General features: G+C 71.6%; 43 protein-coding genes, 1 tRNA gene and 3 pseudogenes (2 of these 47 running past the window's edge). 15 read left to right on the forward strand and 32 right to left on the reverse strand.

The features are described 5' to 3' along the window. Positions 1-841, reverse strand: the beginning of a protein-coding gene (locus tag HA039_RS04765) for a heavy metal translocating P-type ATPase (protein WP_167024217.1). The gene continues 1,133 nt to the left of window position 1, outside the view; 841 of the gene's 1,974 nt are visible here — the first part of the coding sequence; its start codon is at positions 839-841; its stop codon lies off the left edge, out of view. A gap of 94 nt (positions 842-935) precedes the next feature. On the opposite strand from HA039_RS04765, the gene HA039_RS04770 reads away from it, so the two are divergent. Continuing rightward, on the forward strand, positions 936-1,316 hold the full coding sequence (locus HA039_RS04770; RefSeq protein ID WP_167024219.1) for an ArsR/SmtB family transcription factor: 381 nt from the start codon (positions 936-938) through the stop codon (positions 1,314-1,316). A gap of 28 nt (positions 1,317-1,344) precedes the next feature. Here HA039_RS04770 and HA039_RS04775 read toward each other — a convergent pair whose 3' ends face one another. From HA039_RS04775 to HA039_RS04800, 6 genes and pseudogenes are all read right to left on the reverse strand, one after another. Next, positions 1,345-3,141, reverse strand: coding sequence for an AMP-binding protein (locus HA039_RS04775; protein WP_167024222.1), 1,797 nt, complete (start codon positions 3,139-3,141; stop codon positions 1,345-1,347). A gap of 121 nt (positions 3,142-3,262) precedes the next feature. Then, entirely contained in the window at positions 3,263-4,177 is a 915-nt protein-coding gene (locus HA039_RS04780) for a LysR family transcriptional regulator (protein WP_167024225.1), read from the reverse strand. A 276-nt stretch (positions 4,178-4,453) separates the two neighbouring features. Further along, positions 4,454-5,647: a glycine C-acetyltransferase gene (locus HA039_RS04785; RefSeq protein ID WP_167024228.1), complete on the reverse strand. Its 1,194-nt coding sequence runs from the start codon at positions 5,645-5,647 to the stop codon at positions 4,454-4,456. A 108-nt stretch (positions 5,648-5,755) separates the two neighbouring features. Continuing rightward, positions 5,756-6,784 (reverse strand): L-threonine 3-dehydrogenase, encoded by a 1,029-nt coding sequence (gene tdh / locus HA039_RS04790; protein WP_167024231.1) that lies wholly within the window; start codon positions 6,782-6,784, stop codon positions 5,756-5,758. A gap of 1,414 nt (positions 6,785-8,198) precedes the next feature. Next, a pseudogene (locus HA039_RS33800) lies at positions 8,199-9,161 on the reverse strand (DMT family transporter); the annotation flags it as partial. Further along, positions 9,158-10,090 carry a phosphatase PAP2 family protein gene (locus HA039_RS04800; RefSeq protein ID WP_167024237.1) on the reverse strand — a complete coding sequence of 311 codons (933 nt, stop codon included), beginning with the start codon at positions 10,088-10,090 and terminating at the stop codon, positions 9,158-9,160. The gene HA039_RS04800 and the pseudogene HA039_RS33800, both read right to left, overlap by 4 nt. A gap of 190 nt (positions 10,091-10,280) precedes the next feature. On the opposite strand from HA039_RS04800, the pseudogene HA039_RS04805 reads away from it, so the two are divergent. Both HA039_RS04805 and HA039_RS04810 read left to right on the forward strand, forming a co-directional pair. Continuing rightward, positions 10,281-10,868 (forward strand): annotated as a pseudogene (locus tag HA039_RS04805) (TetR/AcrR family transcriptional regulator); the annotation flags it as partial. Positions 10,869-11,685: 817 nt separating this feature from the next. Continuing rightward, positions 11,686-12,768 carry a terpene synthase family protein gene (locus HA039_RS04810; RefSeq protein ID WP_167024239.1) on the forward strand — a complete coding sequence of 361 codons (1,083 nt, stop codon included), beginning with the start codon at positions 11,686-11,688 and terminating at the stop codon, positions 12,766-12,768. A gap of 39 nt (positions 12,769-12,807) precedes the next feature. On the opposite strand, the gene HA039_RS04815 is transcribed toward HA039_RS04810, so the two are convergent. From HA039_RS04815 to HA039_RS04835, 5 genes are all read right to left on the reverse strand, one after another. Continuing rightward, positions 12,808-14,421 (reverse strand): cytochrome P450, encoded by a 1,614-nt coding sequence (locus HA039_RS04815; RefSeq protein WP_167024242.1) that lies wholly within the window; start codon positions 14,419-14,421, stop codon positions 12,808-12,810. 140 nt (positions 14,422-14,561) lie between these two features. Next, on the reverse strand, positions 14,562-15,188 hold the full coding sequence (locus tag HA039_RS04820; RefSeq protein WP_167024245.1) for a GTP-binding protein: 627 nt from the start codon (positions 15,186-15,188) through the stop codon (positions 14,562-14,564). Continuing rightward, complete coding sequence (locus HA039_RS04825) at positions 15,169-15,540, reverse strand: DUF742 domain-containing protein (protein WP_167024248.1); 372 nt, start codon at positions 15,538-15,540, stop codon at positions 15,169-15,171. Before HA039_RS04825 ends, HA039_RS04820 begins: the two co-directional genes overlap by 20 nt. Further along, on the reverse strand, positions 15,537-15,944 hold the full coding sequence (locus HA039_RS04830; protein WP_167024251.1) for a roadblock/LC7 domain-containing protein: 408 nt from the start codon (positions 15,942-15,944) through the stop codon (positions 15,537-15,539). The genes HA039_RS04825 and HA039_RS04830 overlap by 4 nt, the downstream gene beginning before the upstream one ends. Further along, complete coding sequence (locus tag HA039_RS04835; protein ID WP_167024253.1) at positions 15,941-17,644, reverse strand: sensor histidine kinase; 1,704 nt, start codon at positions 17,642-17,644, stop codon at positions 15,941-15,943. Before HA039_RS04835 ends, HA039_RS04830 begins: the two co-directional genes overlap by 4 nt. A gap of 335 nt (positions 17,645-17,979) precedes the next feature. Here HA039_RS04835 and HA039_RS04840 point away from each other — a divergent pair, with 335 nt between their 5' ends. Continuing rightward, on the forward strand, positions 17,980-18,939 hold the full coding sequence (locus HA039_RS04840; protein WP_167024256.1) for a helix-turn-helix domain-containing protein: 960 nt from the start codon (positions 17,980-17,982) through the stop codon (positions 18,937-18,939). Between the two features lie 196 nt (positions 18,940-19,135). Beyond that, positions 19,136-20,539, forward strand: coding sequence for a D-alanyl-D-alanine carboxypeptidase family protein (locus HA039_RS04845; RefSeq protein WP_167024259.1), 1,404 nt, complete (start codon positions 19,136-19,138; stop codon positions 20,537-20,539). Positions 20,540-20,543: 4 nt separating this feature from the next. Here HA039_RS04845 and HA039_RS04850 read toward each other — a convergent pair whose 3' ends face one another. Further along, on the reverse strand, positions 20,544-21,365 hold the full coding sequence (locus tag HA039_RS04850) for a pentapeptide repeat-containing protein (RefSeq protein WP_167024262.1): 822 nt from the start codon (positions 21,363-21,365) through the stop codon (positions 20,544-20,546). Positions 21,366-21,531: 166 nt separating this feature from the next. Continuing rightward, positions 21,532-24,182: pseudogene (locus HA039_RS04855) on the reverse strand (ATP-binding protein). A 274-nt stretch (positions 24,183-24,456) separates the two neighbouring features. Here HA039_RS04855 and HA039_RS04860 point away from each other — a divergent pair. The 3 genes from HA039_RS04860 to HA039_RS04870 all read left to right on the forward strand — a co-directional run bounded on the left by HA039_RS04860 (position 24,457) and on the right by HA039_RS04870 (position 26,069). Continuing rightward, the gene (locus HA039_RS04860) at positions 24,457-24,750 is read left to right on the forward strand and encodes a hypothetical protein (RefSeq protein WP_167024265.1); all 294 of its coding nucleotides are present in this window, start codon (positions 24,457-24,459) and stop codon (positions 24,748-24,750) included. A gap of 3 nt (positions 24,751-24,753) precedes the next feature. Next, complete coding sequence (locus HA039_RS04865) at positions 24,754-25,404, forward strand: hypothetical protein (RefSeq protein ID WP_167024267.1); 651 nt, start codon at positions 24,754-24,756, stop codon at positions 25,402-25,404. Between the two features lie 446 nt (positions 25,405-25,850). Next, entirely contained in the window at positions 25,851-26,069 is a 219-nt protein-coding gene (locus HA039_RS04870; protein WP_167024271.1) for a hypothetical protein, read from the forward strand. A 54-nt stretch (positions 26,070-26,123) separates the two neighbouring features. On the opposite strand, the gene HA039_RS04875 is transcribed toward HA039_RS04870, so the two are convergent. Beyond that, positions 26,124-27,431 carry a hypothetical protein gene (locus tag HA039_RS04875; protein WP_167024274.1) on the reverse strand — a complete coding sequence of 436 codons (1,308 nt, stop codon included), beginning with the start codon at positions 27,429-27,431 and terminating at the stop codon, positions 26,124-26,126. A 313-nt stretch (positions 27,432-27,744) separates the two neighbouring features. Between HA039_RS04875 and HA039_RS04880 the strand changes: the two genes are divergently transcribed. After that, positions 27,745-29,163: a hypothetical protein gene (locus tag HA039_RS04880; RefSeq protein ID WP_243869152.1), complete on the forward strand. Its 1,419-nt coding sequence runs from the start codon at positions 27,745-27,747 to the stop codon at positions 29,161-29,163. Next, positions 29,160-31,817, forward strand: coding sequence for a phospholipase D-like domain-containing protein (locus HA039_RS04885; protein ID WP_167024277.1), 2,658 nt, complete (start codon positions 29,160-29,162; stop codon positions 31,815-31,817). The genes HA039_RS04880 and HA039_RS04885 overlap by 4 nt, the downstream gene beginning before the upstream one ends. Positions 31,818-32,032: 215 nt before the next feature. On the opposite strand, the gene HA039_RS04890 is transcribed toward HA039_RS04885, so the two are convergent. From HA039_RS04890 to sucC, 4 genes are all read right to left on the reverse strand, one after another. Beyond that, positions 32,033-32,117 (reverse strand) — tRNA-Leu (locus HA039_RS04890). A 246-nt stretch (positions 32,118-32,363) separates the two neighbouring features. Continuing rightward, complete coding sequence (locus HA039_RS04895; protein ID WP_167024280.1) at positions 32,364-33,911, reverse strand: aldehyde dehydrogenase family protein; 1,548 nt, start codon at positions 33,909-33,911, stop codon at positions 32,364-32,366. A 321-nt stretch (positions 33,912-34,232) separates the two neighbouring features. Continuing rightward, complete coding sequence (sucD, locus tag HA039_RS04900; RefSeq protein ID WP_167024283.1) at positions 34,233-35,153, reverse strand: succinate--CoA ligase subunit alpha; 921 nt, start codon at positions 35,151-35,153, stop codon at positions 34,233-34,235. 11 nt (positions 35,154-35,164) lie between these two features. Next, the gene (gene sucC / locus HA039_RS04905; protein WP_167024286.1) at positions 35,165-36,298 is read right to left on the reverse strand and encodes an ADP-forming succinate--CoA ligase subunit beta; all 1,134 of its coding nucleotides are present in this window, start codon (positions 36,296-36,298) and stop codon (positions 35,165-35,167) included. A gap of 148 nt (positions 36,299-36,446) precedes the next feature. Here sucC and HA039_RS04910 point away from each other — a divergent pair, with 148 nt between their 5' ends. The 5 genes from HA039_RS04910 (at position 36,447) to HA039_RS04930 (ending at position 41,308) form a co-directional block, all read left to right on the forward strand. Then, positions 36,447-36,731 carry a hypothetical protein gene (locus HA039_RS04910; RefSeq protein WP_167024289.1) on the forward strand — a complete coding sequence of 95 codons (285 nt, stop codon included), beginning with the start codon at positions 36,447-36,449 and terminating at the stop codon, positions 36,729-36,731. After that, the gene (gene frc / locus HA039_RS04915) at positions 36,728-37,984 is read left to right on the forward strand and encodes a formyl-CoA transferase (protein ID WP_167024292.1); all 1,257 of its coding nucleotides are present in this window, start codon (positions 36,728-36,730) and stop codon (positions 37,982-37,984) included. Before HA039_RS04910 ends, frc begins: the two co-directional genes overlap by 4 nt. A gap of 2 nt (positions 37,985-37,986) precedes the next feature. Then, positions 37,987-38,433 carry a hypothetical protein gene (locus tag HA039_RS34580; protein ID WP_167024294.1) on the forward strand — a complete coding sequence of 149 codons (447 nt, stop codon included), beginning with the start codon at positions 37,987-37,989 and terminating at the stop codon, positions 38,431-38,433. A gap of 76 nt (positions 38,434-38,509) precedes the next feature. Next, positions 38,510-39,895, forward strand: coding sequence for an OFA family MFS transporter (locus tag HA039_RS04925; RefSeq protein WP_167024297.1), 1,386 nt, complete (start codon positions 38,510-38,512; stop codon positions 39,893-39,895). Next, a complete protein-coding gene (locus HA039_RS04930) occupies positions 39,896-41,308 on the forward strand; it encodes an OFA family MFS transporter (protein WP_167024300.1) in 1,413 nt (470 codons plus the stop codon). 85 nt (positions 41,309-41,393) lie between these two features. On the opposite strand, the gene HA039_RS04935 is transcribed toward HA039_RS04930, so the two are convergent. The 13 genes from HA039_RS04935 to HA039_RS04995 all read right to left on the reverse strand — a co-directional run. After that, on the reverse strand, positions 41,394-42,449 hold the full coding sequence (locus HA039_RS04935; RefSeq protein ID WP_167024303.1) for a sugar phosphate isomerase/epimerase family protein: 1,056 nt from the start codon (positions 42,447-42,449) through the stop codon (positions 41,394-41,396). 82 nt (positions 42,450-42,531) lie between these two features. Beyond that, entirely contained in the window at positions 42,532-43,950 is a 1,419-nt protein-coding gene (locus HA039_RS04940) for an alkaline phosphatase family protein (RefSeq protein WP_167024306.1), read from the reverse strand. Next, positions 43,947-45,116: a metabolite traffic protein EboE gene (eboE, locus tag HA039_RS04945; RefSeq protein WP_167024309.1), complete on the reverse strand. Its 1,170-nt coding sequence runs from the start codon at positions 45,114-45,116 to the stop codon at positions 43,947-43,949. The genes HA039_RS04940 and eboE overlap by 4 nt, the downstream gene beginning before the upstream one ends. 4 nt (positions 45,117-45,120) lie before the next feature. After that, entirely contained in the window at positions 45,121-45,969 is an 849-nt protein-coding gene (locus tag HA039_RS04950; RefSeq protein WP_167024312.1) for a TatD family hydrolase, read from the reverse strand. Beyond that, a complete protein-coding gene (locus HA039_RS04955; protein WP_167024315.1) occupies positions 45,969-46,580 on the reverse strand; it encodes an EboA domain-containing protein in 612 nt (203 codons plus the stop codon). Before HA039_RS04955 ends, HA039_RS04950 begins: the two co-directional genes overlap by 1 nt. Further along, complete coding sequence (locus tag HA039_RS04960; RefSeq protein WP_167024318.1) at positions 46,577-47,431, reverse strand: sugar phosphate isomerase/epimerase family protein; 855 nt, start codon at positions 47,429-47,431, stop codon at positions 46,577-46,579. The genes HA039_RS04955 and HA039_RS04960 overlap by 4 nt, the downstream gene beginning before the upstream one ends. Next, a complete protein-coding gene (locus tag HA039_RS04965) occupies positions 47,428-48,390 on the reverse strand; it encodes an SCO3242 family prenyltransferase (protein ID WP_167024321.1) in 963 nt (320 codons plus the stop codon). Before HA039_RS04965 ends, HA039_RS04960 begins: the two co-directional genes overlap by 4 nt. Then, positions 48,387-49,520: an inositol-3-phosphate synthase gene (locus HA039_RS04970; RefSeq protein ID WP_167024323.1), complete on the reverse strand. Its 1,134-nt coding sequence runs from the start codon at positions 49,518-49,520 to the stop codon at positions 48,387-48,389. Before HA039_RS04970 ends, HA039_RS04965 begins: the two co-directional genes overlap by 4 nt. A 105-nt stretch (positions 49,521-49,625) precedes the next feature. Continuing rightward, positions 49,626-53,315: a ThuA domain-containing protein gene (locus HA039_RS04975; RefSeq protein WP_167024325.1), complete on the reverse strand. Its 3,690-nt coding sequence runs from the start codon at positions 53,313-53,315 to the stop codon at positions 49,626-49,628. A 335-nt stretch (positions 53,316-53,650) separates the two neighbouring features. Next, positions 53,651-54,655: a sugar phosphate isomerase/epimerase family protein gene (locus tag HA039_RS04980; protein ID WP_167024327.1), complete on the reverse strand. Its 1,005-nt coding sequence runs from the start codon at positions 54,653-54,655 to the stop codon at positions 53,651-53,653. A gap of 10 nt (positions 54,656-54,665) precedes the next feature. Next, positions 54,666-55,883, reverse strand: coding sequence for a Gfo/Idh/MocA family protein (locus HA039_RS04985; protein ID WP_167024329.1), 1,218 nt, complete (start codon positions 55,881-55,883; stop codon positions 54,666-54,668). A gap of 71 nt (positions 55,884-55,954) precedes the next feature. Continuing rightward, positions 55,955-56,998 carry a substrate-binding domain-containing protein gene (locus HA039_RS04990; RefSeq protein ID WP_167024331.1) on the reverse strand — a complete coding sequence of 348 codons (1,044 nt, stop codon included), beginning with the start codon at positions 56,996-56,998 and terminating at the stop codon, positions 55,955-55,957. A gap of 57 nt (positions 56,999-57,055) precedes the next feature. Next, on the reverse strand, positions 57,056-57,671 hold the 3' portion of the coding sequence (locus HA039_RS04995; protein WP_167024333.1) for an ABC transporter permease. It continues 458 nt past the right edge of the window; 616 of the gene's 1,074 nt are visible here — the last part of the coding sequence; its start codon lies beyond the right edge, outside the window — the gene reads right to left on this strand; it ends in the stop codon at positions 57,056-57,058.

The following is a 57,671-nucleotide window of genomic DNA, read 5'->3' on the forward strand; positions in this document are numbered from 1 at the left end:
AGCCGAAGGCGAGCGGGACCGCGAAGACGCCGAGGGTGGCGACGACCATGCCGATCGAGTACCGCTGCTCGATCTTCTCGATGAACAGCTGGGTGGGGGCCTTCGTCCCGGACGCCTCCTCGACCATCCTCACGATCCGCGCGATCACCGAGTCGGCCGGATCCCGCTCGACGCGCACCCGCAGGGCGCCGGTGCCGTTGACGGTCCCGGCGAACACCGTGTCCCCGGCCTGTCGGGCCACGGGCAGGGGCTCGCCGGTGATGGTGGCCTGGTCGACGTCGCTCGCCCCGTCCAGGACGTGCCCGTCGGCGCCGATCCGCTCGCCGGGCCGCACCAGGACGAGGTCGCCGACCTTCAGGTCCCCGGCGGCGACCGTCTCCTCGCCGCCGCCGGGCAGCGACCGGGTCGCCGTCGGCGGCGCGAGGTCGAGCAGCCCGCGTACGGAGTCCGCCGTACGAGCGGTCGCCACCGCCTCCAGGGCCCCGGAGGTCGCGAAGATGACGATCAGCAGCGCCCCGTCCAGGACCTGTCCGACGGCCGCGGCGCCGAGGGCGGCCACCACCATCAGCAGGTCCACGTCCAGGGTCCTGGCCTTCAGCGCCTTCAGGCCCTCCCAGCCCGGCTGCCAACCGCCCGTGACGTAGGTGGCGGCGAACAGCGGACCCCACGCCCACGCCGGGGCGCCGAGCAGGTCGAGCGGGAGAGCCACCAGGAACAGGACCAGCGCGGCGAGCGCCCAGCGCGCCTCCGGCAGGGCCAGCGTCCGAGTACGCCGCCGGGGCGGAGCGGGCCGCGGACCGGCCACGGCCGGGGCGGGCCGCTGATCCAGGACAGAAGACATGACAAAACAACCCTTCACGGGCGGACGGGGGCAGCGCGCCCACCTTACAGGAATACCTGAACAGGTCTTCATGTGTGATCGGTATGATGGCGCAATGGGCCATGGAACGGACACCGCAGGCAGCGCCACCACCCGCGAGCGCCTCGACACCGTCGGCACCGCCGACGTCGCCGCCACCCTCCAGGCCCTCGCCACGCCCTCGCGGCTCTACATCCTGGCCCGGCTCCAGGAGGGCGCCTGCTCGGTGAGGGACCTCGCGGAGGCCGTCGGCATGGAGGCCTCCGCCTGCTCCCACCAGCTGCGCCTGCTGCGCAACCTCGGGCTGGTCACCGGCGAGCGGCACGGGCGCTCGATCGTCTACGCCCTGTACGACAACCACGTCGCCGAGCTCCTCGACCAGGCGCTGTACCACGTCGAGCACCTGCGCCTGGGCGTCCACGACGGCCGGGGCGAGCCGGCCTCCGCTCAGGCCTGAGCGCCGGGCGCTTCCGGGCGCGGGCCGCTCAGGCCTGAGCGCCCGGCGCCTCGGGACGCGGGCCCTCGGCGGGGCCCGCGCTGTGGAGCCAGCCGCGCAGCGGGGCCTTGAGCACCTTGCCGATGGAGTTGCGCGGGAGGGACCCGATGAGTTCCAGGCGGCTCGGCTGGTACCACTCGGTCATGCCCCGGTCCGTGAGGAACTCCCGCAGCTCCCCCAGGGTCAGCGTCGGTGACTTCGGGACGACCACGGCGCAGGCCAGCTCGCCGCCCTCGCCGTCGGGGTAGCCGATCAGGGCCACCTCGGCGACGCCGGGGTGGTTGAGGAGCTCGGTCTCGACGTCGTTCACGGGGATCATGAACGTACCGCCGATCCGGTCCACCTCTCGGCTGATGATGCGCAGTCCGCCCCGCCCGTCGGGGATGGCCAGGTCCCCGGTGTCGTACCACCCGTCGTCGTGCTCGGCGACCACCCGGAGCCGGCCGCTGTCCCGGCCCAGCGTGGCGAGCGCGACCCCACCGCCGCGTACGAACAGCCGGGCGGGCTGCTCGGGGCTCCACGACCCGTGCGGCGACGGCGGCACGTCCGGCACGGTCTCCGGCGTCTCAGCCGCCCCGGACGCGGTCGGCCTGAAGTCGATCTCCAGCCCGGACCCCGGCCTCCCGTCGCTGTGCGCGCCCCAGAGCGGCGGGTCGTCGGCGCGTGTCCAGGTGTGGCCCGGTACTTCCGTCATCCCCCACAGCGTCCGCAGCGGCACACCCCAGATCCGCGGCACCGCCGAGACGAGCTGGCCGGGGACGCTGGTCGCGCCGCTGAACACGAGCCGCAGCGGCGCCTTCTCGCGCGCGTTCCCGGTCGCGTCCTCGGTCGCGCTCCCTGTCCCGCTCTCGGTGGCCGCGACCAGGGCCGCGAGATACGACGGCGCACCGGCGAAGACCGTGGCCTCGCTGTCGACCAGCATCTCCGGGACGTCGTGCGGTCTCCATACGTCGGACACCACGGACGTGCCGCCCGCCAGCAGCGGGATGAGCACTCCGTAGATCATCCCGAAGACGTGCGGCTGGGCCTGCGGGGTGAAGATCCGGTCGTGCGTGTCGAGCCCTTCGGCCTCCACGACCGGGAAGGCGCCCGCGTGGAGGGTGTTGAAGCTGTGCAGCACACCCTTGGGCTCACCGGAGTTGCCCGAGGTGAAGAGCACGACGGCGCCGCGGTCGGGGTCCTCGTTCGACTCGCTCACGACCATCGGGTGGCGGCGCTCCCACGGCGTCTCCTCGAAGTGGCGGACGAAGTCCACCTCGCTCCCCGGGGCGCTGGTGCCCAGCACCACACGGTGACGCAGGCGCGGCAGGCGGGCCGCGATCTTGGACAGCGCCTCGGCGTGGTCGGTGCCGGCCCAGCGGTCGACCGTGACGCAGACGCTCGCGCCCACCCGGGCGAGGGTCCGCTCCAGCTCACGCGGGCCGATCGTGGGCATGACCGGGGCCACCACCGCGCCGACCCGGACGCAGGCCAGCATCAGCGCGCTGAGCTGCCACCAGTTGGGCAGCTGGATCGCGACCACGTGGCCCGGCCGCACCCCCAGCTCGTACAGGGCGCCCGCGAAGCGCTCGACGTAACGGTCGTACTCGCTGTACGTGAGCCTGCGCATCCCCGCGCCGGAGCGGTAGGCGATCACGGCGGGCGCGTCGGGGATCAGCTCCCGCCAGCGGCGCAGGTCGTCCAGCGGACCGACGTCACGCCAGACGCCGTCCGCGCGGTACTTCCGCACCAGCTCGTCGGCAGGTCGCAGGCCGAAGATCGCCGGTCCGTGAATCTCGTCGCTCACGACTGGTTTCGCCATATAGGTGTAAACGTGAAGAACTCGCTCAATGGATCACATCTTGGCGGTGACAAAAGTCACAGCCACTCCAAAATTAGAGCAACCGCGACCATTCGCGCAATCGACCTCACCCTGTGGTGAGGCCGGCGGCCGCGCGGGCCAGCGAGTCCAGTACGGGACGGATCAGCGGATGGTCCTCGGCGCCCCGCCGGACCGCGGCGAAGACCCTGCGCGTCGCGGCGGGGCCCTCCACGGGGCGGACGACGGTGCCCTTCAGGTCCATGCCGCGCAGCGCGGACCGCGGCACCAGCGCCACCCCGGCGCCCGCGCCCGCCAGGGCCACGACGGCGTGGAAGTCGTCCGAGGAGTGCACCTGGCGCGGCTGGAACCCGGCCAGCTCGCAGGCCAGCTGCATCACGTCGTGGCAGGGGTTGCCCGGGTACGGGCCGATCCAGTCGCTGTCCGCGAGCCCGGCGAGCACCACGCGCTCGCCGAGGCCGAGGGGGTGCGCGGCGGGCAGGACCGCGTCGAACGGCTCCGCGTACAGGGGGACGCGGGACAGCCGCAGGTCGTCCTCCCGGGGGGCGCCCCGGTACTCGACGGCGACCGCGACGTCGGCCTGGCCGTCCAGCACCATGGGCAGGCTCTCGTCGCCCTCGGCGTCCCGTACCCGTACGCGTATGTCGGGGTGCACGCCCGCCAGCTCCCGGAGCGCGGGGGCCAGCACCTCGGCGATCCCGGTCGCGAACGCGGCGACGGTCACCTCACCGGCGGCCCCGCCCGCGTACGCCGCGAGCTCGGCCTCGGCACGCTCCAGCTGCGCGAGGACGGCGTGCGCGTGGGCCAGCAGGATCTCCCCGGCGGCGGTCAGCCGTACGCCGCGGCCGCTGCGGGTCAGGAGCGTGTGGCCGGTCTCCTGCTCCAGGGCGGCGAGCTGCTGGGAGACGGCGGAGGGGGTGAGGTACAGGGCGGCGGCCGCGGCGGTCACCGTGCGGTGGTACGCCACGGCGCGAAGAATGCGGAGACGCCGGGGGTCGATCACGCCCCCAGGTTACGTCCGCCCCACCCGCGCCGTAGCCCCCGCCCGACGCCGCGCGCCTCCCCGATGTCCTCAATCGCCGGACGGGCTGATTTTGGCTCGGGCCCGATGACCGTGCGGGTCAAAGACGTCCTCAAACGCCGGACGGGCTGAAAGCAAGCCCCCGGAGGGGGCGGGTTGTTTGGGCCCGCCCCCCGGCGACAACCCGCAGGTAGGCACCGGCCCGCAGCGGGCACCATCAAGCCCGTCCGGCGATTGAGGACAACAACGGCAACGCCGTCAGAGCGACGACCTCGCGTCCACGAACGCCCCCACCGCCGCCAACACATCCCCCGCGGAATGCGCCGCCGACAACTGCACCCTGATCCGCGCCGCCCCCATCGGCACCACCGGATACGAGAAGCCGATCACATACACCCCCCGCTCCAGCAACAACTCCGCCATCCGCCCCGCCTCCGCCGCGTCCCCGATCATCACCGGCGCAATCGCGTGGTCCCCGGGCAGCACGTCGAAGCCGGCCTCGGTCATCTTCGTACGGAACAGCGCGGTGTTCGCGTGGAGCCGCTCCCGCAGTTCGTCCGCGCTCTCCAGCAGGTCCAGCACCTTGATGGACGCCGCCGCGATGACCGGCGCGAGCGAGTTGGAGAAGAGGTACGGACGCGACCGCTGCCGCAGCAGGGCGACGATCTCCGCGCGCGCCGCCACATACCCGCCGGACGCCCCGCCCAGCGCCTTCCCCAGCGTGCCCGTGATGATGTCGACGCGGTCCATCACGCCGTGCAGTTCGGGCGTGCCGCGCCCCGACGGACCCACGAAGCCCACCGCGTGCGAGTCGTCCACCATGACCATCGCGTCGTAGCGGTCGGCCAGGTCGCAGATCTCGGCGAGCGGCGCGACGTACCCGTCCATCGAGAACACGCCGTCCGTGACGATCAGCCGCCGCCGCGCGTCCTGGGACTCCTTGAGCCTGGCCTCCAGCTCGGCGAGGTCGCGGTTGGCGTAGCGCAGGCGGCGCGCCTTGGAGAGCCGGATGCCGTCGATGATGCTGGCGTGGTTGAGCGCGTCGGAGATGACCGCGTCCTCCGCGCCGAGGAGGGTCTCGAAGACTCCGCCGTTGGCGTCGAAACAGGAGGAGTAGAGGATCGTGTCCTCCTGGCCCAGGAACGAGGAGAGGCGCTGCTCCAGCTCCTTGTGGACCTCCTGGGTGCCGCAGATGAAGCGCACGGACGCCATCCCGTAGCCCCACCGGTCGAGCGCGTCCTTCGCGGCGGCGACGACCTCGGGGTGGTCGGCGAGGCCGAGGTAGTTGTTGGCGCAGAAGTTGAGGACGTCCCCGCCGGCGGGGGCGCCGCCGGCCGTGACGGCGACGGAGGAGTTCTGCGGGGTCGAGATCACCCGCTCGGGCTTGAAGAGGCCCGCGTCGCGGATCTCGTCGAGGGTGGCACGGAGGTCGTCCCGTACGGACGTGAACATGGCTTTCTCCAAGGAGGCGAGGCGTACCGGCTGCCGGAGGACCGGCTACGGAGGACCGACACCGGACGACCGGCTACCGGAGAACCGGCTACGGACGACCGGAACCGATCAGATGGTCCAGTCGAGAATGATCTTGCCGCTGCGGGCGGTCGCGGCCTCGTCGAAGGCCGCGTCGAAGTCCTGGTAGTCGTAGCTGCCGGTGATGACGGGGCTCAGGTCCAGGCCGCCCTCCAGGAGGACGGTCATGGCGTACCACGTCTCGTACATCTCCCGGCCGTAGATCCCCTTGATCGTGATCATGGACGTGACGATCTTCGACCAGTCGACGGCGAACTCGTCGGCGGGGAGACCCAGCATCGCGATCCGGCCGCCGTGCGTCATGTTGTCGACCATGTCCCGCATGGCCTCGGGGCGTCCCGACATCTCCAGGCCGACGTCGAAGCCCTCCTTGAGGCCGAGCCTGCGCTGCGCCTCGGCGATGCCGTGCGACGAGACGTCGAGGGCGAGGGTGGCGCCGACCTTGCGGGCGAGGTCGAGGCGGGCGGGGCTGACGTCGGTGATCACGACGTTGCGCGCCCCGGCGTGCCGGGCGACGGCGGCGGCCATGATCCCGATGGGGCCGGCGCCGGTGATGAGGACGTCCTCGCCGACGAGGGGGAAGGAGAGCGCGGTGTGCACGGCGTTGCCGAACGGGTCGAAGATCGCGGCGACGTCGAGGTCGACGGGGGCGCGGTGGACCCAGACGTTCGAGGCGGGCAGGGCGACGTACTCGGCGAACGCGCCGTCGCGCCCGACGCCCAGGCCCACGGTGCTGCGGCAGAGGTGGCGGCGGCCGGCGAGACAGTTGCGGCACCGGCCGCAGACGAGGTGGCCCTCGCCGCTGACGAGGTCACCGACCGCGATGTCCTGGACGTCGGCGCCGAGGGCGGCCACCTCGCCGACGAACTCGTGGCCGAGGACGCGCGGGGTGGTGACGGCGTGCTGGGCCCAGCCGTCCCAGGAGCGGATGTGCAGGTCCGTACCGCAGATGCCGGTACGGAGCACCTTGATCAGTACGTCACCGGGGCCGGTGACCGGCTCCGGCACGTCCATGAGCCACAGCCCCGGCTCGGCCTTCTGCTTCACAAGTGCCTTCATGGGGGTGGCTCCCGGGGGTGAGGGTGGTACCGATCGGTGATCGCTGGTCGGCGCTCACGCCCCCAATCTGCCGAGCGCGGGTCCTCCAGTCCATCGAGGATTTCTTAACCGGCCCAACAGCGCACCTTCACGCCCCCGCGCGGCACCGCCTCCGCCGCGGCGGCGGGGCCTCGCCGGGGGCGGCGGCGGTGTCCTCGTGCCCCGGCACGTTCTCGTGCCCCGGCGACTCGGCGGAACCGAACTCGTCGGCCATCAGCACCACGGGCATGGGCACGGCCCACACCGCGAGCCCGGCCACGGCGAACCGGGCGACACGCCGCCCCGTCACGGGACGGGATTCTCCGCCACCGCCCGCCGGCGCGGTCCGTGCCCGCACGCCGGACACCTCCGCCGCCCGCCGGAAGGGGGCGTCCGGCGCGGCGGCCGACGCCACCGTCTGCCGCACCGCCGGGAGGTCGGCGGGCGGGGCCGCCATGGACGTGTCCGGCCCGGGGGCGGGGAGGGGGGCGGGCGGTGTCCGGTCCTGGGGCGTCCGGGTGTGCGGGCCGTCCTGACCGGCCGCGTGCAGGCGTCGCAGCGGTACGACGGAGATCTGCGCGGATCTGGCGGGCGGGACCTCGCCGGCCTCGCCGGACCTGGTCGCGGTGTCCCGGGGACGTACGGCGGGACGTGCCGCTGTCGTACGGGGCGACGGCGGCTCCGCGGAAGCGGGTGCGGCGGCAGGCGACGGGGCCGCCCGCGTCTCGGTACCGGCGCGCGCGGAACGCGTCGCCGACGCCGGTACGTCCCTGATCCCCGCGTGCAGGAGCCTGAGCGGCACCACGGTCATGCGTCCCGCGGACGCCGGCGACGAGGCAGCGGTGACGGAGCCGGGCGGCTCGGAAGCCGCCCCGGGCCGTACGGCCATCCGTGCGTCGGCCGTCGGGGCGGACGGCCGACGCACGGTGGTTCGGACCGGGAGCGAAGACGCCGACGACGGCGCCGTCCCGGTGGTTCGGGAGTCGGTCCGCGCGGCAGCGGGCGCGGGCACCGCGGGCAGGAACAGATCCGGTACGCGAACGTCGCGCCCCTCAGGCGCAGCAGCCGCAAGAGCGTCGCCCGAGCCACCCGTGGCGCCCGCCCCCACGCCCTCGGCCGCCACACGCCGACCGACGGACGCCTCCGTCCCACCCCGAACATCAAAGTCCACCCGGGACATCCGGTCCCCCGCCCCCACCGCCACCTCGTCCAGGGCATCCACCACCCGCTCGGAAGCATCCCCCGACGACACGGCGAACCGGCCCGAGGCATCCGCGCCCCCCGCATCCGCGGCACCGGACATCCCTGCCCCCGACCGCACCGCCGGTTCCGCCCCGGCATCCACCGAACTCACGGCACCCCGCTCGGAAGCATCCGCCGACGCCCCCCGCACAGCCGACACCCGAGAAGCCACCCCCGCCGGCACGGCGACCCGGCCCGGAGCATCCGCGTCCTCGGCGTCCACGACACGGGCCACCACGCCGCCCGACCGCACCACCGCCCCATCCGGAGCGCCCGCCGCAGGCACCCCGGGAGCCGTGCGTGTCAGCAGGACCACCCCGCGGGCCGCGATCACCGCGCCGAGCGCCGCCGCGACCACGCCGAGCGTGCCGCCCTGGAGGCGTTCGCCCAGGAGGGTCAGGCCTATGACGGCCGCCGCCACCGGGTTCGCCAGTGTCAGGACCGCGAGCGGGGCGCCCAGGCCGCCGCGGTAGGCCTTCTGCGAGAGGAGCAGGCCCCCGGCGGCGAACGCCGCCACCAGCAGCGCCACCCCCGCCGCCTGCCACAACGGCAGCGGGTTCGTCCCGCGCGCCGCCGCGGCCACCGTCACCGTCTGGGTCAGGGCGGAGGCCACCCCCGACGTGACCCCCGACGCCGCCGCGTTCCGCAGGCCGGGCTGCGCGCCCGCCGACCTGGTCAGCAGGGCCACCAGCGCCATCGCGACCGCCGCGACGGCCAACGCCTGGGGCAGGGTGAGCGTGTCGTCCGGAGTGGTCCCCGCCGCCGTCGTCAGGATGACCGCCAGGCCGACCAGCGTGAACGCCGTACCGCGCCATTCGCCCCTGCTGACCTGCCGGCCCGCGCGGCGCGCCCCCAGCGGCACCGCCGCGACCAGGGTGAGCGCGCCCAGCGGCTGGACCACGGTGAGCGATCCGTACGTAAGGGCCGCGACGTGCAGCAGCGCGCCGGTCGCGTTCAGTCCGACCGACGACCACCACGTGCTGCGCCGCAGCAGCGTGAACAGTCCGGTGCCCGGTTCCGTGCGTGCCGCCAGCCGCTCCTGCGCCACGGCCGCCGAGGCGTACGCGACGGCGGAGACGAGTGACAGCGCCACCGCGACGAGCGTGCCGCCGTTCATCGTGTGCCCCCTGACGAAACGAGTGGAACGGTCCGGTCCGGCGCCGAGGAGGGCGAACGGGGTTCGGGGTCCGCCGGTTCCGAGTCGCCGCGTACGTGTACCTCTGCCTCGCTCCGTACCTTTGCTTCAGGCTCGCCCCGCACCTCGGTCGCGTCCGGCGCCGACGCCACCACCGCGTCCTTCGACGACCGCACGATCAGCGACCCCCGCCTCGGCAGCCGGATGAACGCCAGCGCGACGCCCAGCAGCGCGACCGCCACGATCGCGTCGAGCCAGTAGTGGTTCGCGGTCGACACCACAACGAACAGCGTCAGCAGCGGGTGCAGCAACCACAGCCAGCGCCACCGCGAACGTGTCGCCACGATCAGGCCGACCGCCACCATCAGCGCCCAGCCGACGTGCAGCGACGGCATCGCGGCGTACTGGTTCGACAGCTGGTCGCTCGCGGGGCTCGCGCCGTACACCGACGGCCCGAACACCCGGCCGGTGTCGATCAGGCCCGTCGAGGCCAGCATCCGCGGCGGAGCCAGCGGCACCGTCAGGTGCAGGACGAGCGCGGCGCCGGTCAGCGCGGTGAGGACCCGGCGGGACCAGACGTAGTGGACGGGCCGCCGCCAGTACAGCCACGCCAGGAACAGCACCGTGGCCGGGAAGTGCACGGTCGCGTAGTAGGTGTTCGCGACGTGGACGAGCGTGTCGCTGTGGAGCAGGGCCCCCTGCACCGCGGTCTCACTCGGCAGGTGAACGGCGCGCTCGAAGTCCCAGACGTGCCGGGCGTTGCCGAACGCCTCCCCCGTACGGCCGTCGGCGAGCTGCCTGCCGATCTTGTAGACGAGGAACAGTCCGACGACGAGCAACAGCTCGCGGACGAGGGGCGGTCGGGCGGAAGATCCCTGCTTCCGTTCGGCGGGCCCAATTCGGGCGTTCATTCACCCGACCCCTTTGCGTGGACGACACGGCGTGGTGTTCACGGCGCGTTGAAGCGGTGACGCGGTCGTGCCACGCCCTATCGATACGCCACTGTACCGATACGGATCCGTATCGGTACAGTGGCGTATCGGTACACTGCCGTATCGACCCCCGGATCGATATCTGACCCGGCATCCAGAAGGAGAGACGATGACGCCGCAGCAGCGCCGCTCCAAGATCACGCCGGAAAGGGAGCTGGAGTTCTACGAGGCCGCTCTCGACCTGCTCAGGGAAGGCGGATACGACGCGCTGACCATGGAGGGCGTCGCCGCGCGCACCCGCTGCGGGAAGTCCACGCTCTACCGCCAGTGGCGTACGAAGCCGCAGCTCGTCGCGGCGGCGCTGCGGGGCACCCGCTGCCTCGCGCTGGCGAGCGTGGACACCGGCACCCTGGAGGGCGACCTGCGCGCGGCGGCCTGCACGGCGGGGGCGGGCTCGGGGCGTGACACGACGCTGATGCACGCGCTCAGCCACGCCGCCCTCCAGAACCCGGATCTGCTGCGGGCGTTGCGCGAGGCGCTGATCGAGCCGGAGATCGCGGCGATCGACGCGATGATCCGGCGCGCCGTGGAGCGCGGGGAGATCGCCGCCGACAACCCGGCGGCGGAGTTCGTGGCGGCCCAGCTGATCGGTGTCGTACGGGCCCGGCCGATGCTGGAGGGCCGGCACGCGGACGACGACTACCTCACGCGCTTCCTGGAGGCCGCGATCTTCCCGGCGCTCGGACTGCGGGTGGGGCCGTGCGCCACGAAGGCCACTACGAAGGCCGCTCAGGACACCGTCACCCGGATCACCCGCGAGGGCGCGAGCACCCCTGTCCGGGAGAGCACACCCGTCCGGGAGGGCGTACTGGCCGGAGTCGTCCGGCCCTCATGACCGGTGGACCGTCGTCCGGGAGCGGATGACTACGGTCCACCCGCGCCGCACCGTGGGGACGGGGGCGGCGCGCCCCGGGCCGGTGGCCCCTCCTCCGGGAGGGGCCACCGGCGCGCGGGGCCGAAAACACACCACGCGCGCACACCGCGAGCACCCACCACGGGCACGTACCACCGGCACACACCTCACTCCCGCAAGGGCCCCCACGACAGCCTCCGAACGCCCCTCGAATCGCCGCCGTGTGGCATATGCCAGGCGGGTTGGCCTGCGGTTCTTCCCTCCGGACCGTCATCCGTCCGCCCACCCGGGGAGGTAGGCGGACCGCGTGCATCCGTCTCTCCGTACGACCGGTCAAAGACGTATTCCGTAGTGATCCGGACGTTGTCCTGACCGATACAGGTCGGCCATGAACACTTCGGAAGCCGTCGCCCCGGGCCGTGAGCGCGACGGCGGGCAGGCGGGAGAGGCCGCCCGAGCCCGGGCGACGCGCCCCCGCCGCGACACACCGACGCTCACGATCAGTCAATTTCGGCCAAGCGGTGGCCAATTGATATGTAGTTGACGATCCGACCCGGGCATATACGCTCCATCAGTCACCCCCACAGCACGGCAGCGCTCCGGCGCACACCCCGGCACACACCTGGCACATACCGCCCCTCTCGTCGCAAGGAGGCCGATCATGACCTGTGTATCGGAACAGACCTCGGCCCAACAGCTGCCCGCTGTGCCGTTCTACTGTCCCGTCCCGCCCGCCAGGCACCCGTCCGTCGACACCATCAACCAGGTGACCGTGGAGTGGATGCTGCGACAGCGGCTCGACACCGACGAGCACCAGATCGAACGGCTGGCCGTCTGCGACTTCGGCGGTCTCACGGCGTCGACGATGCCCTACGGGCAGTGGGAACCACTGCTGCTGATGTCGAAGTTCCACGCGGTGTTGTTCTCGCTCGACGACAGTGTGTGCGACGAGTCCGGTGCCACCGCCGACCTGCTCGCCCAGGAGACCTCGCGCATCCTGCGCGCGCTGGAGGCCCCCGCCTCCCACTCCCCCGGCGACTCGCCGCACACCACCGCCCTGCGCGCGCTGCGCAAGGACCTGGAACGCTTCGCGTCACCACGGCAGTTGCGGCGCTGGACGGACGCGATGCGGGTGTACACCTCGGGAGTGGTGTGGGAGGCCTCCTGGCGGCGGAGTCTCGAACTGCCCACGCTGGACGACTACGTGACGCTCTGGATGCGGTCCATCGGCATGGCGCCGTCCACCGCCATGATCGAGATCGTCGGCGGCTTCTCCGTACCGGACCGGGACATGGAGGACCCGCGCGTCCGCGCCCTGACGGAGATCACCTGGACGCTGGTGAGCTGGGACAACGACCTGTACTCCCGCAACAAGGAGCTGCAACGGGCCGACGACAACCTCAACCTGATCGACGTCCTGTGCCGGGAACACGACTGCGATCCCGCCCGCGCACTGGTGCGGGCGGTGGCGATGCGGGACCGCGTCATGGTGCTCTTCGAGCGGCTGTCGGCGCAGGTGGCCAAGGAGGCGGACGCCCCGCTGCACCAGTACGTCGACGGGCTGGGCCAGTTCGTGCGCGGGCACCTCGACTGGGCGTCGGCGTGCCCGCGCTACCGTGTGCCGTCGGGGCCGAAGGCGACCCCCGGCGGATGGTGGAAGCAGCACCCGGCCGACGACAGCGCGAAGCCGCTCCCGATCCCCACGATCGCCTGGTGGTGGGACCAGTTGGAGCCGGCCCACTGACCCCGACGCCGGGAGCGGCGGCCCGGCAACCGCGCGCGCTCAGTACCCGCGCCACCAGCGGGCCACGGCCCGCCATGCCCGGCGGGGCGCCGACTCCCCGCGTTGCGCGGGGATCATCCCCGACACCGGCGCGTGGCCGGCGTCCGGCGCGGATCCGGCGTCCGGCGCGGGGCCCGGCCCAGGGGCCGGTTCGTGCGCCGCCGGCGCTGCCACCGCGGCTGCCGCCGGGACCTCGGTACGGCCCGGCGGGAAGGACGGCGCCTGGCGCGGTACGGGAATCGGCCTCGGCGACTCCACCTGCCACTGCGGTCGCGTCACGTGCGGGGATGCCGTCGGCGGTCCCGTGACGTCCTGCGGCGGCCGGGGCGCGAACGTCACCGGCAGCTCCTGCAACTGACGGGACATCAGCGCAGCAGTCCACCGCAACTCGTGCTCCTCCAAAGCGAGTTGGATGTCCGGCAGCCGCAACAGCAGCGCGTCGATCCCGGTGTCGGCGATGGCCCGGCCGATGTCCTGCCCCGGGCACTCGTGGGGCCCGCCGCTGAACGCCAGGTGGGAGCGGTTGCCCTGCATCGAGGCGTCGAGGTCGGGCCGTACCACCGGGTCGACGTTGGCCGCGGCGATCCCCACCACCAGGGCGTCGCCCGCCTTGATGCGCTGACCGCCCAACTCGGTGTCACCGACGGCCCAGCGGCCGAAGATGGTGGTGAACGGCGGCTCGTCCCACAGCGTCTGCTCGACCGCCTCGGGCAGTGTCATGTGCCCGCCGCTCAACTGGGCCCGGAACCGCGGGTCGGTGAGCACCATGCGCAGGACGTTGGCGATGAGGTTCGCGGTCGTCTCGTACGCCGCGATGAGCACCAGCCGCAGGTGCTGGCCGACCTCGTCGTCGGTGAGGCCCGCCGGGTGCTCGGTGAGCCAGGTCGCGAAGTCCTCCTCGGGCGCGACACGACGGCGGGCCACCAGCCTGTTCAGGGCGGCCATCACGTACGCGTTGGACTCGATGGCCGTCTCGGTGCCCTTGATCATGTCGCGCGCGGCCTCGACGAGCCGGTCGTTGTACTCCTCCGGCATGCCGATGATCTGTGCCATCACCATCATCGGGAGGTGCTCGGCGAACCGGCTGACGAGGTCGGCCCTGCCGTCCTGGCAGAACTCGTTGACCAGGCGGTTGCTGTACCGGTTGATGTAACGCCTGACCCCCCGGTGGTCGATCCGGGCGATGGAGTCGGTGACCGCGCCGCGCAGCCGCTCGTGGTCGGCGCCGTCGGCGAAGACGCAGATGGGCTGCCAGGTGAAGACCGGGGCCAGCGGGTGGTCGGCGGTCACGGACCCGTCGTGCAGGGCGCGCCAGCGCCGGGCGTCGCGGGAGAACTGCGAGGGCGTACGGGTCATGTGGAGGTTCTCGCTGTGGCCGAGGACCAGCCAGGCGGGCACGTCGCCCTGGAGCAACACGGGGGCCACCGTGCCGTGTTCGGCGCGCAGCTTCTCGTACAGGCCCATCGGGTCGTTCTCGGCCTCGGGCCCGTACAGCCGCCGCAGCCCGTTGGGCGTGAGGGTGTCCGGGGTGAAGGTCAGGCCGTGGGCGGGGCAGCCGGGGGGCGGCGCCCCGTGGTCGTCCGTGCCGGGTCGGTCGGCGAAGGGGGTGGTCACGGTCACTCCAGGAATCGGGCCGGAAGGTCCGGAAGGTCGGGGGGACGCGCGGCGTCGGGACGCGCGCGGGGGGGGATATACGAGGGGTGGGTGCGGGGACGACAGGGGTAGCGGGGTCGGTACGGAGGTGAGGGCGCCGGTCAGCCGGGCGGGAGGGCCAGCGAGTGCAGGTAGCGCATCAGCGTCAGCAGCACGTCCCGGCTCGACGCCCGGAGCCGCGCGTCGCAGTCGACCATCGGCACCTCCTCGGGCAGGTCGAGCGCGGTACGCAGCACCTCGACGGGGTGGTGCGGCGCGTCCGGGAACGTGTTGACCGCCACGACGAACGGCACCCCGCGCTCCTCCAGCCGCCCGATCACGTCGAAGCTGACCTCCAGGCGCCGGGTGTCGACCAGGACGACCGCCCCGAGCGCCCCTTCGAAGAGGCCGTTCCACAGGAACCAGAACCGCTCCTGCCCCGGGGTGCCGAAGAGGTACAGCACGAGGTGTTCCGTGATGCTGATGCGGCCGAAGTCCATGGCGACGGTGGTGGCGGTCTTGCTCTCCACCCCCTTGTTGTCGTCGACCCCCACCCCGGCCTGCGTCATGGTCTCCTCGGTGGTGAGCGGTCTGATCTCGCTGACCGAGCCGACCATCGTCGTCTTGCCGACGCCGAATCCACCCACGATCACGACCTTCACCGCGGAGGTGGCCGTGGTGGGCAGGACGTCCTCGCTGCGGGGGCCGGCGACGGTGCCCGCGGCCGGGTCAGAGCTTCTGAAGTCCATGCATCACCGCTTCGAGGAGGGACCGGTCGGGGAGCGCCGCGCGGACGATCGGCGCGCGCGACTCGACCAGTTCGGTCGCGAGGAGTTCGGTCAGCAGGGCGGTCACCACGCTGAACGGGAGGGTCAGGTACGCGGACAACTCGGCGACGGACAGGGGCGCCCGGCAGAGCCGGAGGATGGCCGCCTGTTCCGGCTGAACCGTCGGTGACGGTTCGTCACGTGCCACGATCATGGTCACCAGGTCGAGTTCGGCGCGCTCGGCGCCGTCGGGACCACCGGTGATCACGTACAGCCGTTCCGGATCCCCTACGTCCGCCTCGGGACGACGGCGTTCTCGTTGGGGAGTGGTCATACGGCCCGCCCGTCGTGGCGCGGCGGCGAGGTCAGGTGGGCGCCGATCCGGACGACCATGTCCCGCATCCTGGCGCCCACCAGGCCGGCGTCGACCGTCTCGTCGGCGAGGACCGCGAGGTACGCGCCGGTCCCGGCCTCCATCAGGTAGAAGAAGCCGCCCCCGACCTCGATGACGACGAGCCGCATCCGGCCGTCGCTGAGGGGGATCTCGGCCGCGACGGCGGCGGCCAGGCTCTGGAGTCCGGCGCAGGCCGCCGCGAGGCGGTCGGCGACGTCGGGGTCGCCGCCGTGCCGGGCGATGCGGAGTCCGTCCGCCGACAGGACCACGATCTGCTGGATCTGCGGTACACCGTCGGCCAGTTCCTTGAGCATCCAGTCCATGTTCGCCCTCTGCTGGATCACTTCAGGTCTCCCTTGCCCCACGCGTCGTCTGATTCGTCCAGGTCACCGGGTCGGCCCGGTGCCTCCCCCGGGTCGGCGGACGGCTCCTGCCCGGTGCCGTTGACCGCCTTGGTGAACGCTTCGAGCCAGATGCCGGGCCCCGGTTTCTGCGCGGGCGCGCCACCGGAGCCGCCGTCGGTCGCGGTGGCGGCGCCGGGCGCGGCGCCGTTGCCGTTGGGGGCATGGCCGTTGCCGTTGCCGCGCCGCTCGGAGGCCTGCGCTCCCACGGTGGCGCGGCCGAGGTTGTGCGAGCCGAGGGGGGCCCGGCCGCGGCTGCGCCGCTGCGGGAGACCGTTCTCCGTCCACTCGGTGACGACGGGCGCGTCGTCCTCCAGGGCGGCGGTGACCGGGGCGGGCCGCTGCGGGCCGGTGACCGGGCGGGGCGCCTGCTCGCCGGCGGGCGCCTGCTCACCGGGGCGCACCCGGTCGCCGGGGCGCAGCGCGTCGACCATGGGCAGTTCCGCGCCGGCGCCGCGGGGCAGCGCCGAGGCGCCGATGCCGTGGGCGATGCCGGGCGCGGGGCCGGTGGTGATGACGTCGCGGGGTACGACGAGGACGGCGCGGACACCGCCGTACGCGGACTGCCGCAGCGAGACCTGGAGGTTGTACATCTGGCAGAGGCGGCCGACGACGGCCATGCCGAGGCGGGGTGTCTCGCCGAGGTCGTTGAGGTCGATACCGGCCTGGGCCTGGGCGAGCATGCGTTCGGCCCGGGTCCTGGCCTCCTCGCTGAGGCTGACGCCGCCGTCCTCGATCTCGATCGCGATGCCGGTCTGGACCTCGACGGCGGTGACGTGGACGCGGGTCTGCGGCGGCGAGTAGCGGGTGGCGTTGTCGAGGAGTTCGGCGCAGGCGTGGATGAGCGGTTCGACGGCGGTGCCGATGATCGCGACCTTGGCGATCGAGTGCAGGTCGACCCGCTGGTACTCCAGGATCCGGGACATCGCGCCGCGCAGCACGCTGAACAGCGGGACGGGCTTGGGCCATTGGCGGCCGGGGCGGGCCTTGCCGAGCACGGCGATGCTGTCGGCGAGGCGGCCGATCAGCGCGGTGCCGTGGTCGATCCGCAGCAGGTCGTCGAAGACGTCCGGGTTGCGGCCGTGGTGCTCCTCCATCTCCCGCAGCTCGCTCGCCTGTTGGTGCACGATCGCCTGCACGCGGCGGGCGATGTTCACGAAGGAGCGCTGCGCGGACTCGCGCATGGCTTCCTCGTTGTCGACGATGTCCAGCACCGAGCGCAGCAGGGCGCGTTGGGCCGGGGAGAGGTCGCGGTAGTTCTCGTCGCCGTCCACGACGACGCGGATCACCTCCATGGGTGACTCGCCCTGGCGCAGCCGGTAGATCGCGGCGGGCATCAGTTCCTTGCCGAGCCGTACGGTCTCCTCGTCGTGCTGGGCGAGATACCGCTCCAGCAGGGCGACCCGGTGGGCGTAGTGCTCGTGGAGCGTTCGGACCGCCCTGCCGCGCCGGGCCAGTTCGGCCGCGTACCAGGTGACGACGACGGTCGCGACCGCGCCGTACAGCACGACCGGTATCCGGGCGGCGGCGGGGACGGCGGCCAGGGCGGCCGCCGCGGCCGCGACCATCAGGGCGGCGGGGAGCGCCAACGCCCGGACGACGGGGGGCGCTTGATCAGTCGGGGGTGCTTCAACACGAACCATGTAAGCCCTCTGGCGGTCGATTCAGTCGGATCATTCGAATGATTCAGACAGGTACGAACAAATGCCTGATTTCATCTCAACTCGGCGCGCTCGGCGAGAGCTTAGCCCGACCGGATCACCACATCGGCATATTCGTTCAACCTCCTGCACGGTCCGGCCATGCAGGCATAGACTCGCGCGTTTGCACACTGCGCGTCCGCCGCACCACGAAGAGTGACCACATCGGTGCGACTATCGAACGCGTGACCGATTACGGCGCGCGAGCCGTGCACGCCCCCGGCGCACCCGGCGTCCGGCGCCGGGCAGGGTTGCGCATACCACCTGATACTGGACGCATGAGCCGACACGGAGAGCTGGGCACGGCCCTGCACCGCTGGCGTGACCGGATCACCCCGGCCGAGGCCGGGCTGCCCGCCGACGAGTCCCGCAGGCCTCCTGGCCTCCGCCGGGAGGAGCTGGCTGAGCTGACCGGACTGTCGGTGGAGTACATCGTCCGCCTGGAACAGGGGCGGGCGACCTCGCCGTCCGTCCAGGTCCTCACCACCCTGGCCCGCGCCCTGCGGCTGTCCGACGGGGAGCACCGGCACCTGTTCCTCCTCGCCGGCCAGTCCCCGCCCGCGACCGGACACGTCTCGGACCACGTCCCGCCGAGCGTGCGGCGCCTCCTCGGCCAGCTGAGCGGCTCCCCGTGCGCGGTGTACGACGCCGCCTGGAACCTGATCACCTGGAACCCGTTGTGGGCCGCCCTCCTCGGCGACCCGTCCATGCAGCAGGGACGCGGGCGCAACGCCGCCTGGCAGCACTTCGCCGGACTGCCCAGCCGCGTCAGCCACACGCTGGAGCAGGAGGCGCGGTACGAGGCGGCCGTCGTCGCCGACCTGCGGGCGGCCACCGCCCGCTACCCCACCGACGAGCACCTGCGGTTCCTGATCGGCGACCTGCGCCGTGTCAGCGCCCGCTTCGGGCAGCTGTGGAACTCCCGTATCGCCGGCTTCCACGACAGCGACACCAAGACCGTCCATCACCCGGATGTCGGACCGCTGGCCCTGGACCACGACACGTTCGTCACGCCGGGCAACGACCTGCGGATCGTCACCTGCTCGGCCGCGCCCGGCACACCGGAGGCCGACCGGCTCAAGCTGCTGGACGTCATCGGGCCGGAGCGGATGGCGGAGGCCGACCCGACCCAGGTCCCGGACCCGGCCCTGTCGGCCGCCCCGACCGGCCCGGTCACCTCGCCCACTCCGGTCACCCCGGTCACCTCGCCCGCCCCGACGTCGGCCGCCGATCACTGACCACGCGCCGCCGACCCCGTACCACCGCCCACGGACCACCGGCCGAGGTGGCCCGCGCATCACCCGATCGGGTGCGCGGGTCACCTCGGCCACTTCCGTCGCACGCGGCGTACGGACGTACGAGAGGCGGACGCCCGTACCTCCGGACGGCGCAGGCGGCGGTGCGAGGAGCGCCGCCCGTTCCTACCGTGGCTGAATGATCATCAGATCCGTGACGCGCTCCGCGCTCTGCGGGACGGTGGCCCTCGCCACCGGCCTGCTGGTCCTCCTGCCCGCGCCCTCGCCGGCCGCCGCCCGCGCCCGGACCGAACCCGTCCCGCCGGCCGCCGGTCCGACCGGCGGCGCCGACCGCGCGCTGCTGTACGAACCGGGGACGCGGGTGCGCCCCGCGCCCGGCGCGCCGTCGCTCCCCGGCGACGTCTCCGCCCTGTCCTGGCTGGTCGCCGACGCCGTGACGGGCGATGTCCTGGCCGCGCGCGACGCCCACCGCCGGCTGCCGCCCGCCAGCACCCTCAAGACCCTCTTCGCCGTGACGGCCCTGCCCCACCTGTCCGAGCACGCCCGGCACACGGTGACCGAGGACGACCTCGCCGGGATCGGCGAGGGCAGCAGCCTGGTGGGGGTGATCCCCGGGCAGTCGTACAAGGTCGCCGACCTGTGGCGCGGTGTCTTCCTCAGCTCGGGCAACGACGCGGTACGGGTCCTCGCCGCGATGAACGGCGGCTGGGACTCGACGGTGACGCAGATGCGGGAGAAGGCGCGGCGGCTGGGCGCGCTCGACACCCATGTCGTGTCCCCCGACGGGTACGACGAGCCGGGTCAGGTGTCCTCGGCGTACGACCTCGCGGTGTTCGGCCGGACGGGCCTGGCCTCGGCGGAGTTCGTACGGTACAGCTCGACCGCCGAGGCGCAGTTCCCCGGCGACAAGGGGACGTACGGCATCCAGAACACCAACCGGCTGCTCAGCGGGGCGGGCGGGGTGGAGCGTTACCCGGGGCTGATCGGCGTCAAGAACGGCTACACCTCCCGGGCGGGCAACACCCTGATCGCCGCCGCCCGGCGCGGGGACAGGACGCTGCTGGTGACGGTGATGAACCCGCAGTCGGGCGCGTCGCAGGCGGTGTACGAGGAGGCCAGGTCGCTGCTCGACTGGGGCTTCGACGCCGCGGGCCAGGTCACCCCGGTGGGTTCACTCCGGCCGGCACCGGTGAACCGGGTGGCATCGCCGCGCGCGGCCGCAAAGGCGGTACGGGACGGGGCGCGGAGCCGTCCGGAGGGGCGCGCGGACGGCGACCGGGGCCCGCGGACGGAGCGGCGCGATCAAACAGGGGCGGAGGAGACGGGCGGGGCTGAGGGGGCTGACGGGGTGGCGTCCGGCGTCGTGGGCGAGCCCATGTCCGGGGCGATCGGCGGGGCGCACGGGCCCCAGGCCAGGACCGACGGGGACGAGACGGGGTCCGGGGGCCGGGAGAGCGGGACGGCCGCGGGCGGGAGCGGGGCCTCGTACCTCATGCCGACGCTGGTGATCGGCGCGGCGGCGCTCGCGGCGACGGCCCTCTTCGTCGTCCGCGCGGCGCGCCGCCGGCCCGGCCGGCGCTGAGCCGCTACCAGTGCGCGGGGCGCGCCAGCGCGGGCGGGACGACGGTCGCGGAGTCGCCCTTCGCGGCGTTCACCTGGCTCTGGGTGAGGAAGACGCAGCCGGTCAGGTCGGCGCCGTGCAGATCGGCGTCCCGCAGGTCGGCGCCGATCAGATCGGCCAGCCGCAGGTCGGCGCCGCGCAGGTCGGCGGCGATCAGGTACGCGCCCCGCAGGTCCGCCCCGCGGAGGTCAGCGCCCTTGAGGTTCGCCCCGAACAGGTCGGCGCCCCTGCGGTTCTTCTTCTTGCCGCGGACCTGGGCCCGTACCAGCTCACTCGTCCGCAGCAGCAGGGGATTGACCCGCGCCCGCCGGTCCGCGACGTCGATCTCCAGCAGGGCGTCGGGCGCGCTGCGGGTCAGGCGCTCGGTCTCGGCCAGGGCGGCGCGGATCTCGGCGTGCAGGGGCCGGGCGGGTGCGAGGGTGAGGGCCTCGGTCAGGTACCAGAGGAGTTCCTGGAGCTGGCGCATCACGGGCAGCGCGGCGAACATCCGCCCGGCGGACTCGGGCGCCTGGCGCCAGTCCTGGCCGCCGAAGGTGACCTGGGAGACCTTCTGCCCGGCGCCGAAACAGTCGTACACCGTGCAGCCCTGGTAGCCCTGGGTCCGCAGGCGGTCGTGGATGCCGCAGCGGGAGTCGTCGCGGAGGTGGCGGCAGGGGTCGCCCGCCTTCTTGTCGACGGGGAAGTCCGCGGAGACGGAGAAGGTCAGGGCGACGCAGCACAGCCCGAAGCAGTTGCCGCAGTCGGCCCGCAGGGTGGCGGGTCCGGTGGGGCCGGTCGTCTCGGACAACGTCGCTGGTCTCCTGGTCTGGGCGCGCACGGGTGCCATGGAGCCTACCGGCCGGGATCCGTGCGCGGGATCCTGCCCGGGTCCGTGAGTGGGCTCCCGCCCGGGTCCGGGCTCAGGGTCATGCCCGGGACCGGGCACGGGGTCGAGCCCGGGTCCGGGCCCAGGGTCAGAGGATCGTCGCCATCGCCTGTTCCGCCCGGGCCACCAGCCCGTCGGCGCCGCAGCTCTTCGCGAGATCCAGGCCCCGGCCCAGTTCGTCGGGGAGTCCGGCGGCGATGCCGTACTCGACGCGGGCGACCGCCCGTTCGTACGCGCAGGGCGAGGCGTCGAGACGGGTGACGGCCTGGGCGAGGAGGCCGACCGCCGCCGGGCCCTTCGTCACCGAGGCCTCGCAGCACAGGGCGACACCGATGGCGGTGTCCGTACCGAAGCGTTCGGCGCGGTCGCGGGCGTACCGGGCGAGCTCCGCCGCGCGGGCCGGGTCGGTGTCGGCGAGCGCCCGCGCGAGGTCGCACGCCCAAGGCGCCATGACGATGTTGTGCCGGCCGCGAGCCGTCAACGCCCGCCCCGCCGCTTCCAGTTCGGCGACCGCCTCGTCGTGCCGGCCCTGGGCGAGGAGCAGCCGGCCCCGGACGGACTGGGCGTCGGGGATGACGATGGAGGAGGAGTACGGGGGCGCGAACGCGTGGCGCTCCGCCGCCTCCTGGGCCGCTTCGACGTGGCCGCGGGCGAGGAGGGTGTCGATGAGCATGCAGGCCGCGTCCCAGTGCATCGGCAGGCCGTCGCCGACGCGGTCGGCCAGGCGCAGGCTCTCGCGCAGGTACATCTCGGCCTCGTCGAGACGGCCGCGCCTGCGGTGGACGTACCCGACGAGGGCGTGGGCGAAGGCGAGATGGCCGCCGCTCCAGCCGGAGATCTCGAAGGCGCGCAGCGCTTCGGTGAACAGGCTCTCGGCCCGGTCGAGCCGGTCGGCGAACGCGTAGGACAGGCCGAGCAGGGCCGGGGCCTCGAAGCCCCACGCGGCGTCGGCCCAGCCGACGCCGGGCGCCAGCCGCCCGTCGACCAGGGCCCGTTCACCGATCTGGACGATCTCCTCGGCGCTCTCGCCCCGGGCTGTGCCGTCGAAGGCGCGCAGCATCAGCAGGACACGCTCGGAGTTGTCGTGGCCGGTGAGCGTACGGGCCACCTCGCGCAGCCGCCCGGAGCGGGCGGGGCCGTTGTCCTCCGCGGCCCGGACGCCCTCCCAGAGGAAGTGCGCGGCCTGCAACCGCAGCCGGTCCTGGCCCGGTTCGGCGCGGGCCACCTCCTCGGCGACGACCCGCGCGGCCTCTCCGGTCTGGTTGTTGTGCGTGAGGGCCTGGGCGAGCCGGAACACCACGTCGACCCGGAGCGCGGTGTCAAGGTCGGGGCTGTCGAGCGCGGCGCGCAGGTGGCCGGGGAGGTGAGCAGGGTGGCGCAGCCCAGTTCGTAGAGGACCTGGGCGCGGACGGCGGGCAACGGTGGTTCGGCGAGGGCGCGTTCGAGGCAGCGCCGGGCGGCGTCGGGCGCGCCGACGGCGAGGTTCTCGGCCGCGGCCTCGCGTAACTGGCCGACGAGTTCGGCGTCGTTGTCCGGGTGGACCTCCAGGAGGTGGGGCGCCGCGGCGGCGGCTCCCCGGCCGCTGCGGGTGACGGCCCAGGCGGCGCGGCCGTGGAGCGCGGTCCTGATGCCGGGCGGGATGGCCCGGTAGACGGCTCCCGCGATGAGCGGGTGGACGAACTCCAGCGGGTCGGTGCCCTCCAGGATGCGGGCGGCGCGCAGCCGTTCGGCGCACTCGGCGGCCTCGTCCCAGCCGAGTCCGGACAGGGAGATGGCCAGGTCGAGGGAGATGTCCGTACCGAGGACGGCCGCCGCCCAGGCGAACTTGGTGGTGTCCGTGCCCAGTTCCTCCAGCCGGGCGATGAGTCCCTTGCCGCGCGCGGAGGCGCCGAGGGCGCGCAGGGCGCTCGCCGAGTCCTCGACGGGGGCCAGTTCGCTGTCCTGGACCTTGGCGAGCAGTTCGACGGTTTCGTACGCGTTGCCGCCGGTGACGGCCCAGACCTCCCGGCAGAACGGGTCGTCGGCGTCCTCGCCCAGAGTGGCGCGGGTCAGGTCGGCGGTGGCCTCGGGGGTGAGCGCGCGCAGGCTGACCCGCAGCCTGGCGGCGGTGCCGAGCGTCCGGAGGTGCCGTGCGGTCTCGCCGACGGCTTCTTCCGTGCGGTAGGCGATGACGACGAGGACGGGTGGTCCTCCGCTGGGCCGCCGGGCGAAGGACGCGAGCCAGGCGAGGGTCTCCAGGTCGGCCCAGTGGGCGTCGTCGACCACGAGCAGGAGCGGTCCGTGCACCTCGGCGAGCCGCCCGACCAGGAGGTCGAGTCCGTCCCTGACACCCTGCGGGTCGGCGTGCTGGGTGCCGGGCGGGGTTATCCCGAGGGCGGGGCCGACGATCTCGTACCGGTCACCGAGCAGTTCCCGCGCGTCGAGGGTCTCCCCCGCCGTCGCGCCCCCGGACTCACCGGCGATCAGGGCGGGTTGGAGGAGCTGCCGAACTCCGTGGAACGGTACGGACGTGACGGTCTCGCCGCCGCGCGCGGACCACACGGCACACCGCCCCGCGGCGAACCGCCGCACCTCGTTGAGCAACGCCGTCTTCCCGAGCCCGGCGGCACCGCGGTAGACGAGCAGCCCACCGGCGGGAGCGGTCCCGCAGAGCGCGTCCACGGCCCGTGTCGCCGCGGCCAGCTCCGATTCGCGTTCGAGCAAAGGAAGAACGACCGGCCGCTCGGCCCCGGGCACCATCCACGCTCCCCTCTTCGAACAGTGCGCTGGTCAGGTGTCGAGGGTAGCCGCGAACCCCCGACGGCGGACGGCATTCGCCAGGATTCCACCCGACACACACCACCGCGCGCCCGGATACCGGGCGGGGACGCCACCCGTCCGGGCGAACTCGATCCGGGATCCGCCGAGGTCACTGCCGAATCGGGCGCTTTCGCGGTCGGGGGCGGGGAAGATTCCCGGCCATACTGGGGCGCTCTAACGGCATGTGGGCCGGTAGGTCGGTGGAGGGGGAGCGATGCCCGAGGTGGAACTGGTGGCCCAGGCCTTGGCCGCGGGGGCGACGGCCGGGATGACGCAGACGGTCCAGCAGGCCGCGCGGGACGCCGGGGAGCGACTGGTCTCCCTGGTACGCCGTGATCGGGGCGCCCCGGCCGCCGAGGAGCACCCTGCCACGGAGCCCGGCGAGGCGGGCGGGTCCGCGGGCGCTCCGGTGAGCGGTCACCGGGTGGGCAGGTACACCCTCTTCGCGAACGAGATCAAGGGTGTCGTCATGGGCGACAACGCCCGCCAGGACAACCACTTCCACTGACCGGTGACAAGAAAGCGTTCCGGCGAGACCCCGGGCAGCCAGTACACCGTTCACCTGAACGACGCCAAGGGTGTGGTGTTCGGGGACCACGCCGTGCAGCACAACAGGCTTTCGGGGAGGGCGACGGGCCTCGTGGCGGCGGCGTTGGCGCTCGTCCTCCTGAGCGACAACAACACCTTGGTGGAGTCGGCTCGTCCCGCGCCGCCGACCCCGGCCGCGTTACCGGGACCGACGGCGACCCCGTCAGTCACCAAGACCCCCACGCCGGGTCCGTCGCCGACCCTGTCACCGAGCAGTTCACCGACACGACCGGCTCCTCCGCCCGCGCCTCCGCCCACGGTCCGGGCCCCGAGTCCGCCCGCCTCGTCCACCCCACCCGCGGATCCCCCACCGAAGCCGTCACCGACGCGTGCCTGCCGGTCGCGACAGCAATACCGGCTGAACAACAGGGCCCAGGTCTGGGACGCCGAGGGGGCACGGATCGGCGAGGCCACGTCGGGAACCCTTTTCTTCCGGCAGGAGTCCGCGAGCTACCCCACGCCGGTCGACGACCGTTATTACGGCACCGTCGACGAGGTCATCTCGGGAAGCGCGACCGGCTACGTCCTGAGGAAGAAACTGGACTACGTCGGCACGGTGGAGATCTGCGACTAAGGGTGGTGTCCCTCCGGCATCAAGCGGCTCGGCCGAGTCCGTAGAGGGTCAGGAAGCCGAGACCGACGACGTGGGCGTCGTCGCCCGCCATGGACAGGGGATGCTCGCCGTGGCGGCGGCCGGGAGCGGCTTCGTCGCGATCGGGTCCGCCCGGTCGCCGGACAACTCCGCTGTCGGGGCCGTGTGGTTCTCCGCCGACGGTACGAAATGGGTTAAGCAGCCGACCCGCCGATCCGGCCCACGCCCGGATCTGGGTCGGCGACATCGCCCCGGGTCCCCGCCGGCCTCCCCCGCCCGCCGGCAACGCGCCGCTGGCGCGGTTCGTCGGGACCTGGAGCTGGTCGGGCGCCAACCTCACCATCGCCTCCGACGGCACGTTCGTCTACCGCTACCTCACCCTCGTGCCCTGCTCGGACTCGCCCCCTCCCTGCGACGAGGGCGGCGAAATGGGTGGCAGGGCCACGGGGACACTCCACCAGGGCCGTACCCCCGACGAAGCGGTCGGCACGGTGAACGACGCGCTCACGAACGACCCGGCGGGATCCCCCATCAGGATCACCCGTGAGCCCTACATGGCCATCGACATCACGATCAACACGAACGGGTACGGGCTGTTCTGCGAGCCCGGCTCCACTCGCTGCGCCGGCCATGTGGGATCGGGATGACGCTCGGCCTCGTCGCGCCGGCCCCGCACCACGTGCGTGCAAGCGGGCCTACGCCTATGCGGACAGCGCGGGGAACACGACCACCGAGCCGTCCTTGTCGCGGGCAATCTCGATCGCCACGTCTCTCGTGCGGCTGTCGACCATGACGCCGTCGCCCAGCTTGCGGATCCGGTTCGCCGCGCGCATCAGGCGATCGACTTCACCGGTCGTGAAGACGGGACGCAGACCTTGCGGACCTGTCAGCTCCAGCGCCGACAGGCGTTCCAGGACGCCGGCAATGCTCGACTCCAGCTCGTCGAGGCGCTGCTGGTCGCGCTTGAGCTCGCGGGCGAAGTTCTCGAACAAGTTGTCAGGTTGGTCCTGAGCATGCTCGACGGCCTGCAGGACGACGACCCGCCGCTTCAGGGCGATGGCCAGGGCGGCGAGTTCGAGGTGGGCGCGGAACACGCCGCCATGCTCGTCGACGCCGGGGAATGACTTGGCCAGCGCGCTGATCTCGACGGACTTGTCCTCGGGCAGCTTGTCGAGTGCGCTCCGCCACCGGGCAAGGCGGCGGTCGGCGGCGCCCAGCGCCGTGTTGATGGCGTGCACTGCCGAGTCCAGCCCCAGGGAGGCTCCGAGCTTGCCCTGGTCGAGCAGAATGGCGGTGGCCTTGTCGATGGCATCGCGGCAGCCGTCGAGTTCGCTGTGCTCCTCTTCGAGCTTCTGCTCGCGCAGCTGCTCCAGCAGTTCTGTGATGTGTTCGACAGCCTGCTGGCGCTTGTAGTCGGCATGCGCGCTCACGCCCACCGCTACGGCCATGAGCACGAGCGGCGCGGCCACGGTGAGCGCCGCGCTACCGGCGGCCACGACGCCGGCTGTCGCGCCGGCTCCGCCGACCGCGCCTGCTGCCGCCGCTTTGCCGATCGGCACGAACGTCGCGTTGGCGGCGATGCCCGTCGAGTTCATCAGTGCACTGTGGATGCCGCCGGCCGCCGCCTTCGACGCCATCGGGCGAACGATGCCCTGGCCGAACTGGGCGGCAACCTTCGCCGGAACCACCATGCGGTACAGGTTCTCGCCGGTAGCCGTCGCCCTGGCCGCCGTGAGGGAACTTCGCGTCGATTGCGTGATGAACTGTGACAGGTGCTGCGCCAGGGGACTCGCGGCGTCGAGCGGGATACCTCGGCTGCGTTCGAGCTTGTCGGGCAGCGGATGCACCTCAAGCGTGGCGATCGGCGCGTCGGCCAGGGCGGCCAGCACGCCGCGCAGTTCCGCGAGGCGCTCGGCCGTCATCAGCCCGTCCCCGGCCAAAGCCGGCACCCGGACGTCGTCGGTCGCCAGCGTCCACACCGGAACCGCTGCCTTGCGATGGTCAGTCATCGTCTCCCCCAAGTCTGTCAACGGCAGCGTACGGCTGACGTCCGACAAGAACGCCGTGAACCTCGGATATGCGGCTACGGGCTCTGTCCTCGGAGCCGCCCTGACCACAACGCTCGAAGTAAGCACCTACCCTGAGGCAGAGTCAGGTAGCTCCTGCCGATGCAACGCTTCGGCAGCCGACAAGGGGTGGCGAGTGACAGCGGATGTCCACGGGCCGGCATGGGCACTCGAGGGATTGGGTGTGCGGTCCGGGCGTTATCCCCTGGCGGTTGAGGGCCCCGTGATGCGGGCGGTGGACACGTTGGTTCCCGGCGTGTCCACGGTGACCCGCTACATCCGTTACCACTCGCTGTATGCGGCAATCGCGGCGCACGCGGAAAGCAACGCTTGGGACACCACCGCGTGCCGCCGGGCGGTCCGCCGCGGCGAGGTCCTGCTGGCGGCGCTCCAATACCACACAGAGGCAGATCCGGCGTGGCTTGCCCACGGGGTCGATGGGGTGCGGCGTTTCTGCACAGAGGAACTGGAACTCGCGTCAGCGGCCGACGAGGAGCGGCTGAATCAGTCGTACTCACCCCGCCGCTGGGGGTTTTGGGACCAGTACGGCGGGCCTGCCACGGTGCTGGGCACCGTGAGCGTCCGGGACGGAGTGCTCAGACCCGGCCGGCACCCGTGCCCTCTCGCGGTCAAGAAGCTCTTCGCACCTCTGCTGTCTCTCGCGGAGCGGGACGTCGTGCCCTTCGCCGACCTGGAGACATTGGGGCAGGCGGCTCTTGGTGTCCCTTGTCCGGCCGAGCGGGAATGGCTGACGGACGTGCTGACCGCAACTCGCGGAGGAGGAACCCACGCAGACGGGGACTGGGAGGCGTCCGACCGCACTCGGCGTGCGACCCTCCGTATCCTCGGCCGGGCGATCCATCTCCGCGGTCCTGAGGGCGGCGGGTATCAGGAGACGCTGCGCTCCGCGGTGGCGTTCGGTGACGAGGCGACGACAGATCCCGTTCTGGCGGCGATTCCCGAGACGGCCGGTTGGCGGGGAGTATTGCTGCGCCAATACTCCGTCGGCGCCTGGCGCCGGCTGTGGGCGGCGCTGGTGGCCGGTGTCGGCTCCAAGGACGGCGAGGCGGACCGGTCGCCCGGGGAACTGCGCGACTGGCTGGCGCAACAGGCCCCGGACGCGAAGGTACGGCGTGTCCTGGACGATCTGCCTCCGCTCGAGAACGCGGCAGGTCAGTTGTTGCCTGCCGAACGGCAACTCCTGACGCAGGGTGCCGGTGCCCCGATGACCAATGTGCTGCTGCTGATGGTGGGTGCGCTGCGCTCCCGAGAGGGTCATCTGCCGGACGACGTACGGGCCGTCTTCCTGGGCCGTCAGCGACACCGGGCCGAGTTCCTCGACCCGACGTGGGTCGACGGCCTCCTCGACGACTACGCCGACCGGCCGGTCCGCGACCTGGCCGCCCGGCTGGTGGACGACATGCTCGCCCAGTCCCGAAGAGTCGCCCTCGCGAAGCTGCGCACCGACCCCGCGACCGGCGGGCTGAAGATCTTCTCCCGTCTGCACCTTCGCAACGAGCGCTATTTCAAGACCGGTGACGAAGGCGACTCCGACATCGGCACCCGCATCCCCCAACTGGGCTCCTTGGCGGCGCAGCTGGGGCTTTTCGCCCTCAGCGACAACTGCCACAGCGTCACCGAGGAGGGGTTGCGAATCCTGGAGACAAACCCATGAGCGCGGCACACCACACTCGGTTCGCATCCCCCGTCACGCTGCTGAGAGAGTGGAGCGAACGCAGCGATCAGCAAGCACTGCACGAAGTGCTCTTCCTCGGTTTCACCGTTGATCTTCCCTTCCTGGAGAAGGTCGCCATACCCGTCGCCCGCGGCCTGGGTGCCCGCACCGCGGTGATCGGCGATGCGGCCCAAGGGCTGTACGACCCGGTCGATGTGCGCCTGGCCGGCCGCAGTTATCTGCACGGCCTGGCCTCCTGCCGGCGTGCGTTCCACCCCAAGGTCGTCCTTCTGGTCGGAGAACACGCCTGCCGGCTCGCGGTGGGTTCGGGGAACCCGACGCTGTCCGGCTGGGGCGCCAACGACGAACTGTGGACGCTGGTGGAGACCGAGGACGACGATTCCCACGCGCTCCTGGCCGACCTCGCCGACTGGCTTGAGACACTGCCCTCCGCCGTGGAACTGGCCCCTTGGTCGACGAGTCATCTGGCGGAACTGGCCGCGCTTCTGACCGAACGGCATGTCAACGCCCCGGCCGGACCGGAATCAGGTGCCCGGCTTCTGCACAACCTCCAGCAGAGTCTGCTGGACCAACTGCCGCTCGGTCCTGTGGACGAACTGCACGCGTACGCCCCGTTCGTCGACGAGGCCGGTCATGCCCTCGGCGCGCTGGTCGACCGTCTGACACCCCGCCGCACCATCCTCGGGCTCCAGCCTCGCTGGTCCAGCTACGACGCCGGAGCGATCAAGAGGGCACTCGGCGGCTTCGACGCGCAGATCCGATTCCTTGAAGAGACTCGGATGCGGCACGGCAAATTCGTCGAATGGCAGGCCGGCGGCAGCCGATACGCTCTCACCGGGAGCCCGAACCTCACCCGCGCCGCGCTGTGCACGAGCACCCGGGACGGCGGCAACTGCGAGCTCGCCGTACTCGCCGCCGGCACAGCGCCGCTACTTCCCGAACAGGGGCGCATCACCTCACTCGCGAGCCTGACGGGTCGCACCATCCGGCCCTTCCAGTCCACCCGTTACACGCTCGTCCTCCTCGGCGCGAAGACGGACAGCGAAGGCCTGCACGTCTCTCTGGCGCACCCCCAGCCCCTGCCCGTGGTGATCAGCACGTCTCCGGACGGTTCACCGGGTTCCTGGACGCAGACCGGAACCATTCCGGCGGGGGCCGCGGGCTGGTCCTTCCCGCTGACCGAGGTTCCTGGTGCGGCGGTTCGCGCCACGTGCGACCGTCCTGACGGCACCACCGCCGAATCCGCCGTGGTCTTCGTCTACAGCCCCGTGCACTGCGCACGACACCACAGCGCCGACAGCGGTCCCCGGCTGAGATACGACTACACGGCGCAGACCCTGTTCGCCGACGAGCGTGCCGCACGCCGTTTCGAAGCCGATCTGCTGCGCCTTCGCGAGCTCACCGCCGGAACGTCCGGTCCCCGGGTGAGCCCCGTGGGAGACACGGCAGCGGGCTCGGTGACATCAAGCGGCGTCGACCGCTGGGACGCCTACCTCGCCGACTGCCGCCGGATGATCGGGGCGCCGTTGGCGGATCTGGCGTTCGGCACCTCGCAGCTCGACCTGCCGCAGGCACCGTCGTCGCGCTGGATCGTGTCGACGGTCACCGTTGGCGTGCGGGAGGAGGACGACGAAACGCACGGGGACGAGACGGAGGAGGAGAACTTCCCCGCCACCAGCGAGCCGCTCGTCCCGTACGTCGCGCCAGAGCAGCGTGCCCGTTGTCGCACCTGGGCCAAGCGTTGGGTCACGGCGCTCACAGGCGCTGACGATTCGACCGCGGCACCGGTTCCGGTCAGGCTGCTCGTGGCCGGCCTGTACATCCAGCTCCTGGCCGCCGGAGTCTGGGACGAACAGGACCAGAGCTGGCGCGACGGACTCAGCCGCCTCCTCGAAGCACTCCGTTCCGAAGACCCAGCGGCCGGGGCGGTCCACGATGCTCCGCCCGAGACCCTGCGCCGGTTGGACGCGGTGGCAGCCGTGGCGATGACACTGCTCGTCCAGGACGCCACCTTCACCGGCGGCGGGGAGCACGACGTACTCGCGGCCCGTGCCTGGCACGGCAGCAAGGCGATGATCGCGCGTGCCGAGCCGGCCGAGGCGGAGGACCTGATGATCGCGCCGGAGCGGGCGCTCGCCCGCGTCGCGCCCTGGAGCGAGGTGGACAGACTCATCGCTCTGGCGCAGGGAGACGACCCCTACGCGGAGGTGATCGAGGGGCTCACCGCAGCCGGCTGGTCGGTCGTGTGCGAGGACGGGCTCTGGGAGATCACGGGCTCCTTCGGCAATCCGCTTCCGGTCGTGGCCAAGGCGGCCGAACGACTCGGGCGGCACCACGCCGACGGCGTGCTTGTACGAGCCCGTGGCAAGAACCGCTGGGCCTTCATGGCGTGGGCGGACCCCTACCTGGTCCTGCTGAATCCCCCGGCACGCGTCTGGCGCACCTACCAGGTACGACTCCCTGCCACACCGGAATCACGGTTCAGCGGCGGCGACCTTTCCGCGGTACCCGGCCGCATCGGTTCTCCGACCTCCCTGCAGATGGGCCCGCCGGAAGCTCTCAGGAAGATTCTCGGCGAAGCAGGCCTCAGCTACCCGGAGTTGATCAGTCGCCTGTTCCCACTCGACACGTGACGGCTCGTCTCACCGTCACGCCGCCACTCAAGGCGGGCAGGCACGATGCCGGTGGGGGCCCGTCCCGGAGCCAGGGTCCAACGGCCGTACCGCTCGGACGGAGTGCTGTGCTGGTACATCCGGAGGCGCAGGAACGACGAAATACCGGTGAGTCACATGACTCCACCGGTTATTCGTGAACGCTTCAGGACGATCTTGTGAACGTCCCCTCTGAGTGTCCGAGGGGGGACTTGAACCCCCACGCCCGATAAAGGGCACTAGCACCTCAAGCTAGCGCGTCTGCCATTCCGCCACCCGGACGAGTGGTCTGACCGCGGTTGTGCTCGCGGCGACGGGGTCAACGATACCAGGGGATCGGGGTGCTCCTCACCCGTATATCCGGTGGTCAAGGGCGCGCGGGTGCGTTGGAGCGGCACCGGGCGCTCCGCGGGGTGGCCGGGGGGCGGCCCGGTGCCGGGACCTGCCGGGCGGGCGTCTGTTTCCAGCCCGGACGGCAGGGGATCCGAGGCGGTCGGGGGCGGGGCCCCCGACCGCGGGCGGGTCAGGTCAGGGCATCAGGTGGTAGTCGGGGAAGTTGCCCGGCGAGCGTTCGCCCTCGGGGCCGTCCGTCACCGACTTGACCAGCAGTTCTCCGCCGACGAAGGCTCCTCGCCAGGAGTGGCCGAAGCCGCCGAACAGCTCCTCGCGGTCGCCCCGGGAGCGGGGCTTCCCGTGGCCGACCTTGAAGGCGCGGATCTGCGGGGAGAGCCGGGCGTACGTCGCCGGGTCGTCGGTGGAGAGGGTGGCGACGAGCGCGCCGTTCGAGGCGTTCATCGCGGCCAGCAGCTCCGCCTCCGTGTCGACCAGGACGATGGTGTCGACCGGGCCGAACGGTTCCGCGTGGTGCAGCGGGGACGAGGGGGGCGGCCCCAGCAGGGTGACGGGCGCGAGGTACGCGCTGGTGTCCTGGCCGGGGAGGAAGCGCGCCTCGTCGAGGACGCCCTGGTGCAGCGGGACGGCCCCGCGCTCGATGGCCACGGAGACCAGGTCGCCCAGCTCCTTGGCCTTGGCCGCGTTGATGAGCGGGCCGAAGTCCAGCTCGGGCAGCGGGTCGTCCGGGTGGGCGACGGCGAGCGGGTGGCCCACCTTGATGGAGCGGACTGCGGGGAGGTACGCCCCGAGGAAGTCCGCGAACTGCGAGCGCTGGACGACGAACCGGGGGTAGGCCGTGCAGCGCTGCTTCCCGTAGTCGAACAGCTTGGGGATGACGGCGCCGAGCGCGTCCCAGTCGCTGTTGTTCCAGACGCCCCAGGTGTTGAGGCCCTCCTGTTCGAGGACGTGCCGCTTGCCCAGGTCGGCGACGGCGGTCGCGATGTCGGCGCCGGTGTCCCGGCCGCCGACGAAGGAGACACAGCCGATCTCCGGCGAGCGGACGAGCGCCTCGGAGAGGTCGCGGCCGCTGCCGCTGACCAGGGTGACGGGGATGCCCTCCCGCACGGCGAGCGCGCTCGCCAGGGTCAGGCAGGCGACCCCGCCGTCGGTCGGGGCCTTGGCGATCACCGCGTTGCCGGCCAGCGCCTGCGTGAGCATGGCGTGCACGAGGACGGACATCGGGTAGTTCCAGCTCGCGATGTTGGAGACGGGGCCCGCCAGCGGGGTCCTGCCCTCCAGCATCCGGTCGACGTTGTCGACGTACCAGCGCACGCCGTCGATCGCACGGTCGACGTCGGCCTGGGCGAGGCGCCAGGGCTTGCCTATCTCCCAGACCAGGAGAAGGGCGAGCAGTTCGCGGTGTTCGGTGAGCGCGTCGAGTGTGGCGGTGACGCGCGCCTTGCGCTCCGGCAGCGGCACGTGCCGCCAGGCGCGGTGCTCGTCCAGCGAGGCCCGCACGGCCTGCTGGGCGGTGGTGGCGTCCAGCCGCGGCGGGCCCGCGATGGGGCTGCCGTCGACGGGACTGGTGGCGGGCAGGGCCCGTCCTTCGGTCTGCCAGGCCGACGCCCACAGGTTGAGCACGCGGTCGTCGCGGAAGGCCTCGGGGGCGACGGCGAGGCTGCGGCGCCACGCGTCGGACCAGGCTGTTCCGGGCTTGAGTTGGAGGTTGGACGTAGGTGCCATGGTGAGTCTCCGCTCGAGGGAGGCGGGATGTGCGTGGCTCGGCACGAATGCCGCGGGTATACGGGTACGAGCACGAGTGACGTGTACGGGTATGGGTACCGCGGGGTGGTCGGGTGACCCGACGGTGTCGGGCGGTGGTACCGGGCCGGTGGGAGGTGGTGGGCCGCCGGGCCGCCTGCGTGTGAGTGGTGCGGTGTGATGGTGCCGTGTGGCGGTGGTGCTGTGTGGCGGTGGTGCCGTGTGGGGAGCGGTGCTCCCCGAGGTGGTGCTGTTCAGTTGTACGGTGGCGCGTTCACCGCGTGATGACGCGCGCACGCTCCGTCAGTGGAGCACGGCCAGCCGGTCCAGGACCAGCCTCGCCGTCTCCGACGGGGTCGAGCCGACCCGTACCCCCACCGCTTCCAGCGCCTTCTTCTTCGCCTCCGCGGTGCCCGCGGAACCGGAGACGATCGCGCCGGCGTGGCCCATGGTCTTGCCCTCGGGCGCGGTGAAGCCGGCAATGTAGCCGATGACCGGCTTGGTCACGTGGTCGGCGATGTAGGCCGCCGCGCGCTCCTCGGCGTCTCCGCCGATCTCACCGATGAGCACGATGAGTTCGGTGTCGGGGTCGGCCTCGAACGCGGCGAGGCAGTCGATGTGCGTCGTGCCGACGACGGGGTCGCCGCCGATGCCGACGGCCGACGAGAAGCCGATCTCGCGCAGCTCGTACATCAACTGGTAGGTCAGGGTGCCGGACTTGGAGACGAGCCCGATCCGGCCCGGCTTGGCGGCGATGTCGGCGGGGATGATGCCGGCGTTGGACTGCCCGGGGCTGATCAGGCCGGGACAGTTGGGGCCGATGATCCGGGTGCCGTGCTTCTTGGCGTACGCGTGGAAGGCGACCGAGTCGTGCACGGGGATGCCCTCGGTGATGACCACGGCCAGCTCGATGCCCGCGTCCACCGCCTCGATGACGGCGGCCTTGGCGAAGGGCGGCGGGACGAACACGACGGTGACGTTCGCGCCGGTGGCCTCGATGCCCTCGCGGACGGATCCGAAGACGGGGACGGAGAAGGGGGTGGCGCCGAGGCCCTCGACGTCCTGGGGGACGTCGAAGTCGACGGTCCGGCCGGCCTTGCGCGGGTTGACGCCGCCGACGACGTCGGTGCCGGCGGCGAGCATGCGGCGGGTGTGCTTCATGCCCTCCCCGCCGGTCATGCCCTGGACGAGGACCTTGCTCTCCTTGGTCAGGAAGATCGCCATGGTGTCTCTCCTTATCCGGCGTTCGCCAGTACGGCGGCCTGTCGGGCCGCCCCGTCCATGGTGGTGACCTGCTGTACGAGCGGGTGCGCGCGGTCCTCCAGGATCTCGCGCCCCCTGGCGGCGCTGTTCCCGTCGAGCCGGACGACGAGCGGCTTGGTCAGCTGTACGGACTCCAGGGCCTGGACGATGCCCTCGGCGACGGCGTCGCACGCGGTGATGCCGCCGAAGACGTTGACGAACACGGACTTCACGTCCGGGTCGGAGAGGATGACGGACAGGCCGTCCGCCATCACCTGGGCGGACGCCCCTCCCCCGATGTCGAGGAAGTTCGCCGGCTCGGCCCCGCAGCCGGCGACCACGTCCAGGGTGGACATGACGAGGCCCGCGCCGTTGCCGATGACGCCGACCCCGCCGTCGAGCTTGACGTAGTTGAGGCCCTTGGCGGCGGCGGCCACCTCCAGGGGATCGTCGCCCGGGTCGGTCTCGGTGTCGCCCCAGCGCGCCTGCCTGAAGCGCGCGTTGTCGTCAAGAGTGATCTTGCCGTCGAGGGCGATAATCAGCCCATCTGTTGTACGTACCAATGGGTTTACTTCGACCAGAACGGCGTCCTCCCGTACCAAGACCTGGTAAAGAGCTTGGATCACCGGGGCGGTCGCGGCGGGCAGCCCGGCCGCCTCCGCGATCTCCGCGGCCTTGGCCGGCGTGACCCCTTCGGCGGGGTCGACGAGGATCCGGGCGACCGCCTCGGGGCGGGTGGCGGCGACCTCCTCGATCTCCATCCCGCCCTCCGCGGAGGCGATGGCGAGGAAGGCTCCGGCCGCCCGGTCGAGCACGAACGACACGTAGTACTCGGCCTCGATGTCGACCGGCCGGGCCAGCATGACCTTGCGAACCGTGTGGCCCTTGATGTCCATCCCGAGGATCTGGCGGGCGGTCAACTGCGCCGCCGCCGCGTCCGCCGCGAACTTCACGCCGCCCGCCTTGCCCCGGCCCCCGGTCTTCACCTGCGCCTTGACGACGACCCGGCCCCCGAGGCGCTCGGCCGCCGGGCCCGCCTCCTTCGCCAGCGAGACCACCTCGGCCTCCGGCACCGCGATCCCGTGGTCCGCGAACAACTCTCTTGCCTCGTGCTCATACAGATCCATGTCGGCTCCCATTTTTGGCGAAAGTGCTGTTCGCCCTCTGGACATGACCCACCGAATGCGAGATAACAAGCTTCATACAGTATTCGTAGACTGTATGCAATGTACCGGGAGCGCAGTGGCTCCCCCCTATGAAGGGACTGGACTGCCCGTGGCCGACACCCGCCAGGCACGCATCTCCGGTGGTCATTCGCCGATCGAGACCCTCCTGCCCACCGGCACGGAGGTCCTCGCGGGAGCCGGCGGCCGGACCGCCGCGACCGGGCCGGACGCGTCACGCGCCGCCACGGTGTCGACGGCGTTCCGGCAGTGCTACGACGGCGCGCCGGACACCACGTCTCCCGCACGGCTCTACGAATCGCCCGTGACCGGGGCAGCGTCGAGCGCCCCAGGAACCACGACCCAGACGATGGCAAGCAGAGGAGCCCCCCGATGACCCAGGCTCTTGAGACACCGCCAGGAACGAAAGCCCTGTCAGGCATCCGGGTACTGGACATGACCCACGTCCAGTCCGGCCCCTCCGCCACCCAGCTGCTCGGCTGGCTCGGCGCGGACGTGGTGAAGGTGGAGGCGCCCACCGGCGACATCACCCGCAAGCAGCTGCGCGACATCCCCGACGTCGACTCGCTGTACTTCACCATGCTCAACTGCAACAAGCGCAGCATCACCCTCAACACCAAGACCCCGCGCGGCAAGGAGATCCTCACGGAACTCATCCGCCGCTCCGACATCATGGTCGAGAACTTCGGTCCCGGCGCGATCGACCGCATGGGCTTCACCTGGGAGAAGATCCAGGAGATCAACCCGCGGATCATCTACGCCTCGATCAAGGGCTTCGGCGAAGGCCCGTACACCAACTTCAAGGCGTACGAGGTGGTCGCCCAGGCCATGGGCGGGTCCATGTCCACCACCGGGTTCGAGGACGGTCCGCCGCTGGCGACCGGCGCCCAGATCGGCGACTCGGGCACCGGCATCCACGCCGTCGCCGGCATCCTGGCCGCGCTCTACCAGCGCGAGGCCACCGGCCGCGGCCAGCGCGTCAACGTCGCGATGCAGCACGCCGTGCTCAACCTGTGCCGGGTGAAGCTCCGCGACCAGCAGCGGCTCGCGAGCGGACCGCTCGCCGAGTACCCGAACGAGGACTTCGCCGACGACGTCCCCCGCAGCGGCAACGCGAGCGGCGGCGGACAGCCCGGCTGGGCGGTCAGGACCGCGCCCGGCGGTCCCAACGACTGGGTGTACGTGATCGTGCAGCCGGTCGGCTGGAAGCCCCTCACCGCGATGATCGGGCGGCCCGAGCTGGCGGACGACCCCGAGTGGGCGACCCCCGAGGCCCGGCTGCCCAAGCTGAGCAAGATGTTCCAGCTCATCGAGGAGTGGACCTCCACCATCCCCAAGTGGGAGGTGCTGGAGAAGCTCAACGCCCACAACATCCCGTGCGGCCCGATCCTCTCCACCAAGGAGATCATCGAGGACGCCTCCCTGGCGGCCAACGACATGGTCGTCGAGGTCCCGCACCCGGAGCGCGGCTCGTTCACGACGGTCGGGAGCCCGCTGAAGCTGTCGGACTCCCCCGTCGACATGGTCACCTCGCCGCTCCTCGGCGAACACAACGACGAGGTGTACGCCGGCGAGCTGGGCCTGGACGCCGAGGAACTGCTCCTGCTGAAGACGAGCGGGGTCATCTAGCGATGGGCACGACACCACCGATCCAGGAGGCCGTACGCGCCCTCCTGGACGCCGCCCCCGCCGGGGACACCCCGGACGCCGACGACGCCTCGGACGCGGTCAGAGCCGTCGGAACCGGTGACATTCTCGTCCATAAGGCGTACAAGAGCGTCATGGATGTTCCGGGTGTGCCGGATGTGGCGATCTCCGCGATCCCCTCGAAGCCCGTCGCGGCGGCGCGCGGCCTGGGTGAGCCGCCGTGCACCGACGAGCCGGCGATCATGCCCGGCCTGGAGGACCCGCGTACCCACGCGCCGGTCCCCGGCCACGGGCGGACGATCGTCGTCTCCCCCCATACCACCGAGAAGCCGGTCGAGGCGCTCGGGGCGAAACACCAGTGGGCGCGAGCAGCGGGACTGCTCACCGGCGCCGACGACCGGGAAACGTGGGGAGGCCGATTCATGACCTGATCAGCCCGAGCGAGCAACGAAAGTTTTTGGACAGGGGGCGCTGGCCAGCTCTTTCGACGCAAGGGGAAGCAACACAATGACAACCACTCAGATCACTACAGCCGTACCCTTCAAGGAGGTGACGGATCACAACGGCCGGGTGTACCGGATCGGTGAGACCGACCGGGACATCATGGGCCGTCCACGATGGACGATGGTGCTCTTCCCGTGGTTGGGAATGATGGGCATCAGTTCGTCGGAGTACGCGTTCACCTCCGCGGAGGACACCCTCCACGAGGCGCACCTCTGGAACAGCGGGCACATCTTCTGGCTCATGGGTGTCTGGATCTTCTTCCAGGCGGCCGTGGCCTTCCCGGCGGGACAGCTCCGTGAGAGCGGCAAGCTCCCCGCCAGGTACGCGATGATGCTCGGTGCCCTCGGTACGCTGCTGGGCTACCTCTCCCTGGCCTACGCGCCGCACGTGATCGTGGCGTACATCGGCTTCGGGATGTTCAGCGGTATCGGAGCCGGACTTGTCTACGCGACCTGCGTGAACATGGTCGGCAAGTGGTACCCGGAGCGGAAGGGTGGCAAGACCGGCCTCGTCAACGGCGGTTTCGCCTACGGCTCCGTGCCGTTCGTCTTCCTCTTCACCTCGTACATGGACCTGACGAACTACAAGACGGTCCTCGTCAGTGTCGGTGTGATCTGCTGCCTGGTCGTCGCCTCCGCGGGTTGGTTCTTCAAGGACCCGCCCAAGTTCTGGTGGCCGAAGGGCGCGGACCCGCTCAAGACGTCGGAGGACCCCCGGGTCCGCCGCGCCATGGAGAAGAACCCGCCGGCCGTCAAGCAGTACACGCCGCGTGAAGCCGCACGCGTTCCTGTGCTGTGGATGATGTGGTTCTGCCTGCTCTGCACCGCCGGGATCAACATCTTCGGAATCGCGTTCCAGGTGCCCTTCGGGAAGGACATGGGGTTCGCGGGCGGGATCGTGGCCACCGCGATGTCGCTCAAGGCAATAGTCAACGGCACGGGTCGTGGTGTGATCGGCTGGATCTCCGACAAGTACGGACGCCGTAACACCCTGATCATCGTGTGTCTGGTCCTCGGCAGCGCGCAGTTCGGCGTGCTGATCTCCGGAACCATGGGCAGCATGCCCTTCTTCCTGTTCTGCTCGATGGTCTCCGGCTTCGGCGGTGGCGCGATCTTCCCGCTCTTCGCGGCGATGACGGCGGACTACTTCGGGGAGAACAACAACGCTTCCAACTACGGCATGGTCTACAGCTCCAAGCTCATCTCGGGCCTCGTCGGCTCGGGCATGGGAGCGGTGGTGGTGGCCGCCTGGGACTACGAGGGCGCCTTCATCATCGCCGGAAGCATTGGCCTGGCCTCGGCCGTACTCGCGACCTTCCTGAAGGCGCCGGGACGGTCGGACACCGCACCACTCGACAAGACACCCCCCATAGGCCGGGAGATAGCCTAAATGACAGAGGAACCACTCTCTGGTACGTCCGCGTCGGCCACCAAGGCCGACGCGGGCGGGCCGGGGTACCGCAACGTCACTGACGCCAAGGGCCGCGTGTACCGCATCGGCGAGACCGACCGCGAGATTCTCGGTCACTCGCGCAAGTTCATGGTGTACCTGCCGTGGGCCGCGATGATGGCCATCAGCGTCTTCGAGTACGCCTACGGATCTGCCGAGGACACTCTCTCGGCGGCCCATGGCTGGAGTCAGAGCAACACCTTCTGGATCCTCAGCGTCTGGACCTTCTTCCAGGCCGGGGTCTCCTTCCCGACCGGATGGATGCGGGAGAAGGGAATCCTGAAAGCGCGTCAGGCCATGTTCATCGGGTCGGTCCTCGCGCTCCTGGGCTTCCTGTCGATCTCCCACGTGAACAGCGTCTTCGGCGCCATCCTGGGATTCGGTGTGCTCGGCGGCATCGGCTCCGGATTCGTGTACTCCACCTGCATCAACATGGTGGGCAAGTGGTACCCGGAACGACGCGGTGGGAAGACGGGCTTCGTCAACGGCGGATTCGCCTACGGCGCCGTCCCGTTCATCTTCATCTTCAACTTCGCGTTCGACACGAGCAACTTCCACACGGTGCTCGACCTGATCGGGATCTACGTCCTGATCGTGGTGGCCGCCTGCGCCTGGTTCTTCAAGGACCCGCCGCAGAACTGGTGGCCTGCCGAGATCGATCCGCTGAAGATCACCGCGGGTAGCAAGACCGCTCAGAGCCTGCTCAAGAACCCGCCGGCCACCAAGCAGTACCGGCCGGTGGAAGCCCTGAAGACCGGCATGCTCCCGCTCATCTGGGTGCTGCTGGTGATCACCGCCGGAGTCTCCATCTTCGGTATCTCCTTCCAGGTGCCGTTCGCCAAGGAGGTGGGCTTCGGTCCGCTCGTCGCCGCCTCGTCGGCCGGTGTGCTGTCCGTGGTCAACGGCATCGGGCGAGGAGTGGTGGGATGGCTCTCCGACATCTGGGGCCGCAAGAACGCGCTGATCTTCGTGATCCTCGTGCTCGGGTTCTCCCAGTTCGGTGTGCTGTGGGCCGGTAACAGCAAGAACGAGTTCTTCTTCCTGCTGTTCGCCTTCATCTCCGGATTCGGCGGCGGTGCGTTCTACCCGATGTTCGCGGCACTCACGCCGGACTACTTCGGGGAGAACTACAACGCCACCAACTACGGGATCGCCTACAGCGGCAAGGTCATCAGTGGTCTCTTCGGAGGCGGCCTCGGCTCGATGGCCGTGGACCACTGGGGCTACGACGGGGCGTACATCCTCGCCGGGGTGTTGTCCCTGATAGCGGCGGGCCTGGCGCTCTTCCTGCGCAACCCCGGTTATCCGAAGGGTAAACCGGTGTTGCAGGACGCCCAGCCCGTCAGCGGGTAAGGGCGCGAGAACAACCAACGTCGGAGGGCGGTGCCGTGCGTGGCACCGCCCTCCGCGGGTTTTCCGGGGCTGTCCCCCGGTACGGTCAGCGCCTTTCGCGCAGGCCGTGCAGGTGCGCGGACGACTTGCGGGCGAACGCGATCGAGTCCACCGGCTGGTCGTGCTCGACCTGCCAGTGGTGGTCACGGCGCCCGCCGCGGGTCTTGTTCACCGCCGAGATGAACCGCTTGTAGTCGATGTCGCCGTCGCCGACGTCCACCATCCGGTACCCGTCGCGGGCCGCGATGTCCTCGATGCCGTCCTTGACGTGGAAGAGCGGGTAGCGGTCCGGCTGCTGGAGGACGTACCGCAGCGGGTCGAAGGGACGCGGCTTCCCGGTGACCGTCCTGCTGAACCGGAACTGGCCGGCGTAGGCCCAGTAGATGTCCATCTCCAGGAAGACCAGGTCGGGGTCGGTCTCGGCGAGCAGGACGTCGTAGAGCCGGACGTCGGGCTGGTCGGTGGCGAAGGAGAACTCCTCGGCGTGGTTGTGCTGGTAGAACTTCAGCCCGCGCCTCTTCGCCGCGGCCCCGTAGGTGTTGAAGTCCTCGGCGGCGCGCTTCCAGGCGTCGACGGTGGAGCCGTAGCGGAACGGCCCCGACGCCGTGCCGACGTGCGGCAGGCCCAGGGCCTGGGCGTCGTCCAGCACCTTCGTGAGGTTCTGGGCGAAGCTGTACGCGTTGGGGTTGTTGTCGTCGTAGTAGTTGACGTGGCTGCCGATGCCCTTGAGCCCGTGGTCCCTGGCCAGCTTCCTCAGTTCGGGCAGGGAGATGGCGCCGGTGCCCTGGGTGTAGCCCGCGTACTCGATCTCGTCGTAGCCGAACCGCTCCAGCTCGTCGAAGACCTTGGCGAAGCCGAGCGAGGAGACCTTGTCGCGCAGCGAGTAGAGCTGGATGCCGAGCCGGCCGGGCGGCAGGACGGGCGTGCCCTTGCCATGGCCGTGCTCATGCCCGTGGCCGTGCCCGTGGCCCTGGGCCGCCGCGGGAGTGGCGGCGGCGGCGCCCAGGACGGCGGCGGCGGTGGCGCCGGCCGCGACACCCAGCATGTTGCGTCTGCTGAGGGTACGGGCGAGGTCGGCGTCGGCTGTCTTCTTGCGGCTCATCGCGGAACTCCTTCTGATTCTCCGTGCTGTGTGATCAGTACGGTCCGGTGGTCGTGGGGCCCGGCGGTCGTGGGGTCCGGTGTCAGTCCAGTCCGGCGAGGTGGAGGAGCAGGGACTTCACCTCGGTGGCCGCCACCCGGTCGCCGAGGGAACGGGGCGTGGAACACAGGACGAGCGGGCCCTCGTCGTCGCTGTCCGGCAGCCGCCCGTGGCTGCCGCGGATGGGCGAGGGGTCCAGGGGCACCACCGCGAGCCGGTAGCGCATGCCCAGCTTCTTGCGGGCGATGGCCTTGGCCGCCTTGAGCCGTACGTACGGGTCGAGCGGGTCCATGAACAGCTCGACCGGGTCGTAGCCCGGCTTGCGGTGGATCTCGACGAGCTGCGCGAAGTCGGGCGCCCGCTCGTCGTCGAGCCAGTAGTAGTACGTGAACCACGCGTCCGGCTCGGCGATCGCGACGAGCTCGCCGGAGCGCGGGTGGTCCAGGCCGTGGTTCTTCTTGCCCTGGTCGTCCAGGATCTCGTCGATGCCGGCGAGGTCCCGGAGGGCCTCGCGGGTGGCGTCGAGGTCCTCGGGGCGGCGCACGTAGATGTGCGCGATCTGGTGGTCGGAGACGGCGAACGCCCGGGAGGTCATGGGGTCCAGGTACTCCATGCCGTCCTGGGTGTGGACCTCCAGCAGCCCGGCGCGGCGCAGCGCGCGGTTGATGTCGACCGGCCGGGAGACCTTGGTGATGCCGTACTCGGACAGGGCGACGACCGTACGGCCCTCGGTGGCCGCGTCCGCGAGCAACGGGGCCATGGCGGCATCGAGTTCGGCGGCGGCCCGGTGCGAGCGGGGGTCGTCGGGGCCGAACCGCTGGAGGTCGTAGTCCAGGTGCGGGAGGTAGCACAGGGCCAGGTCCGGCTTGCGGGTGCGGACGATGTGCCGGGTGGCGTCGATGATCCACTGGGAGGAGACCAGGTCGGCCCCGGGGCCCCAGAAGTGGAAGAGGGGGAACGTGCCCAGTTCCTCGGTGAGTTCGTCGTGGAGGGCCGGCGGCCGGGTGTAGCAGTCGGGCTCCTTGCGGCCGTCGGCGTAGTAGACGGGCCGGGGCGTGACGGTGAAGTCGGTGTCCGCGCCCATCGCGTACCACCAGCAGATGTTGGCGACGGTGTAGCCGGGGTGGGCGCGGCGGGCCGCGTCCCAGAGTTTGTCGCCGGAGACGAGGCCGTTGTGCTGGCGCCACAGGAGGACGTCGCCCAGTTCGCGGAAGTACCAGCCGTTGCCGACGATGCCGTGCTCGGTGGGGAGGGTGCCGGTGAGGAACGTGGACTGCGCGCTGCACGTGACGGCGGGCAGGACGGTGGTCAGGGGGGCCTGGGCGCCGGCCGCGGCGAGCTTCGTCAAGTGGGGCATGTGGCGCAGGAGTTGCGGGGTGAGGCCGACGACGTCCAGGACGAGGAGCGGGGTGGGGTCCGGGGCGTTGTCGGGGGTCGCTGGGGGTGTCGCGCTTTCCGTCATGGCAGCTCCTTGAGGCCGAGGTCGACCAGCAGGTCGCGGGCCAGGGTGAGTTCGGCCGCGATGCCGACGGCGAGCCGGCCGCGGGAGCGGGGGCGCAGTTCCGGCGGGAGCGCCTGCCACGTGTACGTCTCGACCTCCAGGTGGCGGGTCCGCGGCTCGGGGCCGCCGACGAGCCGGGCCAGGGTGTCCTGGAGGACGTGGAGGGTGGAGGTCAGCGGCGGGGCCGGCGGGGCGTGCAGGGGGACGTGGAAGTGGGAGCGCCAGGGGGCTCCGTCGGGCAGGACGTCTCCCCCGAGTGCCTCGGCGAGGTCGTCGGTGCCGTGCAGTCCGGTGGCGGTGCGGGTGCGGGTCTGGTGGAGGAAGCGGGGTTCGGCGAACGCGGCGAGGGCTTCGCGTACCTCGGGCAGGTGCGGGTGTTCGGCGTGCAGGGCGGCGGAGAGCTGGGCCTTGGGGATGGGGATGTGGGCCGCTTCCAGCGCGTCCAGTGCGGTGGCCGGGTCCTCGAAGGACGTGGCGAGGTGGCAGGTGTCGACGCAGATGCCGATGCGGTGGCTGGCGATGTCGGCCAGCGGGCGGATCGCGTCGGCGGTGGTCTCGACGGTGCAGCCCGGTTCGGGTTCCAGGGCGATCCTGATGGACTTGCCGGTCAGCTCCTCCAGGCCGTCGAGGCGTTCGGCGAGGGTGGTCAGCGCGGTGTGGGCGGTACGGGCCGCCGCCTCGTCGAAGGTGGTGCGCCAGGCCAGCGGGAGCGTGGAGACCGAGCCCTCGGTGACGTCGTCGGGCAGTAAGGCGGCGAGGAGCCTGGCCAGGTCGCTCGTGTGCGCGAGGCGTTCGGGGTCGGCCCAGTCGGGCTTGTACACGCGGTACTTGACCTCTTCGGCGCCGAACCCTTCGTACGGGAACCCGTTCAGGGTGACGACCTCCAGGCCGCGCCGGTCCAGCTCGGCCCGCAGGCCGCGCAGTTGGGCGGGGTCGGTGATCAGGGCGCGGGCGGCGTCCTTGGCGAGCCAGAGGCCGATGCCGAGGCGGTCGCGGCCGAGCAGTTTCCGTACGGGCTCGCAGTGGTCGCGCAGTTGGGCGAGGACACCGTCGAGGTGTTCGGCGGGGTGGACGTTGGTGCAGTAGGAGAGGTGGACGGTGGAGCCGTCGGGGTGGCGGAAGCGCATGGCCTCACTCCCCGCCGCGGAGGATGGAGTTGCCCTCGTGCAGGGCTTCCGGGGCCGGTACGTCGAGCTGGAGCCGGCCGCTGAGGCCGTAGAAGGCGACGGGGTTGCGCCACAGGACCTGGTCCACGTCGTCCTCGGTGAACCCGGCGGCGAGCATCGCGTCGGCGACCTTGCGGGTCTTCAGCGGGTCGCTCTTCCCCCAGTCGGCGGCGGAGTTGACGAGGACCTTCTCGGTGCCGTGGTCCTTGAGGACGGCGACCATGCGGTCCTCGTCCATCTTGGTGTCGGGGTAGATGGAGAAGCCGAGCCAACTGCCGCTCTCCGCTGCCTCCTTGACCGTCGTCTCGTTGAGGTGGTCGAGCAGGACGCGGTCCGGGGCGAGCGCGGACTCACGGACGGCGTCGACGGTGCGGCGCAGGCCGGCGAGCTTGTCGCGGTGGGGGGTGTGGACGAGCGCGGGCAGGCCGTGGTCGGCGGCGAGCTGCAACTGCGCGGCCAGGGCGTGGTCCTCGGCCGGGGTCATCGAGTCGTAGCCGATCTCGCCGACGGCGACGACGCCGTCCTTGACGAGGTAGCGCGGCAGTTGGTCCAGGACCGGGGTGCAGCGCGGGTCGTTGGCCTCTTTGGGGTTGAGGGCCAGGGTGCAGTGGTGGGCGATGCCGTACTGGGCGGCGCGGAAGGGCTCCCAGCCGAGGAGGGCGTCGAAGTAGTCGTAGAAGCTGGTGGGTGAGGTACGGGGCTGGCCGAGCCAGAAGGAGGGCTCGACGAGGGCGCGTACCCCGGAGGCGTACATCGCCTGGTAGTCGTCCGTCGTGCGGGAGGTCATGTGGATGTGGGGGTCGAAGATGCGCATCAGGACTCCTCGCCGGTCAGGTGCAGCGCGTGGGGCAGGTCGGCGGGCACGGAGCGGCCGGCGGCGGTGCGTTCGGCCGCGAAGTCGGCGAGCATCCGGGCGAGTTCGGCGTCCCCGGGGGCTCGCCGGGCGAGGCCGTCGACCGCGGTGAGGGGGACGCCGGTGAAGAGGCACTTGAGGATGGCGTGCCGCCAGGCGTGGGGGTCGAGGTGCGCGGTGGCGTACGGTCCGACGGCGGCGGCGACGAGCCGGGTGTCGTTGGTCCGCAGGGCGTCCTCGACGAGGGGAAGGGCGTCCGGCCCGTCGACGCGCTCGGGCAGGGCGAGCAGGACGGCCCGGCGTTCGGCGGCGCTGCCCTGGTGGTAGAGGCGGGTGAGGGTGGCGAGGTCGGCGCGGGCGGTGTGCAGGAGCAGGACGCGTACGGAGTCGGCGTGGTCCTGGCCGCAGTGGCGCCCGGCGGCGGCGAAGCTCAGCTCCCACGGGGCGAAGGCAACGTTGTCGCCGTCATCGGGGCGGGCGGCGGCCTGTTCCGCGAGGGCCAGCGACGCGTCGAGCCACGGGCGGGCGGCCGCGTCGAGCCGGGGGGCGAGCTGGTCGCGGAGCTGGGTCATGCCGGTACCCCGTTCTTCAGGACCGCGCGGAGGAACTCGATGGAGGTGCGGGCCAGTTCGGGCCCGGCGTGGGAGTGGCGGGGCAGCTCGACCACGGTGAGGCCCTGGTAGCCGGTGGCGTCGAGGGCGTCGAGCACGGGCGGGAAGTCGATCTCGCCGTCGCCGAAGGGGAGGTGTTCGTGCACCCCGCGCCGCATGTCCTCGATCTGGACGTGGCGGAGCCAGGGCGCGGCGGCGCGGACGCAGTCGGCGGGCGGGTCGCTCTCCAGGCACTGGCAGTGGCCGATGTCCAGGGTCAGGCCGAGCGGCCCGGGGTCGCCGAGGCGGTGTCTGAGCCGGTGGAACCCGGCGAGGTCGGCGACGAGGTGGCCGGGCTCGGGCTCCAGGGCGAGCGGGATCCCGGCCGCGTCGGCGGCGGCCACGACGGGGGTGAGGGACTCTTCGAGGCGGTCCCAGGCGATGTCGGTGGCGGTGCCCTCGGGGACGACGCCGGTGAAGCAGTGGGCGGCGTGCGCGCCGAGGTCGGCGGCGACCTGGACGGCGGTGACGAGCAGGGCGGTACGGGCCCGGCGGCCGTCGGGGTCCGGGTCGAGGAGGGTCGGCCCGTGCTTGCGCCGCGCGTCGAGGACGTACCGCGCCCCCGTCTCGACGGTGACACCGAGCCCCAGCTCGGCCAGGCGTCCGGCGACGCGCCGGGTGCGGGCGGCGAGGTCGGGGGCGAGGGGGTCGAGGTGCATGTGGTCGAGGGTCAGGCCGACGCCGTCGTACCCGAGGTCGGCGAGGAGCCCGAGGCCGTCGTCGAGCCGGAGGTCGGTGAGCCCGTTGGTGCCGTATCCGAGGCGGATGCTCATGTGGGGCTCACTTTCCGGGCGAGTGCGCGGGCGATCGGGACGAGCGCCATGACGCCGAGGCCCACCCCGACGGCCCCGCCGCGCGCGGCGAGGGCGCCCTGCAACGGGATCATGGCCCGGATCCCCCCGCCGACGGCCCGCTGGGTGAGGGGCGGGGAGGGGTTGAGCGCGGCGTGGAGGAGGGGGTGGGCGGCGGTGGCGGCGTAGGCGGTGGCGAGGGCGGCGGTGACGATGCGGGGGGTGTTCTCCGCGTCGGTGAACGACTGCGGGCCGTCGCGGCGACCCGGCCTCCGGCCGGAGGTGTCCTCAATCGCCGGACGGGCTTGAGTGGCCCGCCCCGTGCGCCTCGCGGCGACCGCCGCCAGCCCCAGCGTCGCCGCCAGCGCGGCCAGTGGCGCGGCCGCCGATCCGCCCTCTGCCTCGCGTCGCGACACCGTCGTGACCGCGGCGGTGTGGGTGCCGAGGATCGCGGCCGAGGGGAGGGCGGCGCGCAGCGAGGGCCCCGGCGTGCCCGGCGCCGTGGCGACCGCCCCGAGGACCAGGTCGAGGGCGCGCGCCGCGCCCATCGCCACCGGTCCCGCGACGGTGTGCTTCAGCTTCAGGTCGTACGCCCAGACCGTCGCCGCCAGCGCCGAGGACACCACCAGCGCCGGCCGCCCCGCGCGGGACGCCAGGGCCAGGCCCGCCGCCGTCAGGGCGCCCGCCGCGGCGAGGGCCGCCCGGGGGGAGATCCGGCCCGAGGGGATCGGGCGGTGCGGGCGGTCCCGCGCGTCCTCCTCGCGGTCCGCCCAGTCGTTGAGCGCCATGCCCGCCTCGTACAGGCAGAGCGAGGCGCCCACCGCCAGCGCGGTCCCGCGCCGCGGCCGTACGCCGAGGGCGGCCGCGCCCGCGAGGGCGTCGCCCGGAACCGTGAACAGGGCGGACACGCGCAGCAGTTCGGCCCAGGCGCGGAGCCTCACGCGGTCTCCTTCAGCCGGTCGGCGAAGGAGAGCAGCTCGGTGAACTGCTCGGCCAGGGCGGCGGGCCCGCCGTCCGGGTCCTTGAAGTAGAAGCCGAGTTCCGGGAGGGGCCCGGTGAGTCCGGTCTCGTGGGCGCGGGCCACCAGCCGGGCCAGGTCGAGGACCAGGGGCGCGGCGAGCGCCGAGTCGCAGCCCTGCCAGATGGTCTGGAGGATCATGCGGGAGCCGAGGAAGCCGTCGAACGCGATGTGGTCCCAGGCGGTCTTCCAATCGCCGAGCGCCGGCACGTCGTCGATGTGGACCTCGCCCTCGGGGGCCGCGCCCAGGGTGTCGGCGAGGACGCGTTCCTTGCCGGCGTTCTTGGCCGCCGCGGCGGCCGGATCGGCCAGCGCCGCCCCGTCCCCGCCGCCCAGGAGGTTCGTACCGGACCAGGCCCGTACGGTCAGGGCGCGCTGGACGAACATGGGGGCGAGTACGGAACGGAGCAGCGTCTGGCCGGTCTTGCCGTCGCGGCCGGCGTGGGGAAGTCCGGCGACCGCGGCGGCGGCGGTGAGGGCGGGCGTGCGCAGTCCGGTGGACGGGGTGAAGTTCACGTAGCCGCAGCCGGCCCGGACCGCGGCCGCCGCGTACAGCGAACTGACGGGCAGGCGGGGGTCGTCGGGGTCGGGGGCGGCCTCGGTGGAGGACACGTTGACGACCACCGTCCTGGCCACGCCGGTGCGTTGGGCGAAGGCGGTGATGTCCGCGGCGAACGCGGAGATGATCTCGTCGTCGGCGCGGGTGTCGCCGGGGTGCGGCCCGCCCGGGCGTATCTCCGCGTCGGCGGCGGCGAGTTCGGCGTGGAGGGCGGAGGGCAGCCCGTGCGGGAGCACGCCCGCCGCCGTGAGCGCCTCGGCGCGTTTGGGCAGCGGGCAGCTGGCGGTGTCGTGGCCGCCGAAGACGAGGGAGGAGAGCGGGGGCAGGCCCGTCCCCGCGAAGGGCGGGGTCTCGGTGACCATGCCCGTCGCGGGGTGCAGTCCGGCGGTGACCGCCGCGCATCCCGCGACGGCGGTCGTGGCGACGGAGCCTCGCGCTCCGACGAACCAGACTCCGGTGCGCTGTGCGGTCGATGCTGTTCGGTTCGTCGTCACGGGATGCCTCCTGCCGGTGGTGTGGTGGTGGACGGCGGGCGGGGGGTACGGCGCCTCCCCGCCCGCCGCCGGTCGGCGGTCCAGCCGTGCGGAACGGTCGGGCCCCTACGGGGTCGGCAGTTCCTTGAGCTGGATGTTGCGGAAGGACGCCTGGTCGTCGGCCCCGTGGTTCTGGAGACCGATGTAGCCGTCCTTCAGGCTGCGTGCCGGATCTGTGTTGGTGAAGTCGTTGATCTTCACGCCGTTCAGGAAGATCTGGAGACGTTCACCCTGCACGCGGATCTCGTAGTTGTTCCACTGCCCGGGCGGGCGCAGAACCTGGTCCCTGGCCTTGATGTTGGCCGACTTGAAGGTGTAGACGGAGCCGGTGGTGCGGTCCGGGGCGTCGGTGGCGTCGATCTGCACCTCGTACCCGTTGTTCACCGCCGACCAGGGGTCGTCGGAGGCCGGGAAGCCCACGAACACACCGGAGTTGTCGTCCCCGTCGAGCTTCCAGTCGAGCTTGAGCGAGTAGGACTTGAGCTCCTTGGCCTGGTACGTCAGGAGGCCCATGCCGCCCTCGGAGCGCAGCTCGCCGTTGACGACGTTGAACTTGCCGGGGCCGCCCTGCTTCCAGCCGGCGAGGGTCTTGCCGTTGAAGATGTCCCGGTAGCCCGTGTCCGGCTTGCAGTTGGCCTTGACCTGCCCGGCGGCGTAGCGCAGTCCGCCCAGCAGGTGCTGGCGGAACGGCTCGTCCGCGTAGGACTCCTTGGTGTGGCCGCCGCCGGTGTAGAACGCCCGGCCGCCCTCGTACGTCTGGCACCAGGCGATCGGGTGGTCGCCCTTCATGGTGCCGCCCTGGTAGGTGGTCTCGTCCAGGGTGGCGAGGACCTTGGCCTGGTCCCGCGGGTTGGTGCGGTAGTTGTACCACTCGTCGGTGCGCTGCCACTCGTCACCGAGGTGGGCGGTCGCCGGGTGGTCGTGGTCCTCGACGCGGACCGTGGCGGACTGGATCTGGGGGTGGCCCGAGAAGTAGGCGCCCACCAGGCCTCCGTAGAAGGACCAGTCGTACTCGGTGTCGGCCGCGGCGTGGACGCCCATGTACCCGCCGCCGGTGGCGACGTAGTTCTCGAACGCCTTCTGCTGGTCGGCGTTGAGGACGTCACCGGTGGTGGAGAGGAAGACGACCGCGTCGTACCGGGCCAGGTTGTTGGTGGTGAACTGCCCCGGTGTCTCGGTGGAGTCGACCGTGATGCCGGTGGTCTTCCCGAGCTCCTTGAGCGCGGCGATGCCCTCCGGGATGGAGTCGTGGCGGAAGCCCGCGGTCCGGGAGAAGACGAGGACGCGCTTCTCGGTCTTGCCGGGCACGGCGGTGCTGATCTGGAAGTCGTCCAGGTCGAAGAGCGCGCCCTGGCCGGTGGCGCCCTTGAAGACGAGGAACAGTTCGGTGGTCTTGGCGGGGACGGACCTCAGGGGTACGTCGATGTCCTGGAAGACGTCCCAGCTGCCGGTGACCGGGATGGGCGCGGAGCCCAGCAGGTTGCCGGTGGCGGAACCGGTGCGTACTTCGAGGTATCCGCCGGCGCCGCCGGAGGAGACCCGGGCCGTGAGGGTCTTGGACCCGGCCAGGTGGTACGGCTTGAAGGAGATCCAGTCGTCGTTGTCGACGTCGCCGACGGTCTTGCCGCCGTTGGCGCTGGCCTTGTCGTACGTCTTGATGCCGGACGAGCCGTTGAAGTGCTCGGCCTGCCGGTGACGCGGCTGGAGCTGCGCCTGGTCGTGGCTGGTCAGGGCCTCCTGGCCGCCGGCCCCGCCGTCGGTGTACTCGGCGTCGATGACACCGAAGATGTTGGCGTTGGGGTCGTGCTCGGCGTCGGCGGGCGCGGTGATGGTGCCTTCGCAGCCGTTGGCCGAGGTGATCGGGTGGCCGTGGTTGTCGTGGCCGAGGATGTAGCGGACGGTGACCTTGGAGCAGTCGATCGGGCCGTCCTCGGGGTCGGTGACGGTGACCTTGAAGGGCAGCTTGTCACCGAAGTTGAACAGCGTTCCCTCGGCGGGCAGTTCGAGCGTCACCTTGGGCGCGGTGTTGCCGACGACGACGCGTACGGACGCGCTGCCGTGGCGGCCCGTGCCGTCGGAGACGGTGAGGGTCGCGGTGTAGGTGCCGTTCTTCTTGTACGTGTAGGCGGGGTTGGCGTCGGTCGAGGTGCCGCCGTCGCCGAAGTCCCAGGCGTACGTGAGCGGATCGCCGTCCGGGTCCTGGGTGCCCGCGGAGGAGAAGGTCGCCTTCAGCGGGGCCTTGCCGGAGGTCTTGTTCGCGGTGGCCACGGCGACGGGTGAGCGGCCGCCGGTGATGTTCTCGATGCGGTAGACGGCGGAGTGCTCGTCGCCGCCGAACCAGGACAGGCCGTAGTCGAGGACGTAGAGGGCGCCGTCGGGGCCGAACTCCATGTCCATGACCTGGGTGCCGGTCCAGGGGAACGGGTTGATCGAGCCGATCGTGCCGTTCTCGTCCTGCTCGATCCGCTTGATCCACTGGCGGCCGAACTCACCGGCGAAGAAGTCGCCGTCGTAGGACTCGGGGAACTTGACCGGGGAGTCGAGGTCGGCGTCGTACCGGTAGACCGGACCGCCCATCGGGGACTCGGAGCCGGAGCCCAGCTCGGGGACGCTGTTCCCGTCGTAGGGCAGCCAGGCCGCCTCGGCGGGCGGCAGGTCGGTGAGCCCGGTGTTGTGCGGCGAGTTGTTCTTCGGCGCGGAGCAGTCGAAGGCGGCGCCGGAGACCTTCGTCGCGAAGTCGTAGTCGATGAAGGCGTCGTTGTCGCCGGTGCAGTACGGCCAGCCGAAGTTGCCGGCCTTGGTCACCCGGGCGAACTCGACCTGTCCGGACGGGCCGCGGGTCGGGGAGGCGGCGCCCGCGTCGGGGCCGTAGTCACCGACGTAGACGATGCCGGTCTTCTGGTCGACGTTGATGCGGAACGGGTTGCGGAACCCCATCGCGTAGATCTCGGGCCGCGCCTTCTCCGTACCCGGCGCGAAGAGGTTGCCCTCCGGGATCGTGTACGAGCCGTCCGCGGCGACCTTGATACGGAGCACCTTGCCGCGCAGGTCGTTGGTGTTGCCCGAGCTGCGCTGGGCGTCGAACGCCGGGTTGCGGTCGGCCCGTTCGTCGATCGGGGTGTAGCCGTCGGAGGCGAACGGGTTGGTGTCGTCGCCGGTCGACAGGTAGAGGTTCCCGTCGGCGTCGAAGGCGATGTCACCGCCGACGTGGCAGCAGGTGCCGCGGGAGGTGGCGACGTCGAGGACCTTCTTCTCGCTCGCCTTGTCGAGGGTGCCGTCCGCGTTCAGGGTGAAGCGGGAGAGGCGGTTGTACCCGTCGAAGGGGGCGAAGTCGGCGGCGGTGCCGTTCTCGGGGGCGTCGCCGGCCGGGGTGTTGAGCTTGGGCGCGTAGAACAGGTAGATGGCCCGGTTCTCGGCGAAGTCCGGGTCCACGCCGACGCCTTGGAGGCCTTCCTCGTCGTGGCTGTAGACCTCCAGCGAACCGGAGACCGTGGTGTTGCCGTCGGCGTCGGTGATGCGCAGCGTGCCGTCACGCGAGGTGTGGAGCACCCGCCGGTCCGGCAGGACGGCGAGCGACATCGGCTCGCCGACTTCCGCGGCGCCCTTGGCGAGGGTCACCTGCTGGAAGCTTTCCGCGGCGGCCGGCGGCTCCGGCTCGTGCGCGGTGGCCGGTACGGCCCCGAGGCTCGACCCGGCGAGCAGGGCGCCGGTCAGCAGGGCGAGGAGAGATCTGGCTCTGGGGCGTTTTCTGTGCACGAAAGTCCTCCACGAGTGGGCTGTTCGTACGTGCTGGTCGAAGCGACGCGGAGGTCCGCGTCCGCTTCGCGGGGGCGGTGCTCGTCCCGCACCGGTCCCCCGGACAGCGGCCTCTTCCTCGATGTGCGCCGTCACACCGGAAGCTCGCTGTCCTGTACACCTCAGTGGACGGTAGCGGGGTTCGTCCGGAACGGAAAGGCCTTGCGCAGAGGTGAAGTTCTACTTTTTCCAGCCTCAGGACAAAGCGGGAATCGGGCATGCCTCAACCTCAATCGCCGGGCGGACCGGGCCCGCCCGGCGATTGAGGACTAATCGGGACAGTGCGGGACGTCTCGCTACTCGCCGCCGCCGAAGGCCGCGTCGAAGGACGCCGTCGGCCGGTCGAAGTCGAAGCGCTTGAGGTCCTTGAGGGCCTCGGGCGCGCCGGCCAGCCGGTCCATGCCGGCGTCCTCCCACTCGACCGAGATGGGGCCCTCGTACCCGATCGACCCCAGCATCCGGAAGACGTCCTCCCACGGCACGTCACCGTGGCCGGCCGAGACGAAGTCCCAGCCGCGCCGCGGGTCGCCCCAGGGCAGGTGCGAGCCCAGCCGGCCGTTGCGGCCGTCGAGCCGCTTGCGCGCCTCCTTGCAGTCCACGTGGTAGATCCGGTCGCGGAAGTCGTAGAGGAACCCGACCGGGTCCAGGTCCTGCCAGACGAAGTGGCTCGGGTCGAAGTTCAGGCCGAACGCGGGCCGGTGGCCGACGGCCTCCAGCGCGCGGTGCGTCGTCCAGTAGTCGTACGCGATCTCGCCCGGGTGCACCTCGTGCGCGTACCGGACGCCCTCCGCGTCGAAGACGTCGAGGATCGGGTTCCAGCGCTCCGCGAAGTCCTCGTACCCCCGCTCGATCATGGCGGGCGGCACCGGCGGGAACATCGCCAGCAGGTGCCAGATGGACGAGCCGGTGAAGCCGATGACCGTGTTCACCCCGAACGCGGCCGCGGCCCGCGCGGTGTCCTTGATCTCGGCGGCGGCCCGCTGCCTGACCCCCTCGGGCTCCCCGTCGCCCCAGATCCGGGACGGCAGGATGCCCTGGTGGCGCTCGTCGATGATGCTGTCGCACACCGCCTGGCTCACCAAGTGGTTTGAGATCGCGAAGCACTTGAGCCCGTACTTGTCGAGCAGCTGGTGCCGCCCGGGCAGGTAGCCCGGATCGGCGAGCGCCTTGTCGACCTCGAAGTGGTCGCCCCAGCAGGCGAGTTCCAGACCGTCGTACCCGAAGTCCCGGGCGAGGCTGCAGACTTCTTCCAGGGGCAGATCGGCCCACTGGCCGGTGAAGAGTGTGAACGGGCGTGGCATGCGCTACCTCCTAGGCGTGCTGCTGCGGTACGGGGGTGTAGACGGCGTTCTTGGCGGCACTGTCCTCGACCGCGGCGAGCACCCGCTGCACCTGGAGCCCGTCGGCGAACGACGGCGCCGGATCCTTGCCCGCCGCCACGGCCTCCACCAGGTCACGGGCCTGGTGCACGAACGTGTGCTCGTAGCCGAGCGCGTGGCCCGGCGGCCACCACGCCTCCAGGTACGGATGCGCGGACTCGGTCACGAGGATCCGGCGGAAGCCGGAGGACACCGCGGGCTCGGTGTGGTCGTGGAACGACAGCTCGTTCAGCCGCTCCAGGTCGAAGGCGAGCGAGCCCAGCTCGCCGTTGATCTCCAGGTGCAGCGCGTTCTTGCGGCCCGCCGCCATCCGGGTCGCCTCGAAGGACGCCAGCGCCCCCGAGGCGAGCCGCCCGGTGAACAGCGCCGCGTCGTCCACCGTCACCGGACCCGTCTCGCCGCCACCGGTGGCCGACAGCCCGGCCGACGCCCCGGAGAGGATCGGCCGTTCCTTCACGAAGGTCTCGGCCAGCGCCGACACCCCCACCAGCGGCTCCCCCGTCAGGAACTGCGCCAGGTCGATGATGTGCGCCCCCAGGTCGCCCAGCGCCCCGGACCCGGCGTGCTCGCGCTTGAGCCGCCAGGTCAGCGGGAACGCCGGGTCGACGAGCCAGTCCTGGAGGTAGGTGACCCGGACGTGCCGCAGCGTGCCGAGCCGCCCCTCGGCGATCAGGGTCCGGGCGTACGCGATGGCGGGCACCCGGCGGTAGTTGAACCCGACCATGGCCAACTGGCCCCGCTCACGCGCCGCTTCCGCCGCGCGCACCATGGCCTCCGCCTCGGCCACCGAGTTGGCCAGCGGCTTCTCGCACAGGACGTGCTTCCCCGCCTCCAGCGCGGCGATGGCGATCTCCGCGTGACTGTCCCCGGGAGTGCAGATGTCGACCACCTGCACGTCGTCGCGCGCGATCAGCGCGCGCCAGTCGGTCTCGGTGGCGGCCCAGCCGTGCTTGCGCGCGGCGGCCTCCACGGAGCTCGCGTCCCGGCCGCAGATCGCGGCGAGCGCGGGCCGCAACGGCAGGTCGAACACATGCCCCGCGGTACGCCACCCCTGCGAGTGGGCGGCGCCCATGAACGCGTACCCGACCATGCCGATACCGAGCACCGGCGGTGCGCCGGCCTCCTTCTCCGACGCTTCCCTGGGGGTCATACGGAGTACTCCTCGTCTCTTTCGCTGGTGGGGGCGGCCTAAGGCCGGGGCGGGCCCGGCCCCGGGCCCGGTCAGCTGAAGCCCGTCGGCAGGTACTGGTCCACGTTCGTCTTGTCGACCACGGCCGAGAAGAGGGTCACGGACGCCGGGATCTCCAGCTCCGCCAGGCCGCCGATGCCCTTGGCCTGGCCCAGCGCGCGCGCCAGGTCGATGGCCGAGGCCGCCATGGTGGGCGGGTAGAGCACGGTCGCCTTGACGACGCTGTTGTCGGCCTTGATCGCGTCCATCGCCGACTTGGCACCGGCGCCGCCGACCATCAGGAAGTCCTTGCGGCCCGCCTGCTGGATGGCGCGCAGCGCGCCCACCCCCTGGTCGTCGTCGTGGTTCCACAGGGCGTCGAAGCTGGACTGCGCCTGGAGCAGCTGCGCCATCTTGGCCTGGCCGGACTCGACGGTGAAGTCAGCGGCCTGGCGGGCGACGAGCTCGATGTTCGGGTAGTTCTTGAGGGCGTCCTTGAAGCCCTGGCTGCGCTGCTGCGTCAGCTCCAGGGCGTCGATCCCGGCCAGCTCGATGACCTTGGCGTTCGCCTTGCCCTTGAGCTTCTCGCCGATGTAGTTACCGGCGCTGACGCCCATGCCGTAGTTGTCGCCGCCGATGTAGCAGCGGTACGCCTGCGGGCTGGCGAAGATCCGGTCGAGGTTGATGACCGGGATGCCGGCGCGCATCGCCTTCAGGCCGACCTGGGTGAGCGCCTTGCCGTCGGTCGGCAGGATCACCAGGACGTCGACCTTCTTGTTGATCAGCGTCTCGACCTGGCCGATCTGGGCCGCGGTGTCGTTGGATCCCTCGGTGATGTCGAGCGTCACCTCGGAGTACTTCTCGGCACGCGACTTGGCGTTGGAGTTGATCGCGGCGAGCCAGCCGTGGTCGGCCTGCGGGCCGGCGAAGCCGATGGTGACGGGCTTGCCGGGCTTGTCGTCCGCGGCGGCCGGCTGGTTGTTGGCCGCGGGGGTTTCCTTCTTGGCGGGCTCGTTGCTCGTGCAGGCGGTGAGGAGGGCACCCGCGGAGATCGCTGCGGTGCCGAAGAGCATTCCTCTACGGCTGGTTTCTGGCATGGCGGTTCAACCCTTCGGACGGTGCGGGACGTTCGGGAGCGGATACGAGACCGGGAGTCAGGCCTCGCCGTGGCGCGAAGTGCGGCGCTGGACCAGTACGGCGGCGACGATGATGGCGCCCTTGGCGATCTGCTGGACGTCGCTCTGGAGGTTGTTGAGGGCGAAGATGTTGGTGATCGTGGTGAAGACCAGGACACCGAGGACGGAGCCGACGATGGTGCCGCGCCCGCCGCTGAGCAGGGTGCCGCCGATGATCGCCGCGGCGATGGCGTCCAGCTCGTACAGGTTGCCGTTGGTGTTCTGCCCCGAGCCGGCCAGGACGATCAGCAGGAAGGCCGCGATGCCGCAGCAGAGCCCGGAGAGCAGGTAGAGGTAGAGCCGCTGCCTGCGGACGTCGATGCCCGCCAGGCGGGCGGCCTCCGCGTTGCCGCCGACGGCGACGGTGCGCCGGCCGAAGGTCGTACGGTTCAGCACGAGCCAGCCGATGATCGTGACCGCCGCGAAGACCAGGACGAGCGGCGGGATCCCGAGGACGTACGAGTCGGGGATGCCCAGGTCGAGCACCGAGTTCACGGTGACGATCTGCGTCTTGCCGTCGGTGATCTGGAGGGCCAGGCCGCGGGCGGAGGCGAGCATCGCGAGCGTGGCGATGAACGGCACCATCCCGCCGTAC

Source organism: Streptomyces liangshanensis, from assembly GCF_011694815.1.
Classification (GTDB): Bacteria; Actinomycetota; Actinomycetes; order Streptomycetales; family Streptomycetaceae; genus Streptomyces; species Streptomyces liangshanensis.

Excerpts from the sequence above, each read along its gene's own strand:
- tdh (WP_167024231.1), bottom strand. The coding sequence starts at position 6,784 with ATGAAGGCACTTGTGAAGCAGAAGGCCGAGCCGGGGCTGTGGCTCATG.
- HA039_RS04810 (WP_167024239.1), top strand. The coding sequence starts at position 11,686 with ATGACCTGTGTATCGGAACAGACCTCGGCCCAACAGCTGCCCGCTGTG.
- HA039_RS04845 (WP_167024259.1), top strand. The coding sequence starts at position 19,136 with ATGATCATCAGATCCGTGACGCGCTCCGCGCTCTGCGGGACGGTGGCC.
- HA039_RS04940 (WP_167024306.1), bottom strand. The coding sequence starts at position 43,950 with ATGACGGAAAGCGCGACACCCCCAGCGACCCCCGACAACGCCCCGGAC.
- eboE (WP_167024309.1), bottom strand. The coding sequence starts at position 45,116 with ATGCGCTTCCGCCACCCCGACGGCTCCACCGTCCACCTCTCCTACTGC.
- HA039_RS04985 (WP_167024329.1), bottom strand. The coding sequence starts at position 55,883 with ATGACCCCCAGGGAAGCGTCGGAGAAGGAGGCCGGCGCACCGCCGGTG.
- HA039_RS04835 (WP_167024253.1), bottom strand. The coding sequence starts at position 17,644 with ATGGTTCGTGTTGAAGCACCCCCGACTGATCAAGCGCCCCCCGTCGTC.
- HA039_RS04980 (WP_167024327.1), bottom strand. The coding sequence starts at position 54,655 with ATGCCACGCCCGTTCACACTCTTCACCGGCCAGTGGGCCGATCTGCCC.
- HA039_RS04820 (WP_167024245.1), bottom strand. The coding sequence starts at position 15,188 with ATGGACTTCAGAAGCTCTGACCCGGCCGCGGGCACCGTCGCCGGCCCC.
- HA039_RS04935 (WP_167024303.1), bottom strand. The coding sequence starts at position 42,449 with ATGAGCCGCAAGAAGACAGCCGACGCCGACCTCGCCCGTACCCTCAGC.
- HA039_RS04870 (WP_167024271.1), top strand. The coding sequence starts at position 25,851 with ATGGGTGGCAGGGCCACGGGGACACTCCACCAGGGCCGTACCCCCGAC.
- frc (WP_167024292.1), top strand. The coding sequence starts at position 36,728 with ATGACCCAGGCTCTTGAGACACCGCCAGGAACGAAAGCCCTGTCAGGC.
- HA039_RS04955 (WP_167024315.1), bottom strand. The coding sequence starts at position 46,580 with ATGACCCAGCTCCGCGACCAGCTCGCCCCCCGGCTCGACGCGGCCGCC.
- HA039_RS04960 (WP_167024318.1), bottom strand. The coding sequence starts at position 47,431 with ATGAGCATCCGCCTCGGATACGGCACCAACGGGCTCACCGACCTCCGG.
- HA039_RS04950 (WP_167024312.1), bottom strand. The coding sequence starts at position 45,969 with ATGCGCATCTTCGACCCCCACATCCACATGACCTCCCGCACGACGGAC.
- HA039_RS04990 (WP_167024331.1), bottom strand. The coding sequence starts at position 56,998 with ATGCCAGAAACCAGCCGTAGAGGAATGCTCTTCGGCACCGCAGCGATC.
- sucC (WP_167024286.1), bottom strand. The coding sequence starts at position 36,298 with ATGGATCTGTATGAGCACGAGGCAAGAGAGTTGTTCGCGGACCACGGG.
- HA039_RS04895 (WP_167024280.1), bottom strand. The coding sequence starts at position 33,911 with ATGGCACCTACGTCCAACCTCCAACTCAAGCCCGGAACAGCCTGGTCC.
- HA039_RS04770 (WP_167024219.1), top strand. The coding sequence starts at position 936 with ATGGGCCATGGAACGGACACCGCAGGCAGCGCCACCACCCGCGAGCGC.
- HA039_RS04925 (WP_167024297.1), top strand. The coding sequence starts at position 38,510 with ATGACAACCACTCAGATCACTACAGCCGTACCCTTCAAGGAGGTGACG.
- HA039_RS04840 (WP_167024256.1), top strand. The coding sequence starts at position 17,980 with ATGAGCCGACACGGAGAGCTGGGCACGGCCCTGCACCGCTGGCGTGAC.
- HA039_RS04875 (WP_167024274.1), bottom strand. The coding sequence starts at position 27,431 with ATGACTGACCATCGCAAGGCAGCGGTTCCGGTGTGGACGCTGGCGACC.
- HA039_RS04825 (WP_167024248.1), bottom strand. The coding sequence starts at position 15,540 with ATGACCACTCCCCAACGAGAACGCCGTCGTCCCGAGGCGGACGTAGGG.
- HA039_RS04885 (WP_167024277.1), top strand. The coding sequence starts at position 29,160 with ATGAGCGCGGCACACCACACTCGGTTCGCATCCCCCGTCACGCTGCTG.
- HA039_RS04785 (WP_167024228.1), bottom strand. The coding sequence starts at position 5,647 with ATGTTCACGTCCGTACGGGACGACCTCCGTGCCACCCTCGACGAGATC.
- HA039_RS04800 (WP_167024237.1), bottom strand. The coding sequence starts at position 10,090 with ATGAACGCCCGAATTGGGCCCGCCGAACGGAAGCAGGGATCTTCCGCC.
- sucD (WP_167024283.1), bottom strand. The coding sequence starts at position 35,153 with ATGGCGATCTTCCTGACCAAGGAGAGCAAGGTCCTCGTCCAGGGCATG.
- HA039_RS04860 (WP_167024265.1), top strand. The coding sequence starts at position 24,457 with ATGCCCGAGGTGGAACTGGTGGCCCAGGCCTTGGCCGCGGGGGCGACG.
- HA039_RS04930 (WP_167024300.1), top strand. The coding sequence starts at position 39,896 with ATGACAGAGGAACCACTCTCTGGTACGTCCGCGTCGGCCACCAAGGCC.
- HA039_RS34580 (WP_167024294.1), top strand. The coding sequence starts at position 37,987 with ATGGGCACGACACCACCGATCCAGGAGGCCGTACGCGCCCTCCTGGAC.